The organism is Streptomyces sp. NPDC030991 (assembly GCF_055571235.1).
In genome coordinates this window covers 1-52,082 of the sequence record NZ_JBVIFR010000034.1, presented here as the reverse complement: position 1 = coordinate 52,082, position 52,082 = coordinate 1, and the positions used below count along the sequence as shown (strand labels likewise).

General features: G+C 67.6%; 53 protein-coding genes. 31 read left to right on the top strand and 22 right to left on the bottom strand.

All coding sequences use genetic code 11. The features are described 5' to 3' along the window. Window positions 1-323 precede the first annotated feature (323 nt). A complete protein-coding gene (locus tag ACZ45E_RS37500) occupies window positions 324-995 on the top strand; it encodes an HNH endonuclease family protein (RefSeq protein ID WP_468230333.1) in 672 nt (223 codons plus the stop codon). A gap of 113 nt (window positions 996-1,108) precedes the next feature. Here the strand turns inward: ACZ45E_RS37500 and ACZ45E_RS37495 are convergent, their stop codons facing one another. Then, entirely contained in the window at window positions 1,109-1,693 is a 585-nt protein-coding gene (locus ACZ45E_RS37495; RefSeq protein ID WP_468230330.1) for a DUF6417 family protein, read from the bottom strand. A gap of 377 nt (window positions 1,694-2,070) precedes the next feature. Between ACZ45E_RS37495 and ACZ45E_RS37490 the strand changes: the two genes are divergently transcribed. The 5 genes from ACZ45E_RS37490 to ACZ45E_RS37470 all read left to right on the top strand — a co-directional run bounded on the left by ACZ45E_RS37490 (window position 2,071) and on the right by ACZ45E_RS37470 (window position 6,021). Beyond that, the gene (locus ACZ45E_RS37490) at window positions 2,071-3,279 is read left to right on the top strand and encodes a hypothetical protein (RefSeq protein WP_468230328.1); all 1,209 of its coding nucleotides are present in this window, start codon (window positions 2,071-2,073) and stop codon (window positions 3,277-3,279) included. A 244-nt stretch (window positions 3,280-3,523) separates the two neighbouring features. Further along, window positions 3,524-4,240, top strand: a complete 717-nt coding sequence (locus ACZ45E_RS37485; RefSeq protein ID WP_468230325.1) for a hypothetical protein — start codon at window positions 3,524-3,526, stop codon at window positions 4,238-4,240. Window positions 4,241-4,456: 216 nt separating this feature from the next. Then, window positions 4,457-4,579, top strand: a complete 123-nt coding sequence (locus ACZ45E_RS37480) for a hypothetical protein (protein WP_468230322.1) — start codon at window positions 4,457-4,459, stop codon at window positions 4,577-4,579. Between the two features lie 3 nt (window positions 4,580-4,582). Further along, window positions 4,583-5,254: a hypothetical protein gene (locus ACZ45E_RS37475; protein WP_468230319.1), complete on the top strand. Its 672-nt coding sequence runs from the start codon at window positions 4,583-4,585 to the stop codon at window positions 5,252-5,254. A gap of 203 nt (window positions 5,255-5,457) precedes the next feature. Continuing rightward, entirely contained in the window at window positions 5,458-6,021 is a 564-nt protein-coding gene (locus tag ACZ45E_RS37470; RefSeq protein WP_468230316.1) for a hypothetical protein, read from the top strand. Between the two features lie 18 nt (window positions 6,022-6,039). Here the strand turns inward: ACZ45E_RS37470 and ACZ45E_RS37465 are convergent, their stop codons facing one another. Further along, the gene (locus tag ACZ45E_RS37465) at window positions 6,040-7,044 is read right to left on the bottom strand and encodes a hypothetical protein (RefSeq protein ID WP_468230313.1); all 1,005 of its coding nucleotides are present in this window, start codon (window positions 7,042-7,044) and stop codon (window positions 6,040-6,042) included. A gap of 413 nt (window positions 7,045-7,457) precedes the next feature. On the opposite strand from ACZ45E_RS37465, the gene ACZ45E_RS37460 reads away from it, so the two are divergent. Next, window positions 7,458-8,036, top strand: a complete 579-nt coding sequence (locus ACZ45E_RS37460; protein WP_468230310.1) for a hypothetical protein — start codon at window positions 7,458-7,460, stop codon at window positions 8,034-8,036. A 341-nt stretch (window positions 8,037-8,377) separates the two neighbouring features. On the opposite strand, the gene ACZ45E_RS37455 is transcribed toward ACZ45E_RS37460, so the two are convergent. The 3 genes from ACZ45E_RS37455 to ACZ45E_RS37445 form a co-directional block, all read right to left on the bottom strand. After that, entirely contained in the window at window positions 8,378-8,941 is a 564-nt protein-coding gene (locus ACZ45E_RS37455) for a hypothetical protein (protein ID WP_468230308.1), read from the bottom strand. A 216-nt stretch (window positions 8,942-9,157) separates the two neighbouring features. Continuing rightward, window positions 9,158-10,399: a hypothetical protein gene (locus ACZ45E_RS37450; RefSeq protein WP_468230305.1), complete on the bottom strand. Its 1,242-nt coding sequence runs from the start codon at window positions 10,397-10,399 to the stop codon at window positions 9,158-9,160. Between the two features lie 113 nt (window positions 10,400-10,512). After that, on the bottom strand, window positions 10,513-10,914 hold the full coding sequence (locus tag ACZ45E_RS37445; RefSeq protein WP_468230303.1) for a hypothetical protein: 402 nt from the start codon (window positions 10,912-10,914) through the stop codon (window positions 10,513-10,515). 616 nt (window positions 10,915-11,530) lie between these two features. Between ACZ45E_RS37445 and ACZ45E_RS37440 the strand changes: the two genes are divergently transcribed. The 3 genes from ACZ45E_RS37440 to ACZ45E_RS37430 all read left to right on the top strand — a co-directional run bounded on the left by ACZ45E_RS37440 (window position 11,531) and on the right by ACZ45E_RS37430 (window position 12,964). After that, the gene (locus ACZ45E_RS37440; protein WP_468230300.1) at window positions 11,531-11,896 is read left to right on the top strand and encodes a hypothetical protein; all 366 of its coding nucleotides are present in this window, start codon (window positions 11,531-11,533) and stop codon (window positions 11,894-11,896) included. A gap of 1 nt (window position 11,897) precedes the next feature. Next, entirely contained in the window at window positions 11,898-12,284 is a 387-nt protein-coding gene (locus ACZ45E_RS37435; protein WP_468230298.1) for a hypothetical protein, read from the top strand. Window positions 12,285-12,388: 104 nt separating this feature from the next. Then, window positions 12,389-12,964 carry a hypothetical protein gene (locus ACZ45E_RS37430; protein WP_468230295.1) on the top strand — a complete coding sequence of 192 codons (576 nt, stop codon included), beginning with the start codon at window positions 12,389-12,391 and terminating at the stop codon, window positions 12,962-12,964. Between the two features lie 30 nt (window positions 12,965-12,994). Here ACZ45E_RS37430 and ACZ45E_RS37425 read toward each other — a convergent pair whose 3' ends face one another. After that, window positions 12,995-14,104 (bottom strand): hypothetical protein, encoded by a 1,110-nt coding sequence (locus tag ACZ45E_RS37425; protein WP_468230292.1) that lies wholly within the window; start codon window positions 14,102-14,104, stop codon window positions 12,995-12,997. A gap of 53 nt (window positions 14,105-14,157) precedes the next feature. Further along, window positions 14,158-14,571 carry a hypothetical protein gene (locus ACZ45E_RS37420; protein WP_468230289.1) on the bottom strand — a complete coding sequence of 138 codons (414 nt, stop codon included), beginning with the start codon at window positions 14,569-14,571 and terminating at the stop codon, window positions 14,158-14,160. Window positions 14,572-14,670: 99 nt separating this feature from the next. Here ACZ45E_RS37420 and ACZ45E_RS37415 point away from each other — a divergent pair, with 99 nt between their 5' ends. Continuing rightward, window positions 14,671-15,438, top strand: coding sequence for a transposase (locus ACZ45E_RS37415; RefSeq protein ID WP_468230286.1), 768 nt, complete (start codon window positions 14,671-14,673; stop codon window positions 15,436-15,438). Between the two features lie 726 nt (window positions 15,439-16,164). Next, complete coding sequence (locus ACZ45E_RS37410) at window positions 16,165-17,445, top strand: IS701 family transposase (protein ID WP_468230283.1); 1,281 nt, start codon at window positions 16,165-16,167, stop codon at window positions 17,443-17,445. A gap of 306 nt (window positions 17,446-17,751) precedes the next feature. On the opposite strand, the gene ACZ45E_RS37405 is transcribed toward ACZ45E_RS37410, so the two are convergent. Next, window positions 17,752-17,877, bottom strand: a complete 126-nt coding sequence (locus ACZ45E_RS37405; RefSeq protein ID WP_468230280.1) for a hypothetical protein — start codon at window positions 17,875-17,877, stop codon at window positions 17,752-17,754. 26 nt (window positions 17,878-17,903) lie between these two features. Beyond that, a complete protein-coding gene (locus tag ACZ45E_RS37400) occupies window positions 17,904-18,815 on the bottom strand; it encodes a LysR family transcriptional regulator (protein ID WP_468230278.1) in 912 nt (303 codons plus the stop codon). 144 nt (window positions 18,816-18,959) lie between these two features. Here ACZ45E_RS37400 and ACZ45E_RS37395 point away from each other — a divergent pair, with 144 nt between their 5' ends. The 5 genes from ACZ45E_RS37395 (at window position 18,960) to ACZ45E_RS37375 (ending at window position 22,063) form a co-directional block, all read left to right on the top strand. Next, window positions 18,960-19,871, top strand: coding sequence for an SDR family oxidoreductase (locus ACZ45E_RS37395; protein WP_468230338.1), 912 nt, complete (start codon window positions 18,960-18,962; stop codon window positions 19,869-19,871). A gap of 611 nt (window positions 19,872-20,482) precedes the next feature. After that, the gene (locus ACZ45E_RS37390) at window positions 20,483-20,656 is read left to right on the top strand and encodes a hypothetical protein (RefSeq protein WP_468230275.1); all 174 of its coding nucleotides are present in this window, start codon (window positions 20,483-20,485) and stop codon (window positions 20,654-20,656) included. Window positions 20,657-20,692: 36 nt separating this feature from the next. Next, entirely contained in the window at window positions 20,693-20,944 is a 252-nt protein-coding gene (locus ACZ45E_RS37385; RefSeq protein WP_468230272.1) for a DUF7660 family protein, read from the top strand. Window positions 20,945-21,134: 190 nt separating this feature from the next. Beyond that, entirely contained in the window at window positions 21,135-21,344 is a 210-nt protein-coding gene (locus ACZ45E_RS37380) for a hypothetical protein (protein WP_468230269.1), read from the top strand. A 107-nt stretch (window positions 21,345-21,451) separates the two neighbouring features. After that, a complete protein-coding gene (locus tag ACZ45E_RS37375) occupies window positions 21,452-22,063 on the top strand; it encodes a Scr1 family TA system antitoxin-like transcriptional regulator (protein ID WP_468230268.1) in 612 nt (203 codons plus the stop codon). Window positions 22,064-22,145: 82 nt separating this feature from the next. Here the strand turns inward: ACZ45E_RS37375 and ACZ45E_RS37370 are convergent, their stop codons facing one another. Both ACZ45E_RS37370 and ACZ45E_RS37365 read right to left on the bottom strand, forming a co-directional pair. After that, window positions 22,146-22,532 carry a MarR family transcriptional regulator gene (locus ACZ45E_RS37370; RefSeq protein ID WP_468230266.1) on the bottom strand — a complete coding sequence of 129 codons (387 nt, stop codon included), beginning with the start codon at window positions 22,530-22,532 and terminating at the stop codon, window positions 22,146-22,148. After that, on the bottom strand, window positions 22,529-23,107 hold the full coding sequence (locus tag ACZ45E_RS37365) for a winged helix-turn-helix domain-containing protein (protein ID WP_468230263.1): 579 nt from the start codon (window positions 23,105-23,107) through the stop codon (window positions 22,529-22,531). The genes ACZ45E_RS37370 and ACZ45E_RS37365 overlap by 4 nt, the downstream gene beginning before the upstream one ends. Window positions 23,108-23,964: 857 nt before the next feature. On the opposite strand from ACZ45E_RS37365, the gene ACZ45E_RS37360 reads away from it, so the two are divergent. After that, on the top strand, window positions 23,965-25,338 hold the full coding sequence (locus ACZ45E_RS37360) for a hypothetical protein (protein ID WP_468230260.1): 1,374 nt from the start codon (window positions 23,965-23,967) through the stop codon (window positions 25,336-25,338). 55 nt (window positions 25,339-25,393) lie between these two features. Here ACZ45E_RS37360 and ACZ45E_RS37355 read toward each other — a convergent pair whose 3' ends face one another. Further along, window positions 25,394-27,172 (bottom strand): hypothetical protein, encoded by a 1,779-nt coding sequence (locus ACZ45E_RS37355; RefSeq protein WP_468230257.1) that lies wholly within the window; start codon window positions 27,170-27,172, stop codon window positions 25,394-25,396. A gap of 2,275 nt (window positions 27,173-29,447) precedes the next feature. On the opposite strand from ACZ45E_RS37355, the gene ACZ45E_RS37350 reads away from it, so the two are divergent. From ACZ45E_RS37350 to ACZ45E_RS37325, 6 genes are all read left to right on the top strand, one after another. After that, complete coding sequence (locus tag ACZ45E_RS37350) at window positions 29,448-29,648, top strand: hypothetical protein (RefSeq protein WP_468230255.1); 201 nt, start codon at window positions 29,448-29,450, stop codon at window positions 29,646-29,648. Next, on the top strand, window positions 29,648-29,896 hold the full coding sequence (locus ACZ45E_RS37345) for a hypothetical protein (protein WP_468230253.1): 249 nt from the start codon (window positions 29,648-29,650) through the stop codon (window positions 29,894-29,896). Before ACZ45E_RS37350 ends, ACZ45E_RS37345 begins: the two co-directional genes overlap by 1 nt. 550 nt (window positions 29,897-30,446) lie before the next feature. Next, the gene (locus ACZ45E_RS37340; protein WP_468230250.1) at window positions 30,447-31,514 is read left to right on the top strand and encodes a pentapeptide repeat-containing protein; all 1,068 of its coding nucleotides are present in this window, start codon (window positions 30,447-30,449) and stop codon (window positions 31,512-31,514) included. A gap of 184 nt (window positions 31,515-31,698) precedes the next feature. Beyond that, window positions 31,699-32,058, top strand: a complete 360-nt coding sequence (locus ACZ45E_RS37335; RefSeq protein WP_468230248.1) for a hypothetical protein — start codon at window positions 31,699-31,701, stop codon at window positions 32,056-32,058. Window positions 32,059-32,470: 412 nt separating this feature from the next. Next, entirely contained in the window at window positions 32,471-32,716 is a 246-nt protein-coding gene (locus ACZ45E_RS37330; RefSeq protein WP_468230245.1) for a hypothetical protein, read from the top strand. A 507-nt stretch (window positions 32,717-33,223) separates the two neighbouring features. Then, on the top strand, window positions 33,224-33,421 hold the full coding sequence (locus ACZ45E_RS37325; protein ID WP_468230244.1) for a hypothetical protein: 198 nt from the start codon (window positions 33,224-33,226) through the stop codon (window positions 33,419-33,421). A gap of 190 nt (window positions 33,422-33,611) precedes the next feature. Here ACZ45E_RS37325 and ACZ45E_RS37320 read toward each other — a convergent pair whose 3' ends face one another. The 5 genes from ACZ45E_RS37320 to ACZ45E_RS37300 all read right to left on the bottom strand — a co-directional run bounded on the left by ACZ45E_RS37320 (window position 33,612) and on the right by ACZ45E_RS37300 (window position 38,399). Then, window positions 33,612-34,817, bottom strand: coding sequence for a hypothetical protein (locus tag ACZ45E_RS37320; protein ID WP_468230241.1), 1,206 nt, complete (start codon window positions 34,815-34,817; stop codon window positions 33,612-33,614). A 363-nt stretch (window positions 34,818-35,180) separates the two neighbouring features. Further along, window positions 35,181-35,711, bottom strand: a complete 531-nt coding sequence (locus tag ACZ45E_RS37315) for an SMI1/KNR4 family protein (protein WP_468230239.1) — start codon at window positions 35,709-35,711, stop codon at window positions 35,181-35,183. 169 nt (window positions 35,712-35,880) lie between these two features. Next, a complete protein-coding gene (locus tag ACZ45E_RS37310; RefSeq protein ID WP_468230236.1) occupies window positions 35,881-36,048 on the bottom strand; it encodes a DUF6233 domain-containing protein in 168 nt (55 codons plus the stop codon). A 184-nt stretch (window positions 36,049-36,232) separates the two neighbouring features. Beyond that, window positions 36,233-37,231 (bottom strand): DNA polymerase Y family protein, encoded by a 999-nt coding sequence (locus ACZ45E_RS37305; RefSeq protein ID WP_468230233.1) that lies wholly within the window; start codon window positions 37,229-37,231, stop codon window positions 36,233-36,235. A gap of 274 nt (window positions 37,232-37,505) precedes the next feature. Beyond that, window positions 37,506-38,399: an aldo/keto reductase gene (locus ACZ45E_RS37300; protein WP_468230231.1), complete on the bottom strand. Its 894-nt coding sequence runs from the start codon at window positions 38,397-38,399 to the stop codon at window positions 37,506-37,508. A gap of 340 nt (window positions 38,400-38,739) precedes the next feature. On the opposite strand from ACZ45E_RS37300, the gene ACZ45E_RS37295 reads away from it, so the two are divergent. Both ACZ45E_RS37295 and ACZ45E_RS37290 read left to right on the top strand, forming a co-directional pair. Next, window positions 38,740-39,204 (top strand): DUF2199 domain-containing protein, encoded by a 465-nt coding sequence (locus tag ACZ45E_RS37295; RefSeq protein WP_468230336.1) that lies wholly within the window; start codon window positions 38,740-38,742, stop codon window positions 39,202-39,204. Further along, entirely contained in the window at window positions 39,201-39,863 is a 663-nt protein-coding gene (locus tag ACZ45E_RS37290) for a hypothetical protein (protein ID WP_468230229.1), read from the top strand. Before ACZ45E_RS37295 ends, ACZ45E_RS37290 begins: the two co-directional genes overlap by 4 nt. A gap of 209 nt (window positions 39,864-40,072) precedes the next feature. Here the strand turns inward: ACZ45E_RS37290 and ACZ45E_RS37285 are convergent, their stop codons facing one another. Next, window positions 40,073-40,477: a DUF6193 family natural product biosynthesis protein gene (locus tag ACZ45E_RS37285; protein ID WP_468230227.1), complete on the bottom strand. Its 405-nt coding sequence runs from the start codon at window positions 40,475-40,477 to the stop codon at window positions 40,073-40,075. A 242-nt stretch (window positions 40,478-40,719) separates the two neighbouring features. Between ACZ45E_RS37285 and ACZ45E_RS37280 the strand changes: the two genes are divergently transcribed. Both ACZ45E_RS37280 and ACZ45E_RS37275 read left to right on the top strand, forming a co-directional pair. Then, window positions 40,720-41,073: a hypothetical protein gene (locus ACZ45E_RS37280; protein ID WP_468230224.1), complete on the top strand. Its 354-nt coding sequence runs from the start codon at window positions 40,720-40,722 to the stop codon at window positions 41,071-41,073. 325 nt (window positions 41,074-41,398) lie between these two features. After that, complete coding sequence (locus ACZ45E_RS37275) at window positions 41,399-42,019, top strand: DUF6000 family protein (protein ID WP_468230222.1); 621 nt, start codon at window positions 41,399-41,401, stop codon at window positions 42,017-42,019. 144 nt (window positions 42,020-42,163) lie between these two features. Here ACZ45E_RS37275 and ACZ45E_RS37270 read toward each other — a convergent pair whose 3' ends face one another. The 4 genes from ACZ45E_RS37270 to ACZ45E_RS37255 all read right to left on the bottom strand — a co-directional run bounded on the left by ACZ45E_RS37270 (window position 42,164) and on the right by ACZ45E_RS37255 (window position 47,989). Continuing rightward, window positions 42,164-42,529, bottom strand: a complete 366-nt coding sequence (locus ACZ45E_RS37270) for a hypothetical protein (protein WP_468230219.1) — start codon at window positions 42,527-42,529, stop codon at window positions 42,164-42,166. A 47-nt stretch (window positions 42,530-42,576) separates the two neighbouring features. Further along, the gene (locus tag ACZ45E_RS37265; protein WP_468230217.1) at window positions 42,577-44,721 is read right to left on the bottom strand and encodes an integrase; all 2,145 of its coding nucleotides are present in this window, start codon (window positions 44,719-44,721) and stop codon (window positions 42,577-42,579) included. After that, window positions 44,718-46,391: a hypothetical protein gene (locus tag ACZ45E_RS37260; protein WP_468230214.1), complete on the bottom strand. Its 1,674-nt coding sequence runs from the start codon at window positions 46,389-46,391 to the stop codon at window positions 44,718-44,720. The genes ACZ45E_RS37265 and ACZ45E_RS37260 overlap by 4 nt, the downstream gene beginning before the upstream one ends. Window positions 46,392-46,453: 62 nt before the next feature. After that, a complete protein-coding gene (locus ACZ45E_RS37255; protein WP_468230211.1) occupies window positions 46,454-47,989 on the bottom strand; it encodes an integrase in 1,536 nt (511 codons plus the stop codon). Window positions 47,990-48,151: 162 nt separating this feature from the next. Here ACZ45E_RS37255 and ACZ45E_RS37250 point away from each other — a divergent pair, with 162 nt between their 5' ends. From ACZ45E_RS37250 to ACZ45E_RS37240, 3 genes are all read left to right on the top strand, one after another. Next, entirely contained in the window at window positions 48,152-48,937 is a 786-nt protein-coding gene (locus ACZ45E_RS37250; RefSeq protein ID WP_468230208.1) for a hypothetical protein, read from the top strand. A 1,614-nt stretch (window positions 48,938-50,551) separates the two neighbouring features. Further along, window positions 50,552-50,905, top strand: a complete 354-nt coding sequence (locus ACZ45E_RS37245; protein WP_468230207.1) for a hypothetical protein — start codon at window positions 50,552-50,554, stop codon at window positions 50,903-50,905. 10 nt (window positions 50,906-50,915) lie between these two features. After that, window positions 50,916-51,629, top strand: coding sequence for a hypothetical protein (locus tag ACZ45E_RS37240; RefSeq protein ID WP_468230204.1), 714 nt, complete (start codon window positions 50,916-50,918; stop codon window positions 51,627-51,629). Window positions 51,630-52,082: the final 453 nt, after the last annotated feature.

Here is a 52,082-nt window from a genome sequence, read left to right as displayed (position 1 = left end):
ACGCCTGGGCGCACGCCCCTGTACGGCGGTACACCAATGGCATGGCTGACCGTCGCGCTTATCCGAGTGATCTGTCCGATGCCCGCTGGGCACTGATCGAGCCGGTGGTTCGCCCGGGAGATCGCCGCACGCATCCCCTCAGAGAACTGACGCCTGCAGGTGGACGCCCCGGGAGCCCGACAGGCACCCTCCGCCCTGCGGGCGGAGGCGACAGCCACCCGGTCGGGGAGCATTGTTTCTCCGGTACGGCCATCTCAGGCAGCCGGGTGAGCGTGCCGGGATTCGGCTGACGTCGGGGCGCCGGGAGCGGTAGCAACGGGCGCATGAACTCCACGACGATGCGCGGCTTTGCGGCCGACGCGTTCCTTGTGCTGCCCCTGCTCGCCACCACCACCCCGGCCCATGCCGAGACCCGGGCCGGGGTGGTGCAGGTCCGTCTGCAGGACGGGATCGCGTCCCTCCCGCGCGCGGCGGAAGACCGGACGGGCTATGAGCGAACCAGGTTCCGGCACTGGGTGGACGCCGATCACGATCACTGCAACACCCGCGCGGAGGTGCTGATCGCGGAATCACGGACCGAGCCCGTCCTTGAGGGGGCGTGCACAGTGGCCTCGGGGACGTGGTTCAGCTACTACGACGGCGCCACGGTCACCGACCCTGCGAAGCTCGACATCGACCACCTGGTCCCGCTCGCCGAGGCCTGGGATTCCGGCGCGGGGCAGTGGACGCCGGCCCGGCGTGAGGCATACGCGAACGACCTGGATGCTGAGCGTTCGCTGATCGCGGTGACGGCCCACACGAACCGCAGCAAGGCTGATCAGGACCCGGCCCAGTGGCTGCCGCCGGCCGCGGAGGCCTACTGCCAGTACGTCACCGACTGGGGGACGACCAAGCTGCGCTGGAAGCTCACGGCTGACCCGGCCGAGATCACCGCGCTGAACAAGGTGGCGGATGGGTGCGGTTACGCCGCCGTCGCCTACGAACCCGCCCCCTGACGACCACCGAGAACCCTCGTTCCTCTGCAACTCCGACCCGCAGGGGCGCGGCACGCTGCCAGGCCACGACGGCGGGGACCCGGGCACCGGGCGCGACGCCGGGGCGCCCGCCCTCACGGCGCCTTCCCGCGCTGCGCCTGGGGTGTGAACCCCAGGACCCGCGGCGGGTAGATCACCCCGTAGATGCGGCCGAACCGGTTGGCCGGCCCGCCGGATGCACCGCCGTGACGTTCCAGGAAGAAGGCGCGCGCCATCGACTTCATCTGCGCGCCGTCCACGTACAGGATCCACCGGTTCGACGCCGGGTCGAAACGCGCCGACTCCACCGCCGCGGCGAAGCCGGTGCAGGGCCCTTCCACCAGCTGCTCGCCCACCGTCACGAACCGTTTCAGGATGTCCAGTTCACCGCGGCGCACAGCGACTTTCTGCAGGCCGATCTCCGGCGGCTCGTGGGCCGGCACGACAGCGCACTGGCGGGCGTAGGCTAGCACGTCGTTGCCATCGGCGGTCACCTGCACCGCCCAGTGCACCGGCCGGCCAGCTCGCGCGGAGATCTCCGCGCGGTCCTCAGTGGACGCCTCGCGCAGCAGCCCCAGCCTGACCAGCGGACCCGCGGTCCGTGCGTCCAGGCCTTCGACCGCGGACACCCAGCCGTCGTGGCTGCCTTGCGCGTCCGCGATCCGCTGGAGCAGCGTCATGTTCGCGCCCGGATTACCCACCCCATACCTCCCCCTGGCGACTGCGCACGACGCTAACGCGCAGTTCAGGTCGGGCGGGCAGAATTCGCCCAGCGTGGCCCGAACGAGCACCGCGGCGGATTGCGGCGCGCAGTGCTACCCGTGCCCGGTGCCGACAGCTCCCTTATGAGGTGTTCCGGCCAGTGCTGAGCCCGCCTTGGAGCTCGACGTCCACCGGGACCGCGACCCTCAGGCCGTCAGGCGCAGAGGGGCGTGGGTTCGAGGAGTGCCCACACCTGGCGGCCGTCGGCAGTCATCTCCGTGCCGCAGCTTGCCCAGCCTCCGGTCGCTACGGTGGACCCTGCACCCAGCACCACGTTCGGCCGATAGGAGCGACGATGACCGCCCTCGCGGGGACTGCCCCTTCTACGCCGGATCTTGCGAACCTGCGCATCGAGCTCCACCACCGCCACCGCCTGGCGGACCCCGAAGCGGGCCTGCAGGCCTGGCACGTTCGTGTCCTGGACGGCGATACCGAAGTGGGCAGTCTGCATGCGGCGCGGTGTCTGTACTACGACGCCGACAACCTGGCCGAGCGGATGACCGACCACGGTGGGCTGTGCGCGGTGGCCGCCGCCCAGCTCCTGTCACCGGACGGCGACCTCGCGCCCGAGCTGGAGGAGGCCGTCGAACAGGGCGGGAACTTCCTCATCCTGGACCGTCTGCACATTCAGGCTCCCTTCGACGACCAGAACCTGATCACCGTCGTCGTCGCCGACGTCATCGACCGCCTCAGCGACAACTACTACACGGTCGTCCTTCCGCACACGCCGCCGGACACCGGCTCGGGCATCAGGCTCCTGTCCCAGGCCGCCCGCGAACTCGCCGCCACCCCTTTCTCAACCGAACTGCAGATCATCGACACCTGCCTGGCCGCACCCGAGCAAGCGGCAGGAAGAGCCCGTGCTCGCTTCACCTCCCGCCTCCAGCACCCCCATGTCCACCTCGACACCGCAGACGAGGAACCGGAGGACGACGAGGAGGAGGACGTACTGACACCCCGAACGGCCGCCGTGCTGGCGCTGGCGGGTCAGGAACTGTCCGCGCTGGCCTGGCAGGAGGTGACCGCGCTCGGCGATGAACCGCTCCCGCGAGGCGCCGGCGGCGTATTTGGCAAACTCCCGGCGATCACGCTGCAGCGTGACGAGGCCTGGCGCAAGCAGATGGCCCGCACCTTCGACGACCTGACCGGCGACCTGCGCGCCACACCGCCCGGCGCCGAACCACGCTGCACGGGCGAGGAGATGGCCCTGCACCTGGTGATCGACCGCGCCCGGTCGATCACCACCAATCGCCCGAACACCGTCCATGACCTTGTCGCCCACTTGCCCCGCCATGGCGCCGACTACGACTGGGATGCCTGCTCAGACCTGCTCTTTGAGGACCACGACGTGCTGATGCTCTTCGACGCCCGACTCGACGGCGTCGAGGACGCACAGAGCGACATCCACCAGGCCCTGGGCATGGCCAATCTCGCAGCCGACGAGTGGTTCGCGCCGTTCAGAGCGGAGGACGCCCGCGACCCCGGCCGAGAATTCCGCCAGTAAATCCGTGCGGCCGACCCGCAATGAGCCCCGGGCACCACGCACACAATGACGTGATTAAGGCCCGCCGAGCACCCTCCAACGCCCCAAGCTCGCGGTGTGCCGCAGGCTGCCGTACCTCCGGCACACGATCACCTGAAGTTCACCGCCGCGTGAGCGCGCCCGCGGGTACGAGTTCCTTCCCGAATGGCTGAGCCAAGGGCGTGTCGACGACTGTCCTGCGCCCGGCGTGGTCAAGGCTCCGGCCATGGAGAAGGTCGAGGTTTACGTGGCAGACGATCGGTTCGACATCACCGCCCTGAATGTCACCTTCGCGGGGCTGCCCGTCGCCAGCGTGTCAACCGAGCTGGTGAGCTGCATTGGGGGCGATCTGGAGGAACTGAAAGAGGCACTGCGCGAGTACTTCGCGGACGACGCGTCGTGGTGCCGGGTTGGCAACGACGTGCACACGATGACCGACGGATCATCAGAAGTCCGACTGACTCCCCGGCCGAACGACCCGAACTGGCACGCTGACCTCCTCCATGCCGAGGGCTGGAAGAGCTCTCAAGGCGCGCGCATTCCAGCGGAGTACCGGTGGCAGTACGCCCGGTACGCCGATCGCCGGCACGAGGCCCGCGAAGGCTGCCTGCAGGCCGAGGATCTCCGTGCGGCCGCCGCCAAGGACGGTGCTGCAGGCGTCGACGAGCTGGTGCGGCACCAGCAGGCGCAGCTCGTCAAGTGGTACGCCGCCCTGGAGGAGTTCGTCTCCTCGGTGCCTGCCTCCGAGGACCTTCCCAACTGGGTCGGCCCGGTGGTCAGGGATGAACTCGCGGACTGGCACCGAACCCGCGAGTTCCTGACGAGCGCGGTGATGAAGTACCACCATGGCGACGTCGCCCCACGTCCTGACACCGTGTTCGGAAACCTGTGTTTCGCGTTCTCGACGGCCTCGTTTGAGCTGGCGCCCTCCCCCGTCGGTTAGGGCAGGCCGGGGGATCCAGCGCGACTCGGTGTCCGGCTCACCAGGGGGTGTCGGGCGTCGCTGGAGTACCGCTTCGCGCCCCTGGCTAGGCGCACGAGGATCTTCTCTCCTCGGCGACAGCAGGTGTTTGCCGGACCGGGCGTGACAAACCGCCTGTGGCTCCGTTTACCGGTGGATACAGCAGAAAAACTCCGGCACGGGTTAGGTGCGATGAGCATGAGAGCGCAGCAGAAGTGGGTAGCTGAGCGAGCGCAGCGGGCCAAGCTCTGCGAGGCCGCGGCCTTCGGCACCGTGGTGGAAACGGGCCGCTGCTTCTTCCCGCTGGGCCTGCCGGACTGAGCTATGCAGACGCGGCACGTAGCTCTCAACATCGGCAATGAGCCGATCAAGAACGTGCGCTTCACCTGGGGTGGCGACTATCCCAAGGAGCGGCGTCATCTCGAAGGGTGGGGCACCGCTGTCGAAGTACCGGCGATCGTCGCGCTCCTGGACAAAGTCGTCGCCGGTGAGCTCACCGCCGAAGGCGCCCGTGGGCTCCTCGCCCGGGTGGCCGAGGCGGTTGTCCTCGACTGCGATCCGCAGGAAGCCGACCCCATCAAGCGTGCCGTCGCTCGCTGCTACGGCGACTGCGACGAGTGCGTCACAGGGAAAGACGAGTTCGACCGTCGTATCCACCAGGTGCTTGTGCAGCGCGAGCGCTACCGTGACCCGGCTGCCCACCCCTGGGCTGTCACCCGCTCCACGCTCCACCAGGTCACCTGCCGGGAAATGCAAGCACTGGGCACCTCGTGCGGGTTCCTGTTCACGACCTCGGGTGAGATCAATCCGGAGGAGTACGGCTGGCATCTGAAATGGTTCGTGCACGACCACTTCGGGAGCATCCCCGGCGAGGGACGCACGGTGCTCGCCCGGCATGAAGCCGCCTCCTGGATCGCGGAGCGCACTGGTCCCAAGGGGGGCGAGCGCTTCAAGATGTGCGGCACTTGCCGGCCGGAGCGTCCCGATCGTGCATGACCACCCTCAGCGCCAGCGCCTGTGATGACGGGCAGCCCGGCCTGCTTCGGCCGTCGTCGCGAGGACGCCGGCCGCCCCCGCCGCCCCAGGGCGGGCGTGCGGGCCTGCTCGCAGCCGTCCGGCTCACGCCTTCAGGCCCCGGGGGCGAGTCATCTTGATGGAGCCGCCCCGTGCCAGTCGCGTCACCGAACGTAGGGAACACGGTGGAAAGCACCGCACAAGACAACCCCGTGGCCCTGGACTGGTTGGCGTTGCCCGGCCGGCGAGTTCTCCTCGACGACGGCTGGATGGAAGACGCTGACGAGGACTGGCCCGGCCGCGTGACCCGGCACCAGGGAGTGGTCAGCGCTGTCCAGCCGAGCATCACCGGCGCCATCGAGCTGACCTTGACCCTGCACGACGGACGCACGCAACTGCTGTGGCCCCTTGGCCAGTTCAGCGTGACCGACAGCGCCACTGGCGCGGTGCTGTACACGCCCACGCTCCGTCAGCGACGCCAGCTGCCCCCGGCGTTCATCGAGGCCGTCCGACGGGTCGTTCCCGGGCGCCTCGACGATCTGGAATGGGTGACGCGGACGACCTGCGTCGACAAACTCCCGCAGCAGAGGGCGAGGGAGCTGGTGGAGATTGCCGCCGAGGTGGAGTGGGAGTGCATGCGCGAGAGCGATCTTCTTGTCGACCCGGCGTCACCCGCCGCGAGGTGTGCGCAGGCAGCACGGTGGGTTGTGCAGATGTGGCAGGCCGATGCCGGCCCCACGGCTATCTGAGATCCGGCTCTCGTAGCGCTACTCCTCCTCTGCTACCGCCCGGTCCTCGCTGGCGTCCCGCATTTCGGGGGTCACGGTCGTCCTGGCATGCAGGAAGAACGGGCCGCCTCGGGCGGACAACACGGTCGGGGCGGTGGTAGCGAGGACCTGTGCGCGGTAGCGGACGCCGGTGCCGAACTGCCGGGCCTTGAGGCCGGTTGGGTTCGTCTCCCACTCCCGGTGGTGCTGCGCGACAGCGCTCAGGAGTTCGGCCTCCTCGGGGCTGGGGCCGGCATGGAGAAGGAGATCGATGATGGTGTGCACGCTTGGGGTGTCCAGGGCGGTGCTCGGCTTGTCCTCCTGGACGCTGGTGGCCAGGCGCACAAGGACACCATCGAGCGGGTCACGGCGCCAGGCGGGCGTCTCGGTGTAGGCCGCAGTGCCGGTGATCCAGGCCAGCAGTACCTCGCACTCGCGGGAGTTGAGGTCGGTGCCCAGACCGGCGAACAGCTGGTGCCACAGCAGCAGGACCACGTCACGGCGGCGCGGAGCAGAGCGCCGCTCGTAGAGGCAGTGCTGGCACAGCCAGCCCACCTCCGGGTAGGGAAACGCTTCGATGTGCGGACGGGCCCGGCCGGTGAGCGAGCCGGCCTTGATCTCATCCGCGCACAGGGCACAGTCCATCGCCACCAGGGCGTGGCGGTCAATGCGCGGCCGCGGGAGCTGGCCCATACCCGCGGGACGCTCGATGCGCGGCCGGCGCTGCAGGGTGCACGAGGCGGGGCGCTCCAGCCAGCCCCGCATGATGCCGACCGCCTCGCGCAGATCATGCTCGTCGGCCCCCGACAGCACCTTCAGCCCGAGTGCCTTGGCCAGCCGCTTGACCACACCGGCTTCGTCCAGTCCGGTCAGCGCGGCCACCGTGGGCACGCCCTGATTCGCCCACCTCTTCAGCTCGGTGCCGGGCAGCGTGCGGGCCTCGGCCAGTGTGGGGAAGTTGGCGGCGTCCTCGGCCGCGTCGAGCGACAACTCCTCGAACTGCATGGGGCGAACTCCGGGCTCGGCGGGGTGGTGAGAGCAGCTTGGCGTGCCCCGCTGACCACGACGTGCCTCGTTCACTCCATCGGAGCCAGCTCTGGCCCCGATGGAAGGCGACGCCCGTGCGCAGGATGACGCCCAGATGCGAGACGCAACTACTGGAGACAGCCTGGCCTGCCACCTCGAGCGGGTCCGCGTCGCTGGTGCGGTAGGACGCCGGCTTTCGCCGGGCGAACCACTCTTTCGGCACGGTGCCTGCGGCCAGGTCTCTTTCGTCCAGGCCACGACTGCGTCGTCGTCGTGCTCGATCGCACGCCGGGCAGGCTGTGGCCAGCTCCAGCCGTGCCGCGCAGGGCGCAGTCGTGCCGCTTCACGCAAACACCGCCCCGGACCGTCAGCCACCACGAGAGACTGCCGCCATGTCCGTCAAAATGACCACCCAGCCCTATCCGCCCGGCACTCAATGGACCATTACCGGCCGGCACGGACACACGCAGACCGCGGAACTCGCTCTGTACGCCGAGCCCGACTACTCCACCATCACGGACGACTACCGCCCCGACGAGATCACCGCCACCGAGCTGTGGCGGATCTGGGTCGACAAGGCCGCCCACCTGGCTCACCAAAAGTGGCCGGACCTGTACCGGCCCGGTGAGGTCACGATCTCGTGGACCGTCACCACCGCGAAGGTCACGGGCATCTTCGAGGCGGCACCGTACATGCGGCCACTGCCGCAAGACCCAGAGCTGGTGCGCTTGTTCGGCCCGCACGAGGAAGAGGACTTCCTCACCCACTACCGGCCCCCCACCCACGTGGAGACCGGAGAGCCGCTCAACTGGCTGCGGCTACCTGTCCTGGACCGCGGCTGGAACGCCACGGCGGCGGACAAGGGCGGGTTCATCCAGGAGGTGACGGGCTGGAAGCCTGCACCCTTGCAGCCAACGATGGACGTGGTGCAGATCGGGCGGGCAGCGGGCCTGTACGTTCCGTCTCTGTAGGTGCCCCCCTTCATGCGGGGCCCACATATTCGCCTCGTCCACTCCGGTGCTCGCGGCCGCGACAGCGACGCCCCCGCGGCCGTCGCACGGAGCGCCCGGCCCGCGAGATGGTCGATCTCGTGCACGGTGGGGAACTCGGCGACGGCGACGGCCGCCTCCAGAGAAAGAGGCTCACAGGACATGGAGAGCTGACCGTCCGTTGCGCAGGTCTGCTGCCGGCTTACGTGAAATGACCCGGTCGCATACGCCGATACGGCCGGTCGTCCAACGGGGTGAGAGGCGGGCGGAACAGCTGACGGCGCCGGGCGGGGACTCACGCGGCGGGCGCTTTGGGTGCGGGGTCACAGGGGTAAAGGGGCGGGCCGGTTGCTGAGCAGGGTGGGCTGGTCACTGTGTTTCATGATGTCCAGCCGCCACAGCGCCCGCCGCGCGTAAAGGTCGGCGTCGAGCTGCAGCGGGTTCTGCCGCCACTCCTGCACGTGATGGGCGACAGCGTGCAGCACAGCGGTCTCTCGGTCGGCGGGTGCGGACAAACCGACCTGCGGCGCTGGGCACAGGGCGGTGAGCACGGCCTCGGCGCAGGTGAAGGGAAGCTCTGTCGAGACCAGTTGTGCGTCGGCGAAGCCGATGAGAAAGCCTCGTGCCTTGTCGAGCAGCGCAGTGGAGGAGGCGGGCTGCTGCGGCAGCCAGTCGTCCAGGAGACGCGCTTCGGCGTTGTTGAGCGAGACGGGAGCTCCGGGCACGAGGTGATGAAACACGCGCAGGATGACGTCCAGCCGGCGGGGGGTGCTGCGCCGCGGCCCCAGACAGTGCCCGCACAGCCAGCCCATCACCGCGTACCGGTCGCCCCCGCGGTGAGGAAGCCGTCCGAGCGTCCCGCCGATTTCGACCAGGTCGGCACACAAGCCGCACACTGTGTCGTGAGGCGCGGCGGTCAGACGGACCGGCTCGGGAACCAGCGCGAAATCCGAACGCTGCTTGCGACGGGAGTAAGGCGCGACGAACGCCGCGAACGCACTCGGGTTCCTGATCCAGCGCTGGGCAAGGACGAGCGTGTCACGCAGCTCCTCAACACCGGCCTCAGCCCGGCGAGCAGCTCCCGTGGCCTGGGTCAGCAGAGTCTAAGCTTCCGGGAACGACGTCCCCGTGGCCGCGACCAGCCGGCCCACACAGGCATTGAGCGCCTCGCGCAGCGCGGAGCCGCCCATCGCGTGGATCTCCTCTTCCGGCAGAAGCACGGAATCGGCAGGCCCGCTGGGCAGCAAGCTGAGGTCGACAAGCCACTGACGGGCCAGGTCAAGCCCCTGGCCGAGGTCCTCAAGGGTGAACTCCCCGCGGTGACGCCGCTGCACCGCACGGTTGAGCAACGTATTGATCTCGCGAGCCGGCCGACGCGCGGCCTTCCCCACCTGCGCGGCCTGCACATTGAGCAGTTGCCGCGCCCGGGCGTAGGTGATCAGCACCCGAGGTTGGCACACCTGGCATGACTCACCGGCAGCCGGCGCCGCCCGCGTGCCGCACTCCCGGCAGATGAAGCCGGGGCACTGGCCACACAGCACATCCGCATCCTCGGTGACCTCTACGAATGCGCCTACGGGAAGATCGGCTCGCATCTGATCTTCCAGAGAGAAGCACGTACCCAGACAGCGAATGTACGCCTGGGCCATCCCCTCCTGATCAACCAAACTCTCCCGCACGACCGGGTGCGTGCCACCGACCCGCGGCCCCGAATCCGGCCCGGCCGACACCCCAAGGAACAGGACCTCTGCGGCACGGAAAGCTTCGAGCAGTCGGGGGCTTCCGCTCTGATCATCCTTGTGGGACTGCAGACACCCGCACGCCAGATTCTCGGCGAAACCGCCGTACGCGGCGCCGAACAGACCGCACTGAGGACAGAGAGTCCAGCGGTAGAGCCCGTCGTTGTGGGTGTACATCCCGGCATGCTCGTTGCTCATCCAGGGGCTGACGTCTGCCCCGGGAGAGCTGTACGGGAAGGAGCCCAGGTGCAGCAGAGCCCCGCCCTGCCACTGCTCGGAGACGTCGAAGGGGACGAAGGACACGCCCTCAGGAGGACAGCGGTCCTCCCAGTCCTCCTCGAACATCCCGAACCACTGCTTGCCGTCGACATCCCCCACGGCACAGCACGCAAACCGCTCCCACCACACCGGCGCACTCTCAGCGGCATGGAACCACAGCCGCTGCTCGGGCAGCCAGAACGCGGGCGTACACGTGGCGCTCGCGGTATCGGTCTCGAACACCATCGGCTCGTAGGCATACGGCACCTCCAGGTAGTCGAAGAAGACCGACCACCTGGCATGCAAGGCGCTCCTGTACCTCGTCGTCACAACCTCGTGCACGGCCATCCTCACGCCCTACTCGCTGGGGAACGAAGTCGATGGACACCACCATGAAGCGCCTCGGGCCCGACGACCCCCCGCAGTCACTGGACCGGGCCCATAACTCCGCCCGTCAGGGGCTACCCACGGCAGCAGGTTGTCGACCGGCGGGCGGCGGGATCGCGCAGCTCCAGCAGCCGGGCCAGGTGGTCGACGAGCTCCGCATGGCGGGGCAGCCCGTAGAGCACCCGGTAGTGGACGAGGTCCGGCTGCTGGGCCAGCGCGGTCTCGATCGCCGCCAGGTAGGTCTTCTCCCGCGACCGGCTGCCGGTGACGACCAGGTGCTCGCGTGCGCTGGCCACAACCTCGACCATCGCCTCGATCAGATCGCTCCAGCGAGTGAGGACCTTGACCACCTCCGTGGTCCCAGAAGTCTCCAGCGCGCTGGTTGCCGCCCCGTCCTGATGGGCGAACAAAACCTCGGGCCGCTCCTTGTACAGGCGGCAGAGCCCGGCCCGGTTCCGTTTCCCGGTCCGGTGCATGAGCTTCGCTGTCCGCGATGGACAGAGCTTTCCTTGCGACAGGGTTGACGCTGACGCGACCCGCGATGCTGCGGTAACCGGAACGGGCGACGCACGAAGAAGAACCGATGCCTGCAACCGCTCGTTGCACCGGTTACTGATAGGGCGCGCATGGATCAGGAGCGTGAGCGTCATGCCACAGGCACACACGTCCTCCCCGGACGGCAGCGTGAAAGTGACGACCGTCTTCGACGGGCAGATCTGGGCCGAGCACGAGGACGGGTCACGGTGTCCGCGGACAGGCCCCAGCAAGCACCGCCAGCGGCCACTGGACAGCCGTTGTCCGGGCAGAGTCCGCTACATCGCCCGGTGCCGAAAATGCCAGTGGGAATGCGCAGGGACTTCAGCCGGGTCCGTCCGCAAGGACTCCAGGCGGCACGCGGAGGACTGCGACCGGCAAAACGCGCCCAGGCCGAGAACCGCGCAAGCCGGCACACCACACACGCGCGGGCCCCGCATTCTTGATCAGCTCGCTCACCTGGAAGCCCGCCTGCCCCATCTCGGGGAGCCCTTCCGTCCTCCCGCTCCTGCGCCATCGCCTGCCATGACGCATTACTGCGCACACAGCGGGTGCAGCGTGTGCGAAGCCCGAAAAGCACTCGCCGGAGAGCGCGACGTCCGCGCGGAACTGGCCTACCTCCTGGCCGAGGCCCGCGAACTGCTCGAGGTGGCCGCTTTTGTGGGGCCCGCCCCTGATGACGTCCTGGTCCCCTACCTTCCCAGTCCGTTTGCCGAGCAGGACACAGAGCCTGCGCGCGGGTCTCTGGCGGACGCCACCTATCGAGCCGTCCAGGCAGCCCAGCTTCTTGTCATGGCCGCCGAGACCCGAGACCCCAGTTACCTCACGCGAGCCAATAGCCACCTCATCGCCGCCGCCTATGGCACAACCCGGGTGATGGACCGTGATCTCGTGCTCGCAAGGACGGAACAGGAATGCCGTTGAGATGAGCCTCAGGGACATAAACAGCGCAGGCCATGAGCACCCCGAACGCGCGGCCGGGGCAACCGGCGTGCCGCTTTGCGCGGCCAGCCCCCAGACGACCGCCGAGCGGTTCACCGCGATGTGGGAGCAGATGCCATGGGAACTGCGCAAGCTGTTCACTCCGCATGCCAGCCGGGCCCTGCCCCGCGGACTGCACGCGGCGTTCGAAGCCGTCACAACAGGCACCAAAGCCAAGACGGACGCGCAAGTGGCCGCTCACGCACTCCTGCGATGGCAAAGGCTCAAGAGGGACGGCCACGTCGGAAAGCGACGACCGCACGCTCTCGCGCACTACGTGCTCTTCGGTGCGTCAGCGACGGGTGCAGGCCGGAACAGCCGCCGCTCATGAGCCACGACCAGCAGGGCCCGGACGGAAGGCCGCTGTACGGGCGCGGGACCACCAGATAAGTGAACTCCGAGGAACACGAGTTCTCAGCAGTGAACGGAGCCCCCTTGAGCCGAGCCGTCCCGCCCGAGATCCGCGACAAGGCTCGCCAGCGAACCTGTCCCAGGTGCTACGCCGCGCCCGGACACAAATGCGCACCTGATCGCGCTGGGCGCTGTCAGCTCCACCGCGACCGCCTCACCGACGCCCAGCGCGCGCTGCGGCCCGTGCCGCCACGGCGGCTCCTGTCGCCTGATCCGCAACGCATCTTCATGGAATGGGATCCCGACCTGGCGGACACCTCCGTCGTCTCCTGGCACCACACCGTGCTGCAGGATCTGTGCACCTTCCCCTACGAGGCAGCCGCCCTCCTGGTGCTGGCGGCAGAGCACGCACAGCTCCTTGGGCCGGATGGGCCCCCGCTGAACAACCCTGTTCTCTATCTGACGTTGCAGCCGACGGAGTATCTGACGAACGAGGAACTGAGCGAGGAGGTGGAGCGACTACACGCGCGCGGTTACCTCCGTATCACCGGTCCCAGCTCCACTACAATCAATTCCGACGCCATTCACATCGTTCCGCGCCGCCAGCTGGACCCACGGTTCCTCATGCGCTGGAACGGTGAAAAGGCACGCTTCCCGTAGTTGGCCATAAAGTTCTTTCCCGACGACGCGTCAGAGTGCGCCGCGGTCACGGGCCTTGTCCACCCAGTCTGCCTGGTCCTCTTCCTCGCGTATGCGTCGTTGGCAGTCGGCGCATAGAAGCTGACCGGTCTCTGGGAGCATTGCCGCTGCGGGCCAGTAGCAGCCACAGCTTGCGCAGTTGCCCAGGTCTTCCGGGGTAAAGCGGTTGACGCAGGTGGTGCAGAAGAGGGTCCATCGGCCGTCGGCGAATTCCGCGGCGTCGGTGAGCGTCGAGGCGCGACAGCGGGGACACTCAACAAGTGGGCTGCTCAGCGGCTCGTGAGTGAGCGCGCGTGCGAGGTGCTTGGGGGGCCAGGTACAGCCGCAGAAGTGGCATACGCCAGTTGCGCCTTCCACGATGAGCATTGCGTATTGCTGGCAGTCCGGGCACCGCAGCGTTCGGGCTGCGTTGTCCTTCAATTCGGTGCTGCGCAGCCGGTTCATTCGTCGAGTGACGAACGATTGGATGGCAGTCAGGCCCGCGGTGACGGTGGCCAAGTGCGTCAGCGCCGTCTCCCGTTCGGCCTCAGGGAGGTTGGGCACCAAGACGTCGTCGATGAAGCGCACCAGGAAGTCCAGGACGTTGGCGGCTCGTGCCTCGACGGCCTTGGCGTTGTGTGTCAGGCCGTAGTGCTGGAGGCGGTTGCGGTCTTTGGCCAGCTTGTCGAGCGCTTGGGCGTCCTTTGTGCTGATGTCGATGCCTGCGATGTTGCGCAGACGCTTTACCGCTTCCTCGGTAGTGCAGCTGTCGAACGAGGCATTGTCGAAGTCAGAGAAGGTCGCCTTGCTGGGGTCCTTGAACACCAGGCTCCAGTGCTCACGCGACAGCCGGGCCTTCAAGAGGACCTCGGATGCGGCCTGGAGGTGGAGGACGGCGTACTTGATGTCGCGCGGGGTGCCGCCGGTGTCCGGTTGCAGATGCGTGACCACGCTGACCAAGTAGTCGATCCCGTTGGGTACCGGCGGGAAGTCGAGCACCTCGGGAGCCCCGAGGAACGTCCTTACATTCTTCGAAGCTCGGGCAGGTGCCGGCTCCGCCACTTCATCCGGCCTATCTGTCAAGTCACCTATGTGCGAACTATCCTGATTGGGCGTCACCATACTCACAGGATATCCAGCCTAAGGGCTGTCCCGTAATCCCAGGAGGCTGAGGGTCATGCGGTGTCCGGGTCGGTGCCGATGGCGCCGGCCGAGCGAAGCGAACGCCCGAGGTCCTTGCTGAGGATGCGGGGGTGTCGCCGCCACCACCACAGGTCAGGGCCAGGTAGCTTGTGGAACTGGTCAAGTGCTTGGCCGTCGTCATCGACGGTCGCGGCCTTGTACCGGTCGTCCAGGGCTTTGATCTGCGGGGTCCAGAGCTGAACGATGTGTTCGTCCAGCAGGAGCCACGCCTCGTGCAACCAGTTTCGGCAGTACAGGTCGTTGGTGTACTCGTAGATGTCGTCGCCGTAGCCGCGCTCGATGGAGCTGACCAGGGCGGCCCACGCGTTCACCCTTTCAGCGACTGTGAATGCCGTCCGCCAGCCGCGCTGGTGCAACAGCTCTCCCACCTCGGTTTCCGTAGCCACAGGCGTGAGGTTCTCACGCCGGATCCGTCCGGACGAACGAGATATGTCCCGCCAGAGGCTGGGGAACCCACGGGATGATCAAGATGAGACGATCTCGCGGTGCCTGGTGTGATCACGGCGTCGGAGCCGTCCTGGATAGCCCCGTTCACCGGGCTGAGCCCTCGCCTGTTCGGGAAGCTGGTGACGGTGCTGCGACGCGAGGGTGCGGACACGGTCCGCCGGGGCCGGCCATGGGGCCTGCCGCTGGAGGACCGGGCACTGCTGGTCGCGGCGTATTGGCGCACGAACCTGACCATGCGCCAACTGGCCCCATTATTCGGGGTGTCCAAGTCGGCAGCGGACCGGATCATCGATCACCTCGGGCCGATGCTCGCCCTCCAGCCCCGCAAGCGCTTCGCGAAGGACACCGTGCTGATCGTGGACGGCACCCTGGTGCCCACCCGCGATCACACCGTCGCCGAGCAGTCGAAGAACTACCGGTACTCCACCAACCACCAGGTCGTCATTGACGCCGACACCCGCCTCGTCGTGGCGGTCGGCAGGCCCTTGCCCGGCAACCGCAACGACTGCAAGGCGTGGGAGGAGTCCGGCGCAAAGGCCGCCGTCGGCACGACCATGACCATCGCCGACGGCGGCTATCCAGGCACCGGGCTCGTGATGCCCCACCGGCGCCGCAAGGGCGAGGAGCTGCCCGACTGGAAGCAGGCCCACAACAAGTCCCACAAGCAAGTCCGCGCCCGCGTCGAGCACGCTTTCGCCCGCATGAAGACCTGGAAGATCCTGCGTGACTGCCGCCTCAAAGGCGACGGCGTCCACCACGCCATGCTCGGCATCGCAAGGATGCACAACCTCGCCCTCGCCGGATAGACCACCAAGCCGTCCATCAGCCCGCCATGCCCGAGGCCGTTCAGAGATCATTTACGGGACAGACCTTAGCCTCGATCTTTCTTGAGGGTCCACCGACTCCGTCGGTGGACCCTCAAGAAAGATCGAGGCTAGTCGCGTCCCCACCAGTCCGACCTGGGGATCATATAGCTGTGGGCGGCACGCCCGTTGGAGAGCAGGACCCTGAACTGCAAGTACCAGATGTCCCTGTTACCTGCCCTCAGGGCGTCTTGCGGGATCGTGAAGCGGTGCGTGATGCCATCGTGCGCAGGAACCAACGGCCGTTCTGGGTCGGACTGTAGGAACCTCTCACCCTTCGCAAGCTTCCAACCCCAAAATCTGAGCATCGAATTTCCTGCGAGGTCGATGCGCGTCACGGAAACGGGGGTTCCTCCCCTATTGAGGAACAACACGATGAATTGATATTCAATTCCCTCCGCGTTCTGCCTCTTGGCTGCGCTTACTTTTTCGAGCGTAACCTTTACATTAGGCCTAACCCGCCTGAACGTCCGATACGAGATAAGCATGTTAAGCGTCGCGGCGGATGCACCACCAATGGCGATACCTCGGGCTACCCAATCTGTTGCCATGTTGTCAGTCGCCCGCCTCTAGGTCATCGAAGGATAACTGCGTGGGACCTCTCAGCGGCATACTAATAGCACTCCGTTAGGTCTTCCTGTTGGCGCTGATCAGGAGCATGTTGGATGCGTGGACTTACATGAAGTGAGGCGTGTTCGGGCGACGTTGGCGTTGTTCGTAGCCGATGTGTTCGCCTCAGTGCCGCGGAAGGACCAGCGGGCCAAGGGTGACTGTTATCTGCGGGGACTCATGCTGGACGGCCGTCGCAAGTCGATCCAGGCGATGGCTTCGCGGCTGCCGGATGGCAACGAGCAGAACCTGCAGCAGTTCGTGAACCAGTCGACCTGGGATCCGGTGCCCGTGCAGCGGCGGATCAATGAACGTCTGCTGCCGCTGGTCGACCCTGTGGCATGGGTGATCGACGACGTGTCGATGCCGAAAGACGGTCGGATGTCGGTCGGCGTGGCTCCGCAGTACTGCGGAGCCCTGGGCAAACGCGCGAACTGCCAGGTCGCCGTCAGTGTCCACGCTGCCAGTGACACGGCCTCGTGCCCGCTGCAGTGGAGGCTGTCCCTGCCCCAGGACTGGGCCGCGGACAGTCACCGCCGCACCAGGACCCAGATCCCGCACGAGGTCACGCACCACGAGAAATGGCGTCTGGCACTGGACATGCTCGACTCACTGGCCGGTTGGGGGATGACACCACCCGCGGTGGTGGCCGACGCCGCCTACGGCACCAACGCCCACCTGCGGGCCGCCCTGTCGAAGCGAGGGCTCACCTATGTCCTGGCCATCCGGTCGGACGTGAGCGCCTACCCGTTCGACGCGGAACCCGAGGCCCCGGACCGCAAAGGAGATGTCGGCTGCTGCCCCCAGCCGCGCTACCGCCAAAAGGCCCCGTCAGTGGCAGTCCTTGCCGCAACTGCGGGGCAGGAAGCATTCGTTCCTCTCACATGGCGCCAGGGCTCGAAAGGAGAACTACGGTCCCGCTTCGCGGCCGTGCGCGTGCGCCCGGCCGGCAAAGCCGTTGAACGCCCGATCAAAGCAGCGGCCTCGGCCGGGCAGGGCTGGTGGGACGGGGTCCTGCCCGACTGCTGGCTGCTCGCCGAATGGCCCGCCGGAGCCGAAGCGCCCAGCGAATACTGGCTGTCCAACCTCCCGCTGGACACCCCCCTCGTCGATCTCGTCCGGTTGGCCAAAGTCCGCTGGCGCATCGAGCACGACTACCGCGAGCTCAAGCACGGCCTGGGCCTGGATCACTTCGAAGGCCGTTCCTGGCCCGGCTGGCACCACCACGTCACCCTCGTGACCGCCGCCCACGCCTTCCTCACCGAACAGCGCCTGGCCCCAAAAGCACCGCAACCAGGCTCACCCTCTTCCAGATCCTCGACGCTCTCCAAGACACCCTGAGGTGCTGGACCGGGATCTGCACCAGCTGCCAGCAATCCCTCCCCACCAGAACCCGCCCAACAACAAGATCCAGAACGACCTAACGGAGTCCTATTAGGAGACCTGGCGTCCCAACCACAGGCGACAACAACGTGCTTACTGCAGCAGTCACCGCCCCGTTAGTCTCGCCGCACCGAGATCGAGGAGGGCCGGGTGCTTGAGGGTGTGCTTATCGCCGAGGGGTATAGCTCCTTTCAAGGGACAGGCTGAGCTGGGCATTTGCCTTACTGGCCGGGCTGAGCGCCGGCGTAGATCGATTCGAAATCCTCAGGTCACGCTCGGGGCCGGATCAAGATCGATTGCCTGATCGACTGCCTGGAAGTCAAGGATCGCGGCGATGCCCTCCTGGGGTCCTGGTTCGACCACCCGGTCACGCGTCGAGCCGTAGTTCATGCAGGTAGAGCCGCCCTCTGAAGGAGCTACACCCTTCGGAGTGTGTCGCGACCGGTGAGATGCGATTGGGCTGTTTCGAGGAAGGCCGACACCAGGCGGTTGCGCTCGCGGGTGCGGGTGGCGATCACCACGTCGCACGGTTCGATTCCTTGGACGGGAACGGTCGTCAGATCGTGCCTGGGCGTGCTGTTCCCGTCGGCTGCCGGTGCTAGGGCGATGGCCTGTCCGCCGGCGATGGATTCGAGTTTGTCCGCGTGCGCCTCGACCCGCGGGCCGTCGGGTGCCGGGCGTCCGTCCGGTCGGGGGTCGAGGCGCCAGAAGGCGTCGTAGGCGGGGTCCGGGTAGCGGATGAGGGGTTCGTCTGCGAAGTCGTCGAGGGTGACCGACTCCCTTCCCGCGAGGCGGTGCGTTGTCGGCATCAGGAGCACCCGGGGCTCCTGGTACAGGGGCGTCACCCGCAGCCTGTCCGTCGGGAACGGCTCTCGGGCGATGACCGCGTCCACGCGGTGGTCGAGCAGGGCCATGTGGACATCGCTCCAGTCCAGGTGCAGCGTGGTGACCTGGGCGTGAGGGTGGCGGCTGCGCAGCTCGCGTACTGCGGGGGTGATGATGAGTCCGCCCACGTACCCGATGGTGACGGCGCCGGATGCAGCTGCGGCGCGGGTCGTCGTCGCGGCCAGTTCCGCGGAGTGCAGGAGTGCTTCCGCCTGGGGCAGGAACTCCTGTCCGGCCGCGGTGAGGCGGCAGCCCCTGGTGGTGCGGTCGAGCAGGCGGACGCCCAACCGCTTCTCAAGGCTCTGGATCTGGCGGCTCAGCGACGGTTGCGCAAGCCGCAGTTCGGCCGCTGCGCGGCGGAAGTTGCCGTGCTCGGCCACGACTGTGAAGTACCGCACCAGGCGCAGGTCGAAGTCGACCGGGGGTACGTGGGCGCTGGGCACTCGTGCATCGTACTCGTGATACCTGATCCGTATCGCGTGGTGCGGAACAGGTCTTGGACGCCGTGTTCCTGCCGCTTCTACCGTCAAGGTACGAACCCGGCGCCGTGCGGCGGGCCAACTGGAAAACATCGGGGGATTCTCATCGTGCGTATTTTCGTCGCAGGGGCAACCGGGTACGTCGGATCGGCCATCGTGAGTGGGTTGCTGCAAGCGGGCCACGAGGTCGTGGGCCTCGCCCGCTCCGATGCCTCCGCCGCGACTCTGGCCAGGGCAGGCATCGCGGTACACCGTGGTGACCTCGGTGACCTGGACAGCTTGCGCTCCGGCGCGGCGAAGGCGGACGGGGTGGTCTTCGCCGCCAACCAGCACATCTCCGAGACCACCGACTCTGCCGCTCGTGCGCGGGTCGAGCTGAATGCTGTGAAGGCGATCGGTTCGGAGTTGGAGCAGACGGGCAAGCCCTTCGTGGTCACCTCGGGGGTCATCGGCCGCACGCCGGGACAGATTCTGACCGAGGAGACCCCGGCTGTTCCCCATGCCGTCACCGGCCTGCGGCTCCCGGTTGAGACGTCCGTTCTGGCCCTGGGCGGGCGCGGGGTGCGCTCGTCGTCGGTACGGCTGGCGCCGACCGTGCACGGCCGGGGAGACGCGCGCGGGTTCGTCTCGATGCTGATCGGTATCGCTCGTGCGAAGGGTGTCTCGGCCTTTGTCGGCGAGGGGGCGAACCGCTGGTCGTCGGTGCACCGGCGTGATGCCGCAGCCCTGTTCCGGCTGGCCGTGGAATCCGCCCCGCCCAGCACTCCAGTGCACGCGGTCGCGGAGGAGGGTGTGCGGTTCCGGGACATCGCCGAGGCCATCGGCCGCCAGTTGAAGCTTCCGGCGGTGAGTCTGACTGCCGAGGAGGCGAGCGGCCACTTCGGCGTTCTCGCCCCGCTGGTGTCGCTCGACAACCCGACGTCCAGCGCGCTGACCCGGGAGCGCTTCGGCTGGGTTCCCGTGCACCCCGGGCTGATCGAAGACATCGAGGACGGTCATTACTTCAAGGACACGGCGTGAGGACGGTGGAAGTGCCGCCGAGCCCGCGCGCCACGCCCGCGAACCCTGTTGGGTGTAGCTCCTTCAAAGGGCGGCTCTACCTGCATGAACTACGGCTCGGCGCGTGACCGGGTGATCGAACCGGGTCCCCAGGAGGGCATCGCCGCGATCCTTGACTTCCAGGCAGTCGATCTTGGTCCGGCCCGAGCGTGACCTGAGGATCTCGAATCGATCTACGCGGCGCTCAGCCCGGCCAGTAAGGCAAATACCCAGCTCAGCCTGTCCCTTGAAAGGAGCTACACCCAACCGGGACTGCGACCCCGTCCGCGAGGAGGAATTCCACTACCGCATCCCAGCTGCCCGGCTGCGCCTGCGGACCGATCTGCTCGACTGGACCGCCCACCTCATGGAGAAGGCCTGGCTGCCCCACACCGATTGGCGAGACATTCTGCGGGAGACTCGCACCGGCAGCGCCCGCATGACTGCCTCCGGACCCCGCCCGCCTGCGCGCCCCGCCACCTTCTGAAGCCGCCGTCCAGATGCGGGCCTGTGCGGCCGTTCCTGTCGGGGGCCGCCCGCTCAGGGAGTGGCAGGACGACCAGGTCGATCCCCTCTGGCGGCAGGGCGACCGCGTGAACGAGCTGACGGAGGAGAACCTCCGGTTGTCCACGGCAGAACGGCAAGCGACCACTCAGAATGCGGAACTCCAGCAGCGAGTCGCCGAGCTCGAGGACGACCTCGCCGCCACCCGCACCAGCCTCCGCCGCATGATCCGCAACGAGAACCGCCCACAACCAGCCCCCTAGACGGCCGTCCTACGAGGCCACCGGATACTTGCCGGCATGTCCCTTACTCCAGATGATGAGATCCGCAACCGCGAGGAACTGGTCGCTTTCGTCCGCAAGCTGCACCAGGACTTCCTGCAGCAAGGCGATGCGTGGGAGAACAACACACTCGCCACTTTCCTGGAAGCCCTCGCCGCGTGGGTGCACGACTCCCCAGGCTTCTATCAGAACTTCGGCAAAGAGCTTCCAGCAGGCGGTGACTGGACCTTCATCGCCCGCGCGCTCCAAGCAGCCAAGGTCTACGAGTAACCAGGGCCCGACTTCCATCGGCTCGCCTCGCACCACCTACATGCCTTACGTCCCTCACGCTGCCACGGGGCTCTGAGCTGCAGTGAAGGCGTCCGAACCCGAGATAACGCTCGTGGTCGTGGCCTTCATCGAGGTGTAGCAACTCCTCGTTGCACCCCGATGTTGCAGGCGTTGCAACGCAGGAGACGTGATGTTGCCGCAACGGCTGCTGCCCGCGTTCCTGGTCGGGAAGGCCGGGCGCAGCAGACCGCCTCGGACCGTGCAGCGCAGCATTTGCATGGCGCTGACCCAGCACTGCCCGCCCCGCACCGACCTGACCTGCAACGGCATCCTGGAGCCGCTGTTCCATCTGGTGGAGGAAGTGCCCTACGAGATCAGTCGAGCCGTCAGGCGGGGCTGAGGCTGCCGGCTCAAGGCCTTCGGCCCCCTCGACGAGACAGGCTGGTGAAGGGGATGCTCCAGGCGACCTGCACAGGAGCGCATGCCGTCGCTTTGAGGGAGCCCACCATGAGCGTTCAGCAGCACGAGCACATCCCGTGGACCCAGTTGATGACCGAAGGCCTGGGCGTCGTACAGAGCAGCTACCTGGAGCGCTACCGCGCCTCCCGTAGCGGCGAGCACTACTGTTCCGATGTCATCTGGGGCAACCTTCAGACTGCGGACTACGCCCGTGCCATGCTCACGCTCGTAGCCGAGAAGCACGGTCACTCCGACACCATTGAGGAGGCGGTCGCCGCGCGCACCGCCAGGACCGCGCTCCTCGGCCAGGGTGGGCGCACCAGCCACCTCATCCTCGGCGAGCAGGCCCTGCGAACCAACCTCGGCGGCGCCGTCGTGATGCGCGGCCAACTCGACTCACTCGCCGACAAGATCGACCAGCCGGGCCTGACGATCGGCATCATCCCGGCGCGGGCGCGCATGGTCTGCGTGCCACCGATCTCGTTCACTGTGCTCGACAACGCGAGCGTCGATGTGGAGACCGTCTCGGCATCATTGACCATCACCGATCCTGAGGAGATCGCCTCCTACCAGCGTTGCTTCCAGCTCCTGCACACCATGGCTGTCTACGGACAGCAGGCACGTGACCTCATCGCGGCCGAACGACCCGTCCTCGGCTGACCGCGCCGACCACGCAACGCGCCTTTAGCCGGCAGCCGCGACGCCCACGAGGGGGTGCGGCTGCCTGGACGCGCCCGCGAGGTCAGTCTGTGTAGGGGGAGGCGGTCGGCAGGGTTGTGACCGTGGCCAGCGGCTGCTCCTCGGCCTGGTCGTGCTTGTCAGCAGCCAGGGCCAGGACCTTGGGCCCGACGCGGTAGAAGGAGACGTTGCCGATCCGGTACGCGGTCCTGAGCCAGCCTGCTTCGCGCAGGCGCTTGATGCTCTTGGAGACGCTCGGCCCGGTCAGCTTCAGGGCCGCGGCGACGTCCTTCGCGGGCACCCTCACGATCTGTCCGAGCGGGGCCGCGGTCATGTAGAAGGACAGGACCCGGAAGTCGGCGCCCTGCATGCCGGCCGTACGCAGCAGGACCTCGTGCAGCAGCTCGGCCGTCAGCTCAGGGTGCCCCTGGTCGTGTGCGGGAGTGCTCACGATGCCCTCCTTCGGGTACGCGGCGCGCCGGCCGCCGTCTTCGTCTCTGCATTCTCTGCCCGCGTTCCAGGGGCAGGCACCACTGGGTGCCGCGCGGTCTTGGTCGCCTCCAGCTGGTCGACGGCCGGCCCGTCGTAGGCAGCCCGGGGGTTCACCCGGTAGAAGTTCATTCTGCCCACAGCCTCGGCCTTCAGCAGCAGACCGCCCTTGCTCAGCTTGGTGATCGACTTTCCGACCGTCTGCTGACGGATCCCCAGCTCGGTGCTGATCTCCTTCGACGTCATCCGCAGGGGGTCATCGCCCTCAGGCGAATGCGCGATGAAGAAGGCCAGCACATCACGGTCGTTCTGGCCGTACCCCGAGTTCTTCTGCCAGACCAGAGCCATCAGCTCCTTGCCGACGTTTGCGTGCCGTCCAGGGTAGGGGCGCCAGTCGAACCGCACCTTCTTGCGCTTCGTCGTCCGCCTGGGGTCGAACAGCGGCTCTTCCTCGCCCATGATCGTGAGCTGGAAGACCTCGCCGGTCTCCTCGTCCACGGCGAGCTGCTTGCGCGGCTCACCGCCTGGGTAGCCCATGCCTCCACCTTTGCCTATAGGCAACACCAACACCCCGACGCTACACAGCAGTTGCCCAGAGGCAAAGCACCCTGGCCGCAACCCGCCGGAGTACCCCCCTTTCAACCCTTGCCTATAGGCAACAGCAATGGCTGTTTCCGCCATCGCAATGACGCTTTTCGCCACTTGAAAACACTCTGACCAGCAACAACACCCAGCCTCTCTGTCTGCTGTACACACGCCGTCGCTGACTCTCCCAGCGACCCCAGGGTGGCTGAGGCGGCTTCGCGCGCGGCTTTCGTCCTCGGCCGCGGGGCCGTGGACGGCACCAACGGCTCTGAGTCTCGGGTGGTGCAGGCCGTGACGGAGAAAAGCATCAGCAGCATGGCTGGGGTGAGCGGGTGGCTCCGCTGCCCGGCCCTGGGGGCCGATCAGCTCACCTACCTCCGCCCCTGGTGTCGCTACTTGGCCCCAGTGGGGCTTCCGTTCGTCGGCTGAGGCCTCGGGTGGATGTCGAGGCAGGCCGTGTAGTGAGGTGCACGGGTGTACGTGGCTGGAGTTGCAGCCGGGTCGACAGTCCCGAGCGGTGCGCAACCCCCTCCCCAGCTTCAGGTGGCATGGCTGCTTCGGTTGTCGCCGCTACCCATGACGGGGACCTGCGTGCAGAAGACCCGGCTGCTCGACACGCCGCCCGCACCTCGTTCTGCCCTGAGCTGGACGCCCGACGTCTCTCAGCATCAGCCAGCAGCGAAGGCAGAGCCCATGTCCAGAAGGTTGGCCGAAAGGCGCTGCACAAAGGTGTTTGGGTTCGCTGTATAAGAGAAGACATGAAGTGCTGCACAATGGTGCAGCACTAGAAGTGAAACGAGGAATCAACCTTGAGTCACGTTCTCCCGCTAGCCAATGGCCTCCGCACTGATCACCCGGTACCAGGCCTGCCCTTCGTCGACGACTCCCACCTCCCGCTGGATGAGGGCCCCGAGGCCATTGAGGCCGTCGGCCGACACGAGATGAGCGGTATGTGGGGCCGCTTCGACCGCAACCGCAAGACCAACAGCTGGTACGCCTTTACCACCGACCCCAAGCAGCACACCCTGGGCTGGTCGGTACGCTGGCACCCCGAACACGGTCGCTCCGTGCTGCTAATGCGCGACGGGGACACGTCCTCGTGGCATCTGAAGTGGGCCTATGACGCCCTGCTGTTCCGCGCTGGCGACTACTGGTTCGACGGCACCACCTGGTATCGGCCCGGTCAGGTCTGGGACCCGATTACCCAGGACTACGAGCACCGCAAGGCGCGCCTGGCCGTCACCGTCACCGCCGCCGACATGCTCGACGGCCGCGCCGACCCGGCCCGGGCTCATGTCGGCAAGGTAGCCACATTCGACCCCAACGCCCCCAAACCGGATAACTGGCTCGACCATCTCGCGCTGTGGGCCGAGCGCCGCGCCACGCAAACCGATGCACTGCCGCTGGAGCAGTGCATCGTCGACCTCTCCAGCCCTGAACTCACGGCCGGCCAGCTGATCGGTGTCCCGGAGATGGCCGAGCTCGGCGGCATCACCGCCTCCACGCTTCGCTCCTACATCTCCCGCGACAACAGTGACGTCCCGCTGCCGCAGGCCACCGTGAGCGGCCGTGACCAGTGGGCCCGCGCGGTGGCCGAGGACTGGGTTGAATCCCGTGAGCGCTCCTACACCGGTATCGGCGAAGCGATGTCGGTCGGCGACCGACACCATCTCTCCCCGGGCGCGGCCGAGGTCCGCGACCGCTTCGCCGCCAACTTCCGCAACACGCTGTGGGATCGACCCGACGTTCGTAAGCGCTGGGTCCTGCGCCAGCGCAACCCGGATGCCGTCGGTGAGGTCGCCGACGAACTCGCCTGGACCGTTGCCGCCAGCCTGGACCGCATCGTACCCACCGACCACTTGCACCGGGTGATTCGGGCCGCGGTGCTGTTCGACTGGATCGAGTCGGCCGAACTGTTCCCTGACGAACCGGAGGTCAAGGACTACCAACTCACGCTGACGATCCCTGTCGGCAAGATGCTCGACTGGTACGTGCGCTGTTTCCCCAGTGAGGCCTCCGCCTGCATCGGCGATATCCAGCGCGCCGCCCATACGAGGTGGGGCATGACTGCCGCCGACACCCTCCGGGCGCTGCGCCGGGCCCTCGCGCTGGACGGCAAGCTGACCGAGCAGCAGCGTGAGACCTACTTTGCGCTGCTCGAACCCCGCGAGGACCGCAGCTGATCGGACCGAAGAGGCGAACCATCGGGCCAGAGGAAAAGACAGCCGGTCAGGAGGTCTACGCGCTGGCGGGTGCGGGGTCCAGGGAGTCGAGGAGCTCCCCGAAGGTGATTTTCTCGTCGTCGTAGTCGAAGGTCATGGCGGCGGCGAGCGCCTCCCACCGGCCGGTGCTGCGCCCGCAGCGGTCCAGCAGGATCTTCAGGGTCACGTCGGGTTCGTGGTTGGCGAGGACTTCGTAGGCGGGGATTTGGCGCAGGTGTTCCAGGGTGCGGTAGCGGGACTTCACGACGGCGCGGTAGACCTCGGATCGGGAGAGGGCCTCCCCGGTGGCGGGGGAGTCGAGCCAGGACTGCAGGACGGCCGCGGGGTCGGGGTGCTTGCCGAGTTCGTCGTCGTCCGTCAGGCGCACTACGCCGTCGTCCTCGTCCTCGGGCACTGGGACGGCGGCCGCGGCGGCCAGGAACCAGTCCGGGTCGCCGGCTTTTTCGGTGATCCAGGCCAGTTCGGCGGGGTGTAGCCCGCTCAGGACGTCCGCGACGGCGGTGTGCGGGATGTGCGGGTTGGCGGTGAGGGCGGTCAGGGCCTGGACTCGGCGGTGCTCGTAGTGGCGTTCCAGGAGCCGGGCCGGGCGGTCGCGGTCGGGGTCGGTGTTGTCGAGGACGCGGATCAGGGTCCGGCTCGGCTTGGGGGAGACGACGGCCGGCTGATCGAGCCGGGCGAGTTGGGCGCAGGCCCCGGCGAGGTGGTCGGGGTTGGCGCTGAGGAGGGCCAGGTCCTCGGCGAGGCGCAGGACGCGGCCGTCGAACTCGTAATCGCCTTCCTGTTTGTCGGACCAGGTGAGCAGCTGACCGCGGGTGACGAGAGCGTTGGCGGCCGCGTGCAGCTGGTCGGCGGCGAGGTCGGTCAGGCGCGGGTTGCTGCGGACGCGGTTGGTGATGTGGTGCAGGGTCCGGCGGGCAGTCACCTGCGGGTTGGGCAGGTTGCTCAGCTCGGGCAGGCACAGGGCCGGAAGGCAGGCGCGCAGCAGGTCCTCGCTGAGAGCGGGAGCCGGCTCGGCGGGGAGTTCCTCGCCGTCGGGGTTGGTGGCGCGGAGGCGGGCGTCCTCGAGGGCCTGCGTCTCGGCCTGGTCCAGCAGCAGGTGCTGGACAGCCGCCCCGAACGTGGGGTGTGCGGTGAGCTGCGGCCACCGCTGGGGGCAGCGGGCCAGCATCGCCCAGCCGGCGAGGTCGCCCAACTCCAGCGACCAGTCCTTTGGATACGTGGAGAGGGCCTCCCAGCCCTCTTCGGGATCAGGGTGCAGGAGGTACGCGGCGAGCGGCGTGAGGCAGGCTTCCAGGACGGCGTCGAACAGTTGCGGCGGCACGGGCGGGGCGGGCGCGGCGCCCGCGGTGCGGGTGTAGCGGTCGGGGTCCCAGTCCCGGACGACCTGTTCCACCTCGTGGTAGGGCAGGCGGGGCAGGAGCGCGATGGCTGCCTCGACCTGGCCGGGGTGACGTGCCAGCGCGGAGATCAGTCCGGCCCAGGCCCGGCGGTGTCGCAGGATGGCGGGCACGTCCGCGGCGGTCACTGTGCCGTCGGCCGCCAGCGCGGATAGCGTCTTGTCGTCGGCGTGTACCAGGAGCCGGCCGCGCAGCCGCTTGGCAGTGGTGCGGGCCAGCAGTGCGGGCAGCGCGGCGTTGAGGGCTTCCTCCCGCCACCGGTCGGCCCGGGCATCGAAGCGATCCGGCGTCACCGCCGGAGTACATAGGGCTTCGATCACCGTCTTGAGGGCTTCCTTGGGCAGGTCCTCGCTCATCGCGAGATCCCGCCACAGGGGGTACGTACGGGCGTTGACCATCCTCGGATCCCCTCCCACACCCGACCTGGCGTCCGTGCCTGGTCGCCATCCGTAGAAACGACCGTACGGTGCACCCGGCCCGGGCGGGCGCGATCCACGATGTCGCCTCGCCTTCATGCGCTGCGCCCACCCCTGCGCGGCGGGTCAGGAGCGCGGGATGAGCTCGGGCATAGAGAAGGCGGCGGCTACACCCTGCGCAAGCGGCACGCATGCGGCGAGGCCCGACCACTGCCGCGTCATCTTCCGACGGGGGAACTACGAGTCGTCGACGGGGGAACTGCAAGTCGTCAGCGGGGGAACTGCAAGACCCCCAAACCAGTAAGAACACCCTGTGAGGATCCCGGAACAATCACGGTCATCCGAGAGCTGGCGCTCTCTGTGCCTGCTGGGGGGACTGCGCTGCGCGCCGCGCTTCGCACGGCACTTGCGTCCCTTCGGGATCGTCTCCCCCCAGACCCCCATAGACACGCTCCCTTCGGTCGCGCCGGTCACTGCCTTCGGCAGCGCCCCTGTGAACCCATGGCTGATGTCCGTAGGGATGTCCCACATACCTGATGCAGGAACAGCAACCACAGGACGCGCGCGTGCGCGTGAAGCACGCAGGCCCCGCGGAGTACACGGGCAAGCCCGGCCGCAGCTGTACGTGCGAGCCGGCGGGGCGCCGCCCAGGGAACGGGGGTGCCGGAGCTGCTGGGGTTGGTGTGCGACCTCAGGCGGGCAACGCCTGTCACCGGCTGTTGGGCGGCTCTGGCCGTGAACACGGGATTCGGTGTCCAACCAGGGCCGTCGGGCGGTGTTGTGACGCGTTAGGCGGGTGTTGTGACGCGTTAGCGGGCCCCGCGCTCAGCAGACCGACGGGCCGGCCGGACCGAGAAGAAGGGGTGGGCCATGTGACTGGGCGCGCAGCAGCGCCCGATGAAGGCTGCACATCATCCATCACAAAATCTGTAGTGAGATCTGTACGGCAATCTGTACGAAGATCTGTACCAGTATCTGTCATACCCACCGACTCTCGCTGAGCATGTTTTCCCAGTTGAGATGCCCAATTGAGACTGGTGCGGCCTCTGACAACCCCGTATACGCACCCCGACCGTCCTCAGCAGCATGAAAAAGAGAAGGAAGCAGGCAGCAGGCAGGGACGACGGCGCGCACCCGGTGTCGGGGGGCGGCGCCACCTCGGCCGCGTCGGCGAAGCCGCCGCGACCCGGCGACCGTGCGACACCGGGCCGCAGACCTTCGCGGCGACGGGAACGAGGCCATCGGTCGTAGATGTTGTGCCCGCGCTGACAGCGGTGGTCAGGATGCGGGAGAGCGGGGTGGCCGTGGGCGCGGGGGTAGTCCTCGGACATGACGACGACCGCTGCGACGCCATCGCCGCTTACTTCTCCGGCCGGAGACAGCACTCAACACCAGGTCAGCGAAGTTTCCCGAACGGGCCTGCCGCATAGTGCGGTTGGCCGGGGCGCCCGTCATTCCGTGCCCGTATGATTTATGACGTTCCACCAGTTCTTCCCTGCGGATGCGTCGCCCTTCGTCGATCTTTTCGCCGGGGGCGGCGGTTTGCCTTGAGCGTCGGCTCAAGGCAAAGGGCACCACCGGAAGAGTGGAGGAACAGCAGGTGTACGACTCGAACGAGTGGAAGCCGCGCAGGCGTTGGACCGGCCCCGAAAGGTGGCAGGTGGGACTCGCTGTCGCGGGACTGCTGGTGACGGTTGTCGCCACGGTGGGGCAGTTCGTCCGTTAGAACCGCCCCCCCACACGAGCGGGTCGCAGCTGGGCGCAAACGAGCCCGGCCTTCCCATAGGCGACCGGGCTCGTGAACTGCACGGAGGTCCGATCCGGGTGCAACCGGGTCGGGCCTTCCTGCTTCGGAAGGCATACCCCACCATCGATAATAGATGACAACTAAGTGGCCCACTAAGTGGTCCACTAATTCCCAGCAGGTCAGTAGTGGTAAGAAGACCAAGGCGGGCGTCGCTGACGGCGCGTTGCCAGGTACGGGGGACACACCTCCATGCTCACGGGCCAGGCGGGCGGCCAGGCCCCGGCGAAGACCGCCTTCGACGTGCAGTGCTTCGAGGGCGATGCTGACGGCTCGGTCCCGGTTGGCGCGATCGTGTCCGCCACCGTGGTTCCCGCCGCCATTCCCCGCCCGGACCCGCGCCCCCCGTCGCCGGGCCTACGGGGCTCCACGTCCGGGCCAGACTCCGAACCGTCCTGACAGACGGCCCGGCTGGCCGATACCGTGGAAGCTTCAGTCCAGACGGAGGACCCCATGGCGCACCTCGTGTTCGACCCCGACGAACAAGCCGCGCTGCGCGCCGACGCCCGCGATCATGCGCTCACCGACCCCGGCGTGGCCTACGTCCTCGAACGCCTCGCATCCGAGGGCGTCGACCTAGAGGCGTGCGTGGACTGGGAAGACCTCCGCACTGCGTCCGGCCTGCCCCCGCGCGAGTCGAGCAGCGCCGCCTAGTGGGCAAGCACTCCCCACGCCGGGCCCGCATCGTCTTCTACGACGTGGCCAAGGAGCAGATCGACGCCATGGCTCCGGCAGAGCTGGCGGCCCTCGACGTGGTCCTGGACGTGATCGCCGCTGACCCGACCGTCGGCGTCCCGACCAAGGCCGGCAGTGTCCGCCAGTACGAGCAGGGGCGCGTGCGCGTCATCTACGTGCCCACGGCATTGGGCACCCTCGTGCTGGTCGCGTACGTCGAAGCCTGACCCCACCGCCTTCCGGGCATGCCGCTTCGACGGCAGCGACGATACGCAGAGCGGTCGTCTATACGGCCTGCTCTTGGCGGAGTTGGCCCTGGGTGTGCCCTCTCATGAGAGCGGTGCCAGGGAACCGCGGTCGGCGAAATTGCGGCCTTCAGCAGGAACGACGATGAAGACTCCGGATTCAGGAGGGTCCTCCACGGACGCCCTGCGCATGCGGGCTGCCCACTCCGGGGTGGGCCACCGTGTGTCGTTGTCCCAGCGGATCCCTGCGAGGCCGGCCTCAACAAGATCCACGGTGGTGAGGTCGGCGCCAACAAAGTTGACTGCCGCGTCAAACAGGTTGTCACGAGCCTGGGAAAGGTCGATGTCGCGGTCGATGTCGCGGTCTAGGTCGCGGATGATGTCGCGGACGCGGATGCGGTCGAGGTCGCGGTCGAGTGCGGCGCTTCTGGCCGGCCCCGGTAAGCCGATGGGGGCGCCGCGATTGTCCCGGGACTGTCACGTATCGGGTGATCCGGCCTGCTCCGGTTCCGGGACCTGTTGAACTGGTGCTATGGCCAGCCCCAGCAGCAGGGCACGCATCGCGCATTTACGCCGCATGACCCGTCGGCCAAGGCGGCACCCGTCCGGTACACCGACCCCTGCTGCGGAACGCTGGTGGACGCGCCTTGAGCGCTCGGTGGCGCTGCTGGTCAGCGTCTCCACCCTGCTGGTGGGCGGACTCGCGCTGGTGACCATCCGTCAGGCCACCAGCGAGCAGCTGCTGACCCGCGACGGCCAGGTCACCGACCGCTACACCGCAGCGGTCACCAATCTCGGCGACGACAACGAGGAAGTACGGCTCGGTGGCCTGTACGCGTTGCAGCGCATCGCCCAGGACTCCGCTCGCGACGCACCCACTGTCGTTCAGGTCATCTCCGCCTATGTCCGCAGTCATGCCCCCCGGCCCAAGAAGGTCAGCGCCCCGCTCGTCCACCCCACGAGTGACATCGCCGCCGCCTTGAGCATTCTCATCACCCCGCTGGACAAGTACACAGCAGCGGACCTGCACGGCGCGGACCTGACCCTCGCGGACCTGCACGGCGCGGACCTGCGCGGCGCGGACCTGCACGGCGCGAACCTGTACGGCGCGAACCTTGGTCGTGCGGACCTTGGTGGTGCGAACCTGCGCGACGTGGACCTGATCACCGCGGACCTGCGCGGCGCGGACCTGCACGGTGCGAACCTGACTATCGCGAACCTGGACGGCGCGAACCTGAGCGAGGCAACGTTGACCGACGCGTACCTGGACGGCGCGTACCTGCGCGCCGCATACCTGGATGGCGCGAACCTGGTCGGCGCGAACCTGATCACCGCGAAGCTGGGCGGCGCGAACCTGGTCGGCGCGGACCTGACCGGCGCGGACCTGACAAGCGCGAACCTGACCAGCGTGGACCTGATCGACGCGAACCTGCAAGGCGCGAAGATGCAAGGCGCGGACCTGACCAGCGCGGACCTGCAACTCGCGAACCTGACCGACGCGAACCTGCACGACGCGGACCTGGCCGACGCGATCCTGGGCGGCGCGAACCTGGAGGACGCTCTCTTCGACGTTCCCGGAACGAGTCACAGAGATGAGTAAGGGCCATTACTCGCGTAGAAGGTGGCCAGACGATCAGAGGTCCGGAGCACGGACGAGGCCGATTGATCTTGGAATGTGCCTGTGTCATATCAGTCCCTCGGCGGGGTTATCGCAGGCGCGGGGCCGTACCCGGACCGTTGGCACACGGGTTAGGTCGATCATGCGAACTGTGATCAAGGCTGGCATGGCCGCAGCGTCTGCTGTCCTGCTGCTGGCTCCGGTGTCGTCGGCGTCCGCGCCGATGAGCGGGAGTGACACCGACGGGGCGTTGTCGATCTCGGTGGAGGGCCGGGGGCTGCATGTCGACCGAATCTCTGTGAATGCCGAGAAGTACCGCCGGGGCGAGAAGTTCCGTGTGTACGCGCACACCGGTTCGTCGCCGTGGAACGTGACCCGGTGGAAGCGGGCGCAGCCCATCTCAGCGCTGGGCACGCGATTGTCGATGGCGTCGTGGAAGGTCAACCGGCGGTTCTCCCACGGCACATGGCTGTGCGCGATGGCGACGAAGACCAGTGGGAATCCGTGCATCAGGGTCCACCGGTGAGGGTGGTGCTGCTCGGCTACGAGCCGCGGGCCGTGTGGGCGGACGTCGTCCGTCTGGTCCGCGCGCTCGCCGGCCGCAACGACGCCGACCGGTGACCCAGGCCTGGCGGATCGATTCGCCAGGCCGCGCGCCGCCGCTGTTCCTTCAGATGAGTGAACTCTGCGACACACAATCCCTGCATCCGGGGCCGACGCTGATGTTCCAGCGTGTGCGGCGAGCATGGCCGTCACGAGGTGTCCCAGCCAGCGCCCCACGGGTGCCGGGGCCGACCCTGGCGCCCACGCCGGCCGGGACTCCGAGAGCGTAGCGGCCGGCAGGCCCGACTACTGCGGTCCTTGAGAATGGACCGGTCGCCCTGTTTTTGAACTGTAAGAGCCTCTTCGGCTCTCTTGTCTCGACTACCCTCCGTTTAATGACGATTGACCATGAGTCGCTGGCCCGAGATTTGTTTGCCCGGACGGAACAGGCGGTCGAATCCGTGGCCCACCTCACGGTAGACAGCCAGATCACATTCAAGATCGATGACATCGTGGATGCGGTTGAGCGCGCATTGCCCGCTGGCTATCCCGCGCCGACGATGGGTGCTACGACACGGCGTGACGTCATCGTGCAGATGGCGCGGGACATCTTGAGCGGGGAGATGTACAAAGACGTGTGATCCGTTCGCGGAACGGTCACCGTGACCGTTCCGCGAACGCCAACTCGTTGTACCCGGTTCGGACTGATGGCCTGCTCTGCTGAAACGAGGTTCAGAAACAGGCGAGCAGCACCGCTTGGCTGCTGCCTCCGGCGACACTGGACGCATAGTTCGCAGACGGGCTCGTGCGCCATATGCCAGCAGACGGCCGTGAAGTACGGCTCCAACGCCAGTCCGCCGTGCCGCGCCTGTCTGGCTCCGGTCCACGCCCGGCAGGTCAAGACGAAGGCCTAGCGGAAGAGGCAACGTGAGACATCCCCAACTCCCTTCGCGTGGAGTGGAGTTGTCCTGAGACTGGTCTCATGACCAGTGAACTTTCGGGCTTCCGGTCCCCGCATGCCCTCATCCAGACTGTGATCACCAGCTGTGGCGACGGACACCACGACGCACCCCGTGGTGACGCCCTGCGGGTGGATACCCGCCCGCTCCGCAACCCCCCCCCCGTGTGACCCGTCCGTCCGTGACCGGATGCTTCACTCCACGGGCCTGGACCCCGAGGTACGTGCCTACGTCCTCAGCTCGCCCGGCGCCGACGTCCTGGTGCAGCGCAGTACCCGCCGCGCGCTCGCACTGCTCGACCAGGCGACAGACGGCCGACGCGTCGACATCCATGTCCTGTGCGGGGGCGGTCTCTGGCCACAAGGAACTGTTGCTGGTCATCCATGAATTCCGGACCGAGTTGGAGAGGCGCACCGACAGCACCACCTACCGCAGCCCCGCCCGGAGCCTGCCCACCAGGGCCTGAAGGGCGAGGCGACATGGCTGTTGAGCGCGTCCTGTGAACGAGTCTTGTAGTCGACCCGTCCTGCCAGCTCCACGCTCAGCTTCAGTCTCCTCCGCCGTCACGCAGGCAGTTTCAGCTCAGGAGAGGATTGCCCCTGAGGTTTGCTTCCCCGCACGGCCAGGGGCCCTCGGCCAGGGGCCCCAGTGGTGTACGGAAGACCAGGACCTCGTTGTCCAGGGGGACGACGACACTGCCTTCGCTCAGCAGTAGCGCACGACCGATAACCGCTCGGCTGTCATCCATGGCGAACAGCTCGTGTCCAGCGAGGTCCGTGTCCACAGCGAGCAGCTTGCCGTCTCGCCAGAACACCGCGGTTCCCTCGCAGTCCATCGCGGGGTAGGAGGTGTAGTAACCCGTCAGCGGCGGCCCGTCCACAAGGCTGTTGTCCGGTGCGAGCCGCCGGAAGCGTGATCGCGAAGGCAGACTGTTTTCGAGCTCCGGGCCGCAGACGCCGCCGTTCTTGTCGACGAGCATTGCCCCCTGGCTGGCCCAGCGCGCGGTTTCGACGCCGTCCCGGCCGAAGCGGCCGGTCGTGAAGGCACCGTAACCCTGGGATCCGAGCAGGAACTGGCCAGGGCCAGCTATCGCCTTTCGGCCTGTGGGAGCGGGAGCGGTGACCGAGATGGCCTCGCCACTGTCCAGGTCGAGGAGGAACGTCCTCCCGATCCCGCCCCGTGTGTCGGTGAAGCTGGCTGCGATCCGGTCGGCCGATACGAGCAGTGGCTCCCAGTGATCTATGCCGATCTCCTCCGGGGCCCAAGGTCTACGCGGCTGGATCTCCCCTCCGGTCCGGTCTGCCATCTCCACCACGCCCGGCAACGACACCGCACCGAGCGCGATCGGCGTGGACCAGAGGCACTCCCCCTCCCTCGTGTACCGGGCCACGCGAGGCTCCGGTACAGAGGTGGGTCGGCTTCGTTCCCTACGGACCATGGGGGAGCCGCTGACCCAGGAAATGACGAACCCGTCGTCGAGGAGGACGAATGCGCCGATTTCCTCGGCGCGGCACTCCGGGCGGGCGGTGGGCCCAGTGGAACCGTCTGGCAGAACACCTTCCAGGAGCTGACCGTCGCGGTCTGGGTAGGCGAGCCACAGCGTGCCGTCCGTGGCCAGACGGGATTGCGGCTTGCCTGTCCCGGGGTACGTCCGCTGCCACGCCACCTTGCCTGAAAGGTCGACCCTCGTGATGACGGTCGCCAGCGGACTCGGGCCGTAGCCGGTCACGGTCAGTGGCCCGGAGGGGTCGGATGTGGCCACAGCCCGGATCTGGCCCGGCATGGTGAAACGCGATGAGAGGGGCATGCGTCCGCATCTTGCCGCATGTCTCCGTCCGCAGCGGTTCGGCCCTCTGCAACGCTTGTCTGGAACGCTCAGGAGCCAACTGCAGTGCTCAGTCACACGTTCCTTAAACCGGGTGTGGGGAGCTACAGACGAGCCGTGATCGATTGATGTTCGGCAACAGCTCGGAATAGACGAGAGAGCTGGCGGCCGTCACAGGGCCTGCGCTTTGGTCCAAACCATCGGCCAACACATCCGTGACCTGGGCCGGGACGCCACGATCGAGCACATGCACGCTCATCTCCCCCGCGTGCTGAAGACGGCCGCCTCATGATCGAGTTCTTGGTCTGGAAGACACCGCAGTCACCAAGTTGGTACGAGGCCACCAACAGAGCCGTCACCATATGTGCTCCCCGCAGTGAGCCCCTCGACGAACGAGCGGAAGTCATCAGCCAGGACGAGCTCCGAGTCGAGGTCGGTCTCGAACCATGTGACCGAGGGCTCGCCATCTCGCCCGCAGGTTCGGTAGTCGAGCCCGACCCAGCAGTGCCCATCGCCGGAGAGCAGCACCAGCGGTGCTGGCATACCCCACTCCTCGATCAAGTACGGAGTGTCGAGCAACGAAGTCATTCCGGAGCGTCGCCCGATGCCCATCAGGTCGTCGAAGGGAACGTGGTCTTCGCTCCACGAAGTTGGCCGACTGGTGGGAAACGCATCGTGATCAGCAGCCACACTGCCGCCGTTTCGAAGCCGCAGAAGATCAAGCAGGGCCGAGGGCAGTGTCACGCCGAGCAGCCCCTCGGCTTCTCGCACCATCTCGTCCGTCAGAGGCTGCTGGACGCCGTAATCACCGTCACCCCAGAACGTCGCCATGACCTCGTCGAATCGCGCCATGGCACGCAGCCTACGACTCAGCCGCACTGGCCTCAGCTACAAGATCATTTCTTAGTCCGGAAAAGGTCGGTCACGGTCGCTGAAAAGCTGGCTGACATCCTGCGCGCGGCCGGGATCGGGGTAGAGACCGAGCATCAGCACATCGGCCGGCCGATCCTGCCGTGAGCCATCAGGTGAGGCCCAGGGCTGTATCCGGGCGGCAGTGCGGACACGGCGGCACCGGTCCGTGGCGCAGTGCGTCACGGCCCTGGTCGGCGGTGATCGGGCGGATGCGTTTGCCGGTCATGCGGCAGGTGCCTTCGTGGACGTAGACCGACGTGCGGCCGGTGAGTCCCATCTCCAGAATCCAGTCGGGCGGCGTGGGGCGGGCGGCCAGGCAGCGGGCGTGCTCCGCGCGGCGGCGTTTCTCGTCCTCGATCCACCGCCGGGTCCGGACCGGGCCAGATCCCGTTCCTGGACGCGTTCCAGGAACAGCAGCGCGGCCAGCTGATCGACGGGGGGCTGCTCGGCGCCCACGGCCTTCATGCCGCCTTGTGCAGCAGTGCGGCCGGATGGACGCTGCCGGCGCCGAACCGCATGTTGGCGCGGTCGATGGCCTTCTCGGCGCGCAGCCGCATCTCGCGGGTGCGGTCGAAGGTGATCTGGGTCGCGGCGGCCTCGATGCCGGCCAGGTCCTCGGCGCGCAGCGCGAGGCCGATGAGCCGGCCGCGCTGGAGGCCCGCACGGTCCATGAGCCGGTAGGCGGCGGTGCGCAGGTCGTCCTCGTGCGCGGACGTCTCCGCCAGCCGCAGCGTTTTCGTCCAGCGCCCGCCGGCGGCGAAGTCGAGTTGCAGGGTCAGGCCGCGGGCCACCTGCTCCCGCCCGCGCAGGGTGGCGGCGAGCTGCACGACCAGGTCCAGGAGGCGGGCGCGCACGGCGGCGCCGTCCAGCTCCTGGCGCTCGAAGCGATGGCGCACCGCCGCCGACAGTGGCAGCACCTTCGGCGTGATGGGCCGTGGGTCGATGCCCCGGGCCCGCTCATGAGCCAGGCGTCCGGCCCGCCCGCCCAGCACCCGCTGGATCGTGGCCAGCGGCAGCGTAGCCAGCATCCCGGCGGTGTGGATGCCGTAGCCGGTCAGCGCCGCCGCCTGCACCGCCCCGATCCCGTGCAACGCCTCCACGGGCAGCGGCGCCAGAAAGGCGGCGACCTGCCCGGGCTCGACGGCGACGATCCCGCCGTACTCCGGAGCCTGCGCGGAAGCCGTGGCGGCCACAGCCCACGTCGGGGCGAGACCGATCCGCAGATCCACCGACAGCCGCGCCAGCGACCGCACCCGGACCCGCTCAGCCAGCCGCAACGCAGGCACCCCGTGGTAGCGCAGCGCACCGCGCAGCTCGACCACAGCGGCGCCGGGAGGCAGCGCCTGGACGACGGGGGAGATCTCCGTGAGCAGTTCCAGCACCTCACGGTAGGCAGGCTCCGCAAGCCCCACGGGCACACGGACGTGCAGCACGCTCGCCACGGTGTCAGTCCTGGTCATCACCACTCCTTCCTCCCTCTAGACAGTACCGAACACATATTCGAACATGTCATGTGGCGGGCATCGCGCGACGGAGCAGCCCCGCGCGCGAGCCGACCGGACGCAGGGGAGGGTGAGCGTGTGGAGTAGCCGGTAGAGGTGGCGCTGGCGCAGCAGGTACCGGCCCTGCCTGAGGGCGCCGGCTGGTGGTACGAGCCGAAGTTATGGACTGGGTTCGAAGGTGTCCAAGGTCCACCGTCGTGTGACCAAGCGCCGTATCCGGTAGATGGGCGGGCTACCCCTCACGATCGAGGAGGGCCAGTTCCTTCTCGGTCAGGCGCAGGCTTCCGGCGGCGATGTTTTCTGCCAGGTGCGCGGGGTTCGTGGTGCCGGGAATGGCCAGCACGTGCGGACCGCGGTGGAGGGTCCAGGCGAGCCGTACCTGGGCCGGCGTCGCGTTGTGGGCGCGGGCGGCGGACTGGATGCGCGCGTCTTGTTCCTGGCCTGCGGCGGCCTCGCGCCGCAGGCCAGAGACCGCGAAGAACGGGACGAAGGCGATGCCCTGTTCCCCGCACAGGTCCACCAGCCCGCTGTCGTCGGCGCAGCGCCAGTCCAGGCCGTAGGAGTTCTGCACGCAGACCACGGGCGCGATCGTCTGGGCTTCGGCCAGGTGCTCGGGTAGGACAGCGGAGAGCCCCAGGTGCCGGATCAGGCCGGCCTCGCGCAGTTCGGCGAGGGCACCGAAGTGCTCGGCGATCGAGACCGTGCGGGAACCACCAGCACGCAGGTTCACCACGTCCAGGTGGTCCCGGCCGAGCTGCCGCAGGTTCTCCTCGACCTGGCCACGCAGTTGATCGGGGCGGACGGTGTCGAGCCATACACCAGAGGGATCGCGTGCCGGGCCGACCTTGGTCACCACGACCACGTCGCCGTACCAGGACGACAGGGCGCGGTTGATGAGCTCGTTCGCGGACCGCAGCGCTGAGAAGTAGAAGGCGGCCGTGTCGATATGGTTGACGCCCTGCTCGAACGCGCTGTGCAGCAGGCCGACGGCGGCATCGCGGTCGATCGGCGTACCGTCGGAGTTCCCCCTCATGCCGTTGCCCGTCAGCCGCATCGCGCCGTAGCCGATGCGATTCACCTCCAGGTCCCCGAGCTTCCAGGTCCCTGCTGCCGCTGCTGCGCTCACTGTGCTCCTTCGCCTGTCAGTACGTCAGGTCCTGGAGTATGGAGCTGTGGCGGTGTGCTGCGATAGGTGGATGGGTTGGGCGAAATGTCACGTCCCTGTCCGGAACTAACCGTCGCCGCACAGCCGTTGAACTTTACAGAAGAGTCCCGGTCGAGACGTGGCAGAGCCGTCCTGAGCTGAGTGCAGGGCAGGGAAAGACACTGCCCGTCCCGGCTCAGGCGGGTCAGAACGGCGTAATCGCCGACCGCGGTCCGGAAGCCCCTTACTAGGCTTCACCGCCATGACCAGCGATGCCGGCTTCACCTGTACATGCTGCGGAGCCCACCACCTTGAGCTGCCGATGAACTACACGGCGGAGGCGCCGGCGTTGTGGGATCCGGCGTTCGCCGCCGCCGATGACTGCCATCTGTCCTCGGACCAGTGCGTGATCCGCGGGCAGCACTACTTCGTCAAGGGCATGATCGAGATACCGGTCATCGGCAGCGACGAGGTGTTCTCCTGGGGCGTGTGGGCCTCGCTGAGTAGCGAGCACTTCTCCCGGGCTGCGGATCTGTGGGACACTCCCGGCCGCGAGACCGAGACACCGTACTTCGGCTGGCTCACCACCGAGCTGCCGGTCTACCCGGCCACGACCCTCAACCTGAAGACGCGCGTGCACACCCGCCCGGTCGGCGAGCGCCCCTTCGTCGAGCTGGAGCCCACCGAGCATCCCCTCGCCGTCGAACAGCGCACGGGGATCACCTGGGACCGCGTGCGGGAGATCGCGGCGGCTGTGCTCCACTTCGGCGACGGCAAGCAGCAGTGACAGCCGACGACCCCGTACCGCCCATCCCGGTCTCGCCCGACGGTCTGAGCCGCCGGGCCCAATGGTTCATCCAGGCAGACGGCATCCGTCTGCCTCGGCAGGACATCCGACACCACCCCGACGCGTGGATCGGTGACGGCATCCCCGCTGCCGAGATCGAACGGCTCGCCGCCTTCCAGGACCGCTGGGGCGGCCTCGCCCTCCCACCGGCCCCGTTCTACGAGGGCGGCCCGCGCATCCTTAACGCCGGCCGCCCCGAAGCGACCGCCGAGGGCTGGTCCTTCCCGGCGGGCGACTGCCGGGTGTCCATGGCCTACGAATTCATGATCGGTCCCGACGGGGCATTCGGCATCGACGCCAACCACTGGACGCCGCTGCACGCGAGCACGGACGGATGGGTGGAGTCCCTGGCGCTCGCCGCGCATGCCCGCCGCTGGGCCACAACCGTCACACGGCTTACCGGCAAGGCCGCCGTGGCACTGGACCTGGGCGGCTATGAGCCGGTGCCCGAGGTACAGGGCGTGATCGACACCTGGTGGCGGGGCAAGGACTCGCTCATCGCCCTATACAGGGGCGAGGCCGTGGGGCTCGATGCCCCGCAATGCCTTGAAGCGCACATCTACGAGGGCCTCGACGAGTGGGGTCTTCACGGCGGCTGACACGCAGGCGCGAGCCTGAGCATCTACTTGGCCAGTCGGGCCAACCAACCCGCTCAGTCACACGATTGTGACTGAGCGCCATAGCTAGCCCCTGAGCGTTCTTGTTGGCCCGAGCGAGCGCGCTATGTGGCCCGCGAGTTTGCGCGTGGACGCAGTAGTTGGAACCTGGCCACGGTGGAGGGAACTGGCGAGGTCAGCTCGCGGATCGGTCAGTGTCCGGAGAGGGGGGCGGCGGACAGAGCTACGGCGTCGTGGACGGCGAGTTCTTCCGGGGTGCCGACGAAGACGGGTCCGCAGCCGGGAGGAAGGCGCTCGACCACCATGGTGACGGACTGGGCCGGCGTCGCCGCTGGGCCCGCGGACTCATTGCGCGAGGGGCCGGAGACCCAGTATCCGCCTTCTGCTGCGGGCTGGATGTAGGGGATGTCCCACGTCCAGCGCCGCTCTGTACAGCGGCTGAAGTGCAGCTCTCCCATTCCGGTCCACGGAAACAGCTCGCGCAGACGGGGCTCGGCGTAGGCCGCTGCGAGCAGTTCCGGGCGGACCCGCCCGTCGGCACGAACCTTCTGCCAGCCTGCTTCGACGAGGGCGTGACCCGGGGGCGTGGTGTCCATAGGCCACATCATCCCCGTCGTGGGCCGACCCTGGTTCCAACAAGAATGGCAATGCGCCGCAGGTTCCGGGAAGCGTGACCACGTGCTCTTAACCCGCATGTCCTGCACGTCCCGAACCGCCAGGTCACCAACCCCCGCAGGTTCCAACTACCTTGTCCCGTCACAGTAGGCGGGCCTGAGAGCCGGTGGCTGCCTCAGCCCACGGCAGAAGGGGAACGGCCGCTACCTGCGAGAATCTCCAGATGAGCGGGAACGAGCTGTCCGATGTCGAGTACGCCTTCGTGCTCAGTGCGAGTGAGATCGACATCCTTCCTGGAGTCCGGGGAGACCTGGAGGAGCCCCTGGCGTCGGGGCCCGCGGCTGACTTGGCTCCCATACTCCTCGCACTTGTCGACCGTGGAATGGTCGACGTCTGCCGGTACATCCCGTGGACAGCACCAGATGGTGCCACCGGCTATCAACCGGGTCCCGCGATCCCGCGCGAGGACCTTGCCGACGTACTCGCCACAGCTGAGGAGTGGGACTACCCGGACGACTTCGAGTGGCTGGGCCGGCTCACACTGGTACTCGCCGAGAGTTACGGACGGGGCCGCTGAGCACGTCGTCGGCTACACCGGCACCCTGACGCGCCCCAAGCACCTGGCTGTGCGGCTCCCCGACGGCCGCACCGCACTCACCCAGACTCTGCCCGCGGTGCTGGCGCACAGGTCGCTGCGCACCTGCCTGTCGCCGACGGTTCGACGCGGCGCGAGCACCGGTACAGGTGGCAGCTACGCGGCGTGGCGCAGGGCCTGGTCATCGAAGTCGCGGCGGGTACGACGCGGCACCCGGTGGTGTTCCCTGTCAAGTTCTTGGGTTCAGAACTTCCCTAGTTCATCGAATGGACTGGCCCGATCGTCTTTGGCGAGGCAAAATTCTGTGGTGCGCCATGCCAATGAGGACGCCGAACTGCTGGACGTGGTCCGCCGTTACGTGACACCCGGCCGCCGCTATCTGAGGCTCGGCGGCAGTCTGCTGCGCCTGGACGAAACCGAGTCCGACCGATTTGCGCGATGCCTTGCCGCGGACGCTGAGCTCATCACCGTGCAGGAACTCGCCACTCTCCTTGAGGGCGGGTGGCGTGAGCGACGAACCGCCGCATGGCTCATCGCCGTGTCTCGCCGGACCGAGTTCCGCGAGCGACTTGGGGAACTCCTGCTGGCCAGCGAAGTCTGCTGCACAGGCTTGGCGTACTGCGTGGCCCTGGCCTCCTTCGGCACATCGGGCGATGCCGACCATTTGGCCACCTACCTTGATCGCTACCTGCGCCGCCCTGACCTCGATTACGACCAACTCGTAGCCATGGGCGCGCTTCTGTACATCGACCTGAACCTCGGCGGCCACAGGGCCGCCCGTTACCTGGCTCCAGACGGACTGTGGCACCAGTGGCTCCAAGGCAGGCCCAACAGGCAACATGCCAACGCCTCCGCCACCTACCTGAGCCTGATCCGCCGACTTTGTGCCTTCGCTGACGAATGCGCCGAACTGCGCCCAACGGGGTAGCGACACACGATCGGTCCGGCGTCATCCCCGTGCCACCACCGCGCCTCGACGCATCAGAGGAGCGGCACCCTAGCCAGGTTGCTGCTCCAGCACACACAGCGTGCTCGTGGATTCCGCACCTCCCTGCTGCGGGCAATCGCTCAGTCAGGTGATGGGCGGGCGGAGCGGGACGACGTTGTCGGCGGCCGCGGTGGCCTGTGGCGGGGTGCCTGCCCTCTGAGTGAGAACAGCGCTGGCGAGCGTGAGTTGGGTGACTTGCTGACGAAGTTTGTCGATTTCTACGTTCTGCTTCTGCACGGTCTCTCTGAGCTGGTTGACGGTTTCTCGCAGTCGCTTCTCGGTTTCGGGAACCTGTGGGGATTCGTTTCGGACGCGCTCGTAGAAGAGGTTCTTCAGGTCGACGTGCCGCTTCATGAGGGCCATGCGGTGAACGCCGGCTTCGGCGGCGAGTGCCTTGGCCGTGAGGCTGCCGTCGGAGGCGGTGGCCTGTCCGGTCAACAGGCGGTCCATGGCCTCGTGGATACGGGTGCGTTCGTCGGTGTGCCTCGGCGGGTGAGTCATGTGGTGGCCTTTGCGGGTCGGGCGGTGGCGTCGTGGGTGTCTGCGGTGTCGCGGAGCCGGTTGGCTTGTGCTGTGAGGCGGCGGCTCACCGGGGCGGGCGCCGAGGCGGCGAGTTGGTCGAGATCGCTCGCGCGTTCGCGCAGGAGGCGGGCGTGGGTGTCGGTGCGGACGGTGTTCCCGCATCCGGGCCGGCAGTCGTACTGGCGCGGGGCGTTCGCTCCCGGATCGGGTTCGCACAGTGCTGTGTCGCGTTTGAACGCGCAGATCAGCATGGCGTCGGGATTGTCGTAGAGGACGATGCCGTCGCGAGCGAGGAAGGCCGTGGCCTTCCTCGCGAACGTCGCGGAGACGATGCGGCCTTCGAATCTGGGTGTCTGGGCTGCGGCGGTGAGGGCCCGGTGGGCGGCGGGCCCGGAGATCTTCTCGCCGGCTGCGGCCTGGTCACGGAGCCGGGCTGCGCTGTCGGCGGCGGCCAGGGCTGTCTCGATGTCGAGGACGGAGTGCAGGCCGTTGCGGCTGCGGGATCCGTATCCGCTGGAGCTGCGGGCATCCAGCACGGTGCGCATGTGGCCGTACTGGATGGCGAGCGCGATCAGCCCGCCGGGACGGCGGGCGATGTGCCAGGCCAGGCTGCGGCGGAACCGTGCCAGACCGATGGCCCCGTGGGGGTCCTTGGGGATGATCTGCTCGGGCAGATCCCGGGCTGTGGCCTCCCGGTTCGCCCACATCACGAAGTCCCTGATCCGTTTGTTCAACGCGAAGTACTTCAAGACGCCGGGATAGCCGCGTTGCCCGGCGACGTCGTGGTGTGCGGCGCTCAGGAGGAGCTCGCCGGGAGGGACCATGCGCTCCAGGACGCGGATGGCGCGCACGACGGGAGTGATGGCGACCCAGGGGACATCGCGTTCCTCACCTGCCGAGACGTGGTTGCCGTCGTCGTCGGTGACGTTCTTGTAGTGCCGGCTGCGGATGAGGTGCCGTCCGGGTGCGCCGTCCGTGCCGGTTTCCGGATCGGGGCAGCAGCCGGACCGCAGCCCTTGTACTTCCTGCGGGCGCATGCCCGTCAGATACAGACACACGATGGCTGCGGCCGTTCCCAAGTGCCGCATGAGCTCGGCGGCTTCATCGAAGTTCATGTGTTCTCGCCACGGCCTCCCGGCGATCATTCCGGTGACCTGCACCTGTATCGGGCAGGCCCCTGGACGTTCCTCGACCAGCGAGGACAGCTGGTGCTCGGCGGTGAACCGGTCGATCTGGCCGAAGCTCGCGCCGGTGAGCGCGGAGACGTAGGTCTGGGCAAGGCGGCGCCTGCCGTGCAGCCGGATGGTCGGCAGCGAGCCGCCCGACCGGATCTGCGGCAGCAGAAACTCCTCCAGCGCGGCCCGGCTCTTGGGGGTGCCGCCGTTCGGCATGGCCAACGAGGTCAGGCGGCGCCTTTCGGCCCAGGCGGCGAGGATGTCCTCGGCGAAGTCCTCGGTGAACCGGATCGCCCAGACCAGCAGCGGGCCCAACACCTGCGGGTCCAGCGGCTGAGTGCTGTTGTCTCCCCTGGCTGAACCGTCGGCTGCGGGAAGGAAGTCGTCGACGCCTTCGACCTCCCACGGCGGCCGGGCCACGCCCGTGGGCCGCGCGCTGAGCTGATCGAACGCCCACAGATCGGACAGCCAGACGCAGACCCTCTCCGCGTGCCCGCGGGAACCGCCGCCCTCCCAGCGCTCGGACATGTAGTCCCGCCATACCTCTTCGGTGCAGTGGCCGAGGCTGGTGATGCCGCGCTCGTGCAGCCAACGGGCTAGCCGCATCCACTCGGAGCATGCCGTCTTGATGTCCGTGGCGGACCGCCGGGGGCGGGCCGCAACCCCCCGGCGCTGAAGATGGGAGGGCCGGAGCTGACCGTTGACCATCGTCCAGGTTGCCTGTTTCACCTGATCGCGCAGAGGCGCTGGACAGTTCTTCCAGTGGATCTTGACGAGTCGGGTGCTGGGGTTGTCGATGAGCGGGGCCAAGGACCAGATCATGTCGCTGTAGCGAGTGTTCGGGTGAGTGTTGACGGGGCTGACCCTGTGGGACAGCACCACGGGACTGTCCGGGCCGGGCAGGCCCAGAACGTACGGGTCGTTCTCGACGGCGAGGCTGGTCACGGGGCGAGGTCCTTCTTCACCAGGAGCTGGACAACGGTGCGGTCGGTGTCGGTGACGCGGGCCAGGGCCCCACGCCAGGCGGCCAGTCCGACCTTGCCGCGCAGGTCCTCCAACCGCTGCAGGTGGGCGGTCCACCCCTCGCGGAACGCGCGGTCGTCCAGGACCGAGCGCAGGCTCAGGATCTGCTGGTGCAGGTGGGCGAGCCGGGGATGGTGGCCGGGGTGGACATGCGCGTTAAGGCAGGCCAGGCAGAGCAAGAAGTCGGCACCGCAGCCTCCTTCGGGCGCCGGCCAGGGGCTGGCCTCCTGGTCCTCGCAGTCCACTGTCCCCGTCACCTCATGCTCCGGATCCGGGACATCGGTGACCTTTCCCCCGAAGACGGCGGCCTGGGCCAGTTCCAGGGCCTCACGGGCCCCGGCTTCGAACACGTCACGGGAAGCACGCTGGACCCGGCGGTCGGGCAGCACGTAGACGCTCTCGTGGGTGCCCCGGGTGTGCTGCAGCGGGCGGCCCTCACCCGTCACCGTCGTACGGCGGATCCGCTGGAACGGTGATCCGCCAAGGCCGTGATCGCCAGCCCATTTCTGCGCCATCTGCGGGGAGACACCGAAGATCATCGGGCCTACCGGCGCGGGGCGGTCCAGGTGCCGGTGCAGCGGGTCGCGCTGGTGGGCGTGGGCGGTCATCAGCAGGTCGTGGCCCGGCTTCAGGTGGCTGGCCAGGACGCGTCCGTGGGAGGTGGCCTCCAGAGCCTGGGTGATCAGTCGGCCCGCAGAGTCGGCTCCCGAATCGGTGATGTTCTCGGTGGAGAACCAGCGGCCCCTGCCTGCTCTGCGCTTCTCGATCTTGACCTGGTAGGTCACCGTGTCCGTCTCTCCGGCAGACGGTGTCGTGGTCGGCGCGGGCAGCCGGTCGTAGACCGACAGGTTCCAGGCGAACCTGTCGGTCAAGAGCACTGCCAGTGCAGTGAGTTCACGGCGTGTCAGAAAGAGCCTGCCCCAGGTCGCGGCCGGGCCACGACCGCCCAGCAGCCAGTAGTGCGTCGGCGTGGTGCGACCGCTGGGATGCGTGGTGTGGGGGACATCGCCGGTGCGGGCGAGGTGATCGAGTACCTCTCCGAGCCGCCACTCGCTGCTGCCCTCGGCCACGTCTCCCGCCCGCCACCTGCTCAAGTGACGCGTATTCTCCCCGATCCGCAGCCAGGCCGACCGGAACTGACGTTGCGCGGCGAGCACGACCCGGTCGCGCTCGGCCTTCTCATAGCCCTGCTTGCTGGGCGTCGGCCGGGGGATACGGGGGGCCAGCTCTTCCGCCACCGGGCCACAGGCCAGGCGGGGATCCTTGCGCAAGACCTGGCGGACCTCCCTCAGGGTGCCCTTCCCGGCGTTGGTGCCGATGTGTCGAACACGCCAGCTCCGCAGCATGGCGACGGTCAGTCCGTCCAGGTCGTCCGGTGGACCCTCCAGCTGGGACAGGAACTCGGCGAAGACCTGGATCTTGCTCCAGCAGGCCGTGGCCGACCGGTGGCTTGTCCAGCCGCGAGACAGCACGGCGAACGCCCCTCCCAGCGAGCGCTGCATCGGCCCGGCGACCGGCAGTTCACCAAAGTCGAACGCTTTTGGGTAGCCGGCCTGGTTGGTCACGGTCACCACGACGCTGCGACCGTCCACGGCTAGCGGAGACTCGACGCGATGGCCAGGCGGCGGCAGGACGGCTCTGCGCCCCCGGCCGCTCACGACGGCACCGCGGTGACGAGGGCGTCGATGTCCTGAATCCCGGCCGTCTCCCGCGCGAGCCGGGCGAACACATCGTCCAGGTCCTCGACCTGCCCTTCGCGCTCGTCGCTGCTGTCGGCCATCGCTAGGATCGACTCCAGCTGCAAATGCGCGACCGGCGCCAGGTAATGCCGCTTCGTGGTCTCGACGTCGCTATGGCCGAGGATCGTCTTCACCAGCCACCACGGGTCCCCATACAGCAGGGCGAAGTCCCGCCGCTCCGCCTTCGACAACCCATAGCGGGAGTCGAACAGGTCATTGAGAAGGATCAGCAGGTAGAGCGCCGCCGAGTGCCGCGCGGAATGCGGTGTGGCGTACGGACTCCTGCCCTGCACCTCCGCCAGCCGGAAGTCCCGGGTGACCATCCGGTCCTTGTCGGTGAGCAGGACCTCCTCACAGCGCCGGTTCGCAGCCCTGAACACCCCGTTCCACCGCTCGGGCACCATCGGCAAACCCTGTTCAGTCAGCCACAGATACGCGGGCTCCGGCCCCTGCGGCCCCTCCAGGAACAGAGTCTGCCGTTCCCTCCAGTCCAGCCGGCTCAGTTCCCTGCCGCCTATGACGCCGTTGCGGTCAGCCCACTCGACCTGCGGCCTCAGCCCGCGTGTCACCTGCGTGATCAGCCGCATCTCCGGCAGCCGCTCGTAGCGGCCCACGGCCTGGGCACGCTGGATCGCCCAGGCCCGCTCGGACTGGACGTAGGACTCGACCTGGCCGACCGCGTCGAGCGAGGCGTAAAAGACCCGGCTGTTCTTGGACCGCGTCACCGCTCCGGCGACCCGTCCATAGCAGTAGCGTCCATGCCTCAGACGACTCGTGGGCAGCTCGAAGACCAGCAGTGACCCGCCTTCTTGGCGCCGCAGAGCAGACGACAGCAGCAGCTGAACGAAACTCGCGTTGCGCATCTCCGTCCGCGAATCCCACCCGGGCATCGGAAGACCACCGCGAGTGTGGCCGCGCAGACCGATATCTGACCAAAGTCCCCACGTCCGGGGAGTCAGCCACGACACCCGTGAGCTGACCGAGTCCGCCGCCCGATCCTCCCGCCGCGCCACGTCCACCGGCAGCGGGCTGACCTTCCCCCACCGGAAAAGCTTGGTGAAGGCCGCCGCCTCCCGGTCCCATTTCGTCCCGCTGATCCGCTCCGGGTTCTCCGATGCCTCACACCGCCAGTCCCGATAGTCATCCAGGTCCTGCTGGGTGGCCTGCCACCACTCGGTGTCCCGCGAGGACAAGAACTCCAGCAACAGGCGCATATCCGTCGAGTAGTTTCGCTTCGACTCCCGCTTCATGTAGCGGAACGTGCTCGACCTGACGAAATCGAGAAGACCCGCATCGACCGTCCCATCCCGCCTTACGAACACCGGGTCACCCGGTTTGAGACCGATCTGCGCCACCGCCGCGGGCAGATCCTGTACCCCCAGCACACCCTCGCCGGGAAGTGCTCCCCATCGACCTGGATCCGGCACCCGGACCACTTGCCATGTACTCAACCGCGATCGCTCCTGACGCTTGAACTCACTCAAGCATCAGGGAAGTCGTGACTGTGACCCGTGTGTGCGATAGGCCGAATACCGCCAACCCGGGCAGTTCGAATGGGCGTTGACGGGCCTCCAGACTAGCGTTTTCGGCACCTGCCAGCCGAAGGAGCCCGCATGTCCTCTAAGCCCCGTCGTTCCTACAGCACGGCCACGATCGCAGGCCTTACCACGCTCGCCCGCGGCGGCTGCTACTACCCCGAGTGCGGTGCCCCGATCTTGAAGATGATCGAGGGCGAGCCGTTCCTGAACCTTGAGATCGCTCACATCCGGGCCTTCGAGGACAAGGGGCCACGTGCGGAAACCACGCTCGACACACGAGGGCGCAACACCTTCAGCAACCTTCTGCTGCTGTGCACGCCCCACCACAAGCTGGTTGACGGCCCTCGGCGCGAAGAGTTCACCGTAGAAATACTCGAAAGCTGGAAGAGGGCACGCGAGTCAGAGGGCGTTGAGGCGCTTGCCGGGCTGACCGACCTGACGGAAAGCAAACTCGCCACCATGATCAAGGAGGCACAGCACGAGCTCGTTGAGCGTTTAGAGCCCGCGCTAGAAGAATTCTCGAAATCGTTCCCGGACCTCGCAATCATGCTCAGAAGCATCACGAAAGAACTCTCCGACCCCCGAATCCACGGATTCGGAATATCGGAGGACGATATCCGCCTCCTCAGCACAGCATCCGATGGGCTGGGCCACCTACAAGACACCGTGCCACTCCTGCTACAGGCAACTCAATCCCTGAGCCAACTTCCTGACACCGCATCGGCCCTCTCAGATGCAGCGGATGACCTGCGGGGACTCAGCGACACAGCGACCCTGCTGCGCCACGCCGCGGAGCAGCTTTCCGATGCAGCGGCACAAGCACAAGATGCCGCAGCCAGCGCGAACCGCGGACGGTACTAGGAAAACAGCGTCGAGCTGGACAGACAGTGAGGCCCGCCCCGAGAGACGCGGGCTTCACTGGCCTGAACTGCGCCACGCCTTTCGGCCGGGTGGGCAAGGTGGGGGAGGCCGGACTGCCGGTGCGAGGGGTCAGCACATGTGCACGCCGGCCACGATGCCCTCGCCCTTGGCGCCGTACGTGCCGCATACCGCCTGGTCCCCGCGCACCAGTCCGGTGCGGGCGACGTCGCGGCGGGGACAGGGACGTCGGTTTCGGCGACGCGGTGCAGGAAGCGCCCGCGGCCACTCCCGCTGGTCTCGGCCCACCCTTCTCCGCCCTGGGTGCCGCGTTGAGCGGGGTCGAAGTGCACGCGGTGCAGCCATACCTCGGTGCGCCCCGGGGAGCCGGGGGTGCAGGTCCACAGGTGGACGTCGTGCCCGTGGCCGCTGGTGGCGGGCAGCGCCAGGACGTCGGGGAGGGCGAGGCGGAGCTCGAAACGCTCACCGCTTGGTGCGCCGGTCTCGGGCAGGTAGAGCACCCGGCCGTGCACGGACAGGTTCAAAGCCCGCTCGGGCTGCTGCGCGCCGTTGTTGTCCAGGGGGAAGAACTGGCAGGCGCGCGCCAAAGCCACTACCAAACGCACTACCACGCGTCGGCGGAGCTGCCGCGACCGGGCCAGGGAGGGCGCGCTCCTCGGTTGGCCCGTAGGAGGCCGCTAGGAGCCCGTCTGACCTGGCTGGGGAAGCCCCGGAGGCTCCCGGCGGGCCTCAGACGGACTCCCAGCGGGTTTGCCGTTGCGCCGCCATGACGGCGGCGCGCGACCGGAGTCTGGTCTGGAAGCGGTCCGCAGCGCGACTGTCGGAGTAGGGCTGCCGCCATGCAGTGGGGCCCCTGCCGACGACAGCGGCAAGGGCCCCACTCGTGTCCTGGCCCTGTGAAGGCTGGACGCTTCTGCGATAAACAGGTGAAGCCGATGCCCATGCCCGTGGGCATGCGATCGGCTTCACGTGGGTTGGTGCGCCAACACCTTCCCGTTTTCCCTTATGCGTCTTGGTTGGAGCCGTAGCACTCAGGGACGGACTTCCCCGTTCTCGCAGGGCCGGTCCGTGGCAATAACTGTGGCGCACGCCCACCGAGATCGTTTGTCTTCAAGCGGCGCAATATTGAATCAACCCAGGTCAGAGCGGTCTGCGTCGTGCTAGCCGCGAAGCGAAGTGGACGCGGAGAAAAGCGCACGTCGTTCAGGCCTGACGCGAGGACTCTGAGCGCTTTGGCCTGCTGGTTTGGCTCGCGCGACACGTACTCCCTACCGCCAGAACAGTGTCAGGTTCTTGTGGTAGGACCCTCGGCAGAGGCCTGACCTGCGGATTTTCCTACGGGTGTCGCGTCGGCCAGCCGCCTGCACCCCCACCATGGGGAACGTGCGTGTGCAGAAAGGACGCTTTGGCGCGTTGGTGAGCCAACTTCTCGCCCTTCTGTCATCGGTGCCGTAGAGGCTGCCACTCTGTGGGAATCAGGGTCTCTTCGTGCGTGGGGAGCGCCAACTTCCGCAGGCGCATGGAGAGATCAACGGTTGGAGCCGAGCAGTACCGTCCGGCGATCTCCTGATCGCCGGACGGTGATTAGGAGATCTCATGGGCAGTAAGCCCTCCACGGCGGCGAGCAGGACAGCCGTCATACCGGTGGCGTCGGTACCCGACGTCACCTCCGCGAGGACGATGACTACCAAGACGGTGGCCTCCTCGCTCGACGAAACCACCTCCACGACCGTCCGGTTCGGTATGCCGCACGCGCTCGTAATCATCGCGTGCATCGCCACCGCGGCGATCCTCGCCCCACCCGCCCACACCACCCGCGACGTTTTGCTCCTCATCGCGGGCGCCGGCCTCATCGGCGCCGTCGTCGTCGTGATGGTGGTGACCGGCGGCCACGGCACCGGCGGCCGCATCGGCCGCTTCCTGCGCGCCTATCTCACCTCGGGAAACTGAGGCGACCGCCATGGGACGACCCGAGAAGCCCGTGGACCGAAAAGTTCCCGCGCGCGCGAAGCTGGCCGACTTCCTGCGCGGCCTCAAGGCCGACGCCGGCATGACCTACGAGCAGATGGCCGCGAGGACGAACGGCGCGCCGTCGAAAGCCACCTTTGAGCGCGCCGCCTCCGGCGCCTCCGTCCCGGCCCAGGACACCATCATCGCCTTCGTCACGGTCACCATGACGGTCGGCGGTACATACCTCGTGAGGGACTTCGAGCCTATGCTCCGCGCGCACCGGCTATGGGTCTGCGCGCGCCGGGCCACGCGTGCGCCGTACTACGTCCACAAGGCGCCCGATCCCAGCCTCATCTCCACCCGGGCTGACTTCGGTCAGAAGCTGCGCGACCAGCACGTATGGGCTGGCTATCCAACTCCTGGCGAGATGGAGCGGATGCTCCGCCCCGGCATGCTGCCCGCCAGCACAGCTCGCCGCATCATCAAGGGCGTCACCCTGCCCGTCGACGTCACGCAGACCGTCGCCTTCCTGACGGCCTGCTACGTCGTTTACCCGTCCGACCTTGAACCCTGGTTCGACGCAGCGATCCGAGTTTTCAGCGACGAATCGAGCAGGAAAAGCGTCATGGAATGGCGTCGAGAACGCACGAGGTTGCTGGCTCAGAAGGACGATGAACTTGTTGACGATTACGATCAGGTAAGAGAGTGGGAACGAGCTGCTTAATACGGTGGAACACCGGGCGCCCTCGAACGGTTTTTGCCGCACCCCCGGAGGTTCTTCCGGGAGTGCGGTGTCAGTTCAGGATTCAGCCGGTCCCGGAAATGACACACGAGTCGCGAGGTATCTGATGGTCCGGCAGTTCTGATTTATGGCCGGGGTTTGGTGGTACGTTTTTAGTGCAGAACGCAGCGGGATCAGACGTTTGACACACGAGGTGGAGAGGGTGGTGTTCGGGTCCGGCAGGCGACTCCGCTCCGCGTGGCCGGGGCGGGAGCCCCGGAGCGGGGGTCGGTGCAGACCTGATCCACCAGCAGCCCGGCCACCCCCTCTCTCAGCTGCCGCTTTCGTCGGATTCGCGGAGCGGATTCGACACAGGCCGGATCGCGGAGCGAGCCGAGCCGCCGGGCCGCGGAGCGGATCCGGCAGGGCGTCACGGAGTGACGCCCAACTCCCCGA

Bases quoted from the DNA above. Each gene is read 5' to 3' on its own strand.
- ACZ45E_RS37500 (WP_468230333.1), top strand. From the start codon at position 324: ATGAACTCCACGACGATGCGCGGCTTTGCGGCCGACGCGTTCCTTGTG.
- ACZ45E_RS37495 (WP_468230330.1), bottom strand. From the start codon at position 1,693: ATGACGCTGCTCCAGCGGATCGCGGACGCGCAAGGCAGCCACGACGGC.
- ACZ45E_RS37490 (WP_468230328.1), top strand. From the start codon at position 2,071: ATGACCGCCCTCGCGGGGACTGCCCCTTCTACGCCGGATCTTGCGAAC.
- ACZ45E_RS37485 (WP_468230325.1), top strand. From the start codon at position 3,524: ATGGAGAAGGTCGAGGTTTACGTGGCAGACGATCGGTTCGACATCACC.
- ACZ45E_RS37480 (WP_468230322.1), top strand. From the start codon at position 4,457: ATGAGAGCGCAGCAGAAGTGGGTAGCTGAGCGAGCGCAGCGGGCCAAG.
- ACZ45E_RS37475 (WP_468230319.1), top strand. From the start codon at position 4,583: ATGCAGACGCGGCACGTAGCTCTCAACATCGGCAATGAGCCGATCAAG.
- ACZ45E_RS37465 (WP_468230313.1), bottom strand. From the start codon at position 7,044: ATGCAGTTCGAGGAGTTGTCGCTCGACGCGGCCGAGGACGCCGCCAAC.
- ACZ45E_RS37460 (WP_468230310.1), top strand. From the start codon at position 7,458: ATGTCCGTCAAAATGACCACCCAGCCCTATCCGCCCGGCACTCAATGG.
- ACZ45E_RS37450 (WP_468230305.1), bottom strand. From the start codon at position 10,399: ATGGCCGTGCACGAGGTTGTGACGACGAGGTACAGGAGCGCCTTGCAT.
- ACZ45E_RS37445 (WP_468230303.1), bottom strand. From the start codon at position 10,914: ATGCACCGGACCGGGAAACGGAACCGGGCCGGGCTCTGCCGCCTGTAC.
- ACZ45E_RS37435 (WP_468230298.1), top strand. From the start codon at position 11,898: ATGAGCCTCAGGGACATAAACAGCGCAGGCCATGAGCACCCCGAACGC.
- ACZ45E_RS37425 (WP_468230292.1), bottom strand. From the start codon at position 14,104: ATGGTGACGCCCAATCAGGATAGTTCGCACATAGGTGACTTGACAGAT.
- ACZ45E_RS37405 (WP_468230280.1), bottom strand. From the start codon at position 17,877: ATGAACTACGGCTCGACGCGTGACCGGGTGGTCGAACCAGGACCCCAG.
- ACZ45E_RS37385 (WP_468230272.1), top strand. From the start codon at position 20,693: ATGTCCCTTACTCCAGATGATGAGATCCGCAACCGCGAGGAACTGGTC.
- ACZ45E_RS37380 (WP_468230269.1), top strand. From the start codon at position 21,135: ATGTTGCCGCAACGGCTGCTGCCCGCGTTCCTGGTCGGGAAGGCCGGG.
- ACZ45E_RS37375 (WP_468230268.1), top strand. From the start codon at position 21,452: ATGAGCGTTCAGCAGCACGAGCACATCCCGTGGACCCAGTTGATGACC.
- ACZ45E_RS37365 (WP_468230263.1), bottom strand. From the start codon at position 23,107: ATGGGCTACCCAGGCGGTGAGCCGCGCAAGCAGCTCGCCGTGGACGAG.
- ACZ45E_RS37355 (WP_468230257.1), bottom strand. From the start codon at position 27,172: ATGGTCAACGCCCGTACGTACCCCCTGTGGCGGGATCTCGCGATGAGC.
- ACZ45E_RS37350 (WP_468230255.1), top strand. From the start codon at position 29,448: ATGGCGCACCTCGTGTTCGACCCCGACGAACAAGCCGCGCTGCGCGCC.
- ACZ45E_RS37340 (WP_468230250.1), top strand. From the start codon at position 30,447: ATGGCCAGCCCCAGCAGCAGGGCACGCATCGCGCATTTACGCCGCATG.
- ACZ45E_RS37335 (WP_468230248.1), top strand. From the start codon at position 31,699: ATGGCCGCAGCGTCTGCTGTCCTGCTGCTGGCTCCGGTGTCGTCGGCG.
- ACZ45E_RS37330 (WP_468230245.1), top strand. From the start codon at position 32,471: ATGACGATTGACCATGAGTCGCTGGCCCGAGATTTGTTTGCCCGGACG.
- ACZ45E_RS37325 (WP_468230244.1), top strand. From the start codon at position 33,224: ATGCTTCACTCCACGGGCCTGGACCCCGAGGTACGTGCCTACGTCCTC.
- ACZ45E_RS37320 (WP_468230241.1), bottom strand. From the start codon at position 34,817: ATGCCGGGCCAGATCCGGGCTGTGGCCACATCCGACCCCTCCGGGCCA.
- ACZ45E_RS37315 (WP_468230239.1), bottom strand. From the start codon at position 35,711: ATGGCGCGATTCGACGAGGTCATGGCGACGTTCTGGGGTGACGGTGAT.
- ACZ45E_RS37310 (WP_468230236.1), bottom strand. From the start codon at position 36,048: ATGGGACTCACCGGCCGCACGTCGGTCTACGTCCACGAAGGCACCTGC.
- ACZ45E_RS37305 (WP_468230233.1), bottom strand. From the start codon at position 37,231: ATGACCAGGACTGACACCGTGGCGAGCGTGCTGCACGTCCGTGTGCCC.
- ACZ45E_RS37295 (WP_468230336.1), top strand. From the start codon at position 38,740: ATGAACTACACGGCGGAGGCGCCGGCGTTGTGGGATCCGGCGTTCGCC.
- ACZ45E_RS37285 (WP_468230227.1), bottom strand. From the start codon at position 40,477: ATGGACACCACGCCCCCGGGTCACGCCCTCGTCGAAGCAGGCTGGCAG.
- ACZ45E_RS37280 (WP_468230224.1), top strand. From the start codon at position 40,720: ATGAGCGGGAACGAGCTGTCCGATGTCGAGTACGCCTTCGTGCTCAGT.
- ACZ45E_RS37270 (WP_468230219.1), bottom strand. From the start codon at position 42,529: ATGGACCGCCTGTTGACCGGACAGGCCACCGCCTCCGACGGCAGCCTC.
- ACZ45E_RS37250 (WP_468230208.1), top strand. From the start codon at position 48,152: ATGTCCTCTAAGCCCCGTCGTTCCTACAGCACGGCCACGATCGCAGGC.
- ACZ45E_RS37245 (WP_468230207.1), top strand. From the start codon at position 50,552: ATGGGCAGTAAGCCCTCCACGGCGGCGAGCAGGACAGCCGTCATACCG.
- ACZ45E_RS37240 (WP_468230204.1), top strand. From the start codon at position 50,916: ATGGGACGACCCGAGAAGCCCGTGGACCGAAAAGTTCCCGCGCGCGCG.